Genomic DNA, 57017 nt, shown 5'->3' with positions numbered 1-57017 from the left:
GTGCTGCGTTACCTGGCCGATGACCTGTGCAAGCAGAGCATGGCCGCATTGCCGAGCGCGCAGGTCACCTTCAACTACCTTGGCCAGTTCGACCAGAGCTTTGGCACTGACGCGCTGTTCCATCCGCTGGAGGAATCCGCCGGCCTGGCCCATGACCCGGATGCGCCATTGCCCAATGAACTGAGCATCGACAGCCAGGTCTACGGCGGCGAGCTGGTGCTACGCTGGACGTTCAGCCGTGAGCGGCATGATCAGCAGGTAATTCGCGATCTGGCCGAAGCTTACCTGGCCGAATTGCACAGCCTTATCGCCCATTGCCTGCAGGACGATGCCGGTGGCCTCACGCCGTCCGACTTCCCCCTGGCGCGCCTGACCCAGGTGCAACTGGACGCCTTGCCGGTATCGGCCAGCGCCATCGAAGACGTCTACCCGCTGACTCCGATGCAGGAGGGCTTGCTGCTGCACACCCTGCTGGAGCCCGGCACCGGCCTGTATTACATGCAGGACCGCTACCGCATCAACAGCGCCCTGGACCCGGAGCGTTTTGCCCAGGCCTGGCAAGCGGTGATCGCCCGCCACGAAGCCTTGCGCGCCTCGTTCTGCTGGAACGTCGGCGAAGACATGCTGCAAGTGATCCACAAGCCCGGCAGTACGCCGATCGAGTACCTAGACTGGAGCGCCGACCCGCAGGATGAGCACGAGCCGCGTCTGCAAGCCTTGCTCAAGGCCGAGCGCGAAGCCGGTTTTGACCTGCTCAACCAGGCGCCTTTCCACTTGCGCCTGATTCGCGTGGGCGAGGCGCGCTACTGGTTCATGATGAGCAACCACCACATCCTGATCGATGCCTGGTGCCGTTCGCTGCTGATGAATGACTTCTTCGATATCTACACAGCCCTGGGCGAAGGCCGCGATGCGCAACTGGCGACGCCGCCGCGCTATCGCGACTACATTGCCTGGCTGCAACGCCAGAACCTCAACGAGGCGCGCCAGTGGTGGCAGCAAAACTTGCAAGGCTTCGAGCGCGCCACGCCGATCCCGAGTGACCGCCCGTTCCTGCGCGAACACGCCGGTGGCAGTGGCGGCATGGTGGTGGGCGACTGCTACACCCGCCTGGATGCCCGCGACGGTGCGCAACTGCGCGAACTGGCCCAGGCGCATCAGCTCACCGTCAACACCTTCGCCCAGGCGGCGTGGGCCTTGGTGCTGCGGCGTTTGAGTGGCGATCGCGACGTGCTGTTCGGCGTCACCGTGGCCGGGCGCCCGGTGGACATGCCCGAGATGCAACGCACCGTGGGGCTGTTTATCAACAGTATCGCGCTGCGGGTGAAACTGCCCGAGGACGGCCAGACGTGCAGCGTGCGCCAGTGGTTGAGCGCCTTGCTCGACAGCAATATGCAACTGCGCGAGTACGAATACCTTCCGTTGGTGACGATCCAGGAACACAGCGAATTGCCCAAAGGCCAGCCGCTGTTCGACAGCCTGTTTGTGTTTGAGAACGCGCCAGTGGAAGTCTCGGTGCTGGACCGTGCACAAAGCCTGAACGCCACCTCGGATTCCGGGCGTACCCACACCAACTTCCCGCTGACGGCGGTGTGCTACCCCGGCGATGACCTCGGTTTGCACCTGTCCTACGACCAGCGTTATTTCGACGAAAGCACCGTGCAAGGCATGCTCGCTGAGTTCAAGCGCCTGTTGCTGGCGCTGGTGCAGGGCTTCCATGGCGACATGGCCGAGCTGGCGCTGATTGGCGAGCAGGAACGTGAATTCCTGGTGGCGGGCTGTAACCAGAGTGAGCAAGCCTATCCGCTGGAGACGAGCTACATCGAGCTGTTCGAGGCCCAGGTGGCAGAGCATCCGCAGCGCATCGCCGCCAGTTGCCTGGACCAGCAATGGAGCTACGACGAACTGAACCGCCGCAGTAACGGCCTGGGCCACGCGTTGATTGCGGCCGGTGTGGGCCTGGACCAACCGGTGGCGTTGCTGGCTGAACGTGGGTTGGACTTGCTCGGCATGATCATCGGCAGCTTCAAGGCCGGTGCCGGTTACCTGCCGCTGGACCCAGGGCTGCCCGGCCCGCGCCTGAGCCGCATCATCGACATGAGCCGCACGCCGCTGCTGGTGTGCACCGAGGCGTGCCGCGAGCAGGCCGTCGAGTTGCTGCAAGGGGTTGATTGCCAACTGCTGGTGTGGGAGGAAGTGCCCGCCCGTGGCGAAAACCCCGGTGTCTACAGCGGCCCGGACAATCTTGCCTACGTGATCTACACCTCGGGTTCCACCGGCTTGCCCAAGGGCGTGATGGTCGAACAGCGTGGCATGCTCAATAACCAGTTGAGCAAGGTGCCGTACCTGAACCTGAGCGATGCCGATGTGATTGCCCAGACCGCGTCGCAAAGCTTCGATATTTCTGTGTGGCAGTTCCTCGCCGCGCCGCTGTTTGGCGCACGGGTGGACATTGTGCCCAATACCATCGCCCATGATCCGCAAGGGTTGCTGGCCCATGTTCAAGCACAGGGCATCACCGTGCTGGAGAGTGTGCCGTCGCTGATCCAGGGCATGCTGGCCCAGGAGCGTATCAGCCTCGAGGGCCTGCGCTGGATGTTGCCGACCGGGGAGGCCATGCCACCTGAGCTGGCCCATCAGTGGCTGCTGCGTTACCCGCAGATTGGCCTGGTGAATGCTTACGGCCCGGCGGAATGCTCCGATGATGTGGCGTTCTTCCGCGTCGATCTGGCGTCGACCCGTGGCACTTACCTGCCGATTGGTACGCCGACCGACAACAACCGCTTGTACCTGCTGGACGGCGCTTTAGAGCTGGTGCCTCAAGGGGCGGTGGGCGAGTTGTGCGTCGCCGGCACCGGTGTCGGTCGTGGCTATGTCAGCGATCCGCTGCGCACCGCCCAGGTGTTTGTACCCAACCCCTTTGGCGCGCCTGGTGAGCGCCTCTACCGTACCGGCGACCTGGCACGGCGTCGCAGCGATGGGGTGCTGGAGTATGTCGGGCGTATCGACCACCAGGTGAAGATTCGCGGCTACCGCATCGAACTGGGTGAAATCGAAGCGCGCCTGCATGAACAACCCCTCGTGCGCGACGCGGCGGTGGGTGTGCAAGAGGGGGCCAATGGCAAACATCTGGTCGGCTACCTGGTGGCCGCCGATGCCACACTCGACCCGAGCGAGCAGTTGGAGCGCATCAAGCAACGCCTGCGTGCCGAACTGCCGGAATACATGGTGCCACTGCATTGGCTATGGCTTGACCGCCTGCCCCTGAATGCCAACGGCAAGCTCGACCGCAAGGCCCTGCCGGCCCTGGAGATCGGCCAGTTGCACAATCAGGACTATGTGGCGCCGTGCACTGAACTGGAAACCACGTTGGCGGGTATCTGGGCCGAGGTGCTGAAGGTCGAGCGGGTCGGGGTGCAGGACAACTTCTTCGAACTGGGCGGGCACTCGCTGCTGGCCACGCAGATTGCCTCGCGGGTGCAGAAGACACTGCAACGCGATGTGCCGTTGCGGGCGATGTTCGAGTGCAGCACCGTGGCGGAGTTGGCCGAGTATATCGAGGGGGTGGCAGGCAATGAGATCAGTGCCGAGAAGGTGGATCGGTTGAGTGATTTGATGGCGGAGTTGGAAGGGCTTTGATCTTCGTTGTCTGTCAGGGCCTCATTGCAGCATAGGTATTTACACAACTTCGGCGCGACGCTGGACCTGTGGCGAGGGAGCTTGCTCCCGTGACGGCCTGGCAGCCGACACAGATATAACTGATGCCCCGCGATCCAAATGTGGGAGCTGGCTTGCCTGCGATGGCGGCCTGACAGCCGACGCAGTTATACCGAGTACATATCCATTCCTGCGGTAACGGCCACTTAGGGTTCCGCTTTTACAGCGGCTCACTTTTGAAAAGCGCAAAAGTAAGCAAAACGCTCTTGCCCCACCACTCGGCACCTCGCTTAGGCTCGGTGTGCCCGAACACAGGCTTGAATCCGTGGGCCGCCGCCACGCGCCATACATGGCGCGGGGCGGCTAACCCGGCGTCCTGCCGGGTTACCCACGAATTCAAGCCTGCGTCCGGCCAGCGTGGTTTAACGGGGCGCCTGAGGTCAAGATCAAAAGCAGATCAAGAGCGACTCGCTTCGCATCGTGGTTACCGTCTGCTGTTACAACCCACAAAGTTGTGTAGATACCTATGCTCATCGCAGGCAAGCCAGCTCGCACATTGGATCGCGGGGCATCAGTTATATCTGTGTCGGCTGCCAGGCCGTCACGGGAGCAAGCTCCCTCGCCACAGATTTAGCGTCGTGCCTAAGTTGTGTAGATACCTATGCTCATCGCAGGTAAGCCAGTTCCTACATTTTGAGTTGTGAATACATTCAAATGTGGGAGCTGGCTTGCCTGCGATGGCGCCCGCGAGGGCGGCGCTTATTTTGGCCCGAGAATTTTCACTAACTTATCCGGCGAAGGCGCCCCTTGCTGCTGCTGCAACCCACCCTTGTCATCCAGATAGAAGATCGCCGGCGTCGCCGACAACTCCAGTTCATCCATCAGCTTCATATTGGCATCAAGCTTGGCCTCGACCTCGGCCGGGATCTTTTCCAGCGCCTTGAGCTTGCTGCCCTTGCCGGCGGCTTCGTGTTCTTGCAGGGCTTTTTGCGGGTCTTTGGCGGCGAGCAGGGCGGCGGATTTGCCTGGGCTGTCTTCGCGGATGATGCCGACCATGATGTGGCGCAACTGCACCTTGCCGGCCTTCACCCACGGGCGGGCCTGTTCCCAGAACATGTTGCAGTACGGGCAGTTGGGGTCGCTGAACAGGTAGACGGTGCGCGGGGCGTTTTTATCGCCGTCCTGGATCCAGCTGCTGTTTTCCATCTTGGCCCAGACTTCCTTGGCCATCGGCGCGTACACCAGTTTTTCCAGGGGCGCGGTGCTCAGGTCATTGCCTTGGGCGTCGTACAGGTTGCCCGCGATCACGTGCTTGCCGTCGGCGGTCAGGTACAGGGCCATGCCACGGTTCTGGTACTGGGCGGCGTAGCCGGTGAGGCCGCTGGGGGCATCGAATTTGCCGATGATCTTGGCACCTTTGGCTTCGATCTGTTTGATCGGGGCCGGCAGGTCTTCGGCCTGGGCCAGCGTAGCGGCTAGCGTCAAAGGCAGCAGGGTCAGCAGGTGGCGGAGGCGAGGCATGTCGGTTTCCTTGTCGTGGTGTTGTCGAAGGGTTCCATGGCACGGGCCAGGCTGGCTTCGGAGAGTTCGCCCAGGTGGCTGTTGATCAGGCGCCCATCGGCTTGGTAGAACAACGTAGTCGGCAAGGCCATGGAACCCACGGCCTGGCCGAGGCGGCCGCTGGCGTCGAACAGCACGTTGTCGAGGTTCAGGCCCTGGGTGGCCAGGTAAGTGCTGACGCTTTGCATGCTTTCGGCCTGGTTGACGAACAGGAAGGTCACATCGGGGCGCATGCGCTGGGCGTTTTCCAGCACCGGCATTTCGCGTCGGCACGGCGGGCACCAGGTGGCCCAGAGGTTGATCACCAACGGGCCGCCTTGATAATCCGCCAGTTGCACCACCTCGCCATTGGCATTGCGCAGGGTGATATCCGGCAGGCGCGTGCCTTTTTCGTACAGACTGAGGGACAGGCTGGTCATGCCCCAGAACACCAGGCCGGTGATCACCCCGGCGCTGAGCGGCTTGCGCAGGGCAGGGCGACGCCAGCCGTAGACCAGCGCGCCGAGGATCAGCGCGATGATCCCGGGCCAGGCGAGAAAGCCGCCGTCACGCAGGTCGACCATCTCCACCCAGTCGTGGCTGTAATAACTCCAGTACATCAGCACAAAGCTGACGCGGGCGGCGAGCAGGCCCAGCAGAAACAGGCTGAACAGCACCGACTCCGGGTTTTCGCCGCCGCGCTTGGCCACGCGCCAGCCCACCAGGGTGGCGAGAATCAGCGCGCTGATCAGCAGCAGGTGATTCAGGGCGATGGCGAAGGTGCCGATGGTGAGGGTCAGCATCAGAGAGCGTCCCGCGTCTGGGTCCAGCGTTGCAGGAAGGCGGCGGCGTCTACTTCGCCGGTGATGCGTTGGGCGCGGCGTTCTTCACCGTCCGGGCCGATCCACACGAAGCTCGGTGGCCCTGGCACTTTGTAGCGGCCCAGCAGCTCGCGGCTGGCGGCGTTGTCGGCGGTGACGTCCAGGCGTAACAGGCGCACGTCTTTGAGCGCGTCCATCACCTCGGGTTTGCCGAACACCTGTTTCTCCATGATCTTGCACGACACGCACCAGTCGGCGTAGTAGTCCAGCAGCACCCATTGGCCCTGGGCCTTGGCGCTGTCGAGCTGGCTTTGCAGCACGGCCGGGTCGTTGATCGTGGTGAAGGCATCGTGGGCGCTCGGTGCTCCGGCGACCTTTGAGCCGCTGTAGACCTTCAAGGGTTGCCACAGCTCATCGCTGCCACCGGCCGCCCCCACCACCAGCACCGCGCCCCACAGGCCCAGCACCAGGGAACCAGCGCCGAATACCTTGGCCGCCAGGCCGGACTCACGGGCCAGCGCCCAGCCACAGTACGCCATCACCAGCGCCAAGGCGCCCCACAGGCCGATCCACAGGCTGTCGCCGACCACCGGGCGAATCATCAGCACCGCGGTGCCCAGGAACAGGAAGCCGAAGATGCCCTTGAGCACGTTCATCCAGGTGCCCGGCTTGGGCAGGAAGCGATTGCCCACAGTCACCAGCAGCAACAGCGGGATGCCGATACCGATGCCCATGGCAAACAGGATCAGCCCCCCGTGCAGCGCATTGCCGCTCTGGGCGATGTACAGCAGGGCGCCAGCCAGGGGCGCGGTCATGCACGGCCCCACCAGCAGGCCGGACAACGCGCCGAGCACACCGGCACCTACCAGGCTGCCACCGCTTTGCTGGCGGCTGACGTTATCGAGGCGGTCGCGCAGGAAGGCGGGCAGTTGCAGTTCAAAGAAGCCGAACATCGGCAGGGCGAGCAGCACGAACAACGCCGCAAAGCTGCCGAGGATCCACGGGGTTTGCAGTAACGCCGCCAGGTTGGCGCCGAGCAACGCGGCCATCACCCCCAGGGCGGCATACACCAGCGCCATGCACACCACGTAGCTGCCGGCCAGGGCAAAGCCGCGACGCGGGCTGGCGCCGCTACCGACCACCAGGCCAGCGAGGATCGGCAGCATCGGCAACGAGCAGGGCGCAAACGCCAACAGCAGGCCCAGGCCGAAGAACACCAGCAAGCTCCACCCCAGGCTGCGCTGCTGCAGGCCGCTGGCCAGGCTTTGATCCTGGGCTTGCGCGGTCGCGGCGACGGCCGGGTTGCCGCCCAGGTCCACGGTGATCGACTGCGGCGGATAGCACAGGCCCGCATCGGCGCAGCCCTGCCAGCCGAGCTTGACCTGGCCAGTGGTTCCAGCGGGGATCTTCACTTCCAGGCCCTGGCGATACACCTGTTGTTCACCAAAGAACTCGTCGCTATGGGCTTCACCCTCGGGCAGCACGGGTTTTTCGGCCAGGCCGTCGAACTTCATGCGCTGCTGGTACAGGTAGTAACCGTCGGCAATCTGCCAAAACAGCTGGGTTTCGCCGCTTTCAAGACGTTCGGAGGTAAAGGCGAAGGCTTTGCCTACCGGGAGGAAGTCGGGTTTGGTTTCGAAGGGGCTGCCCGGCGCTGCCTGCGCGAATCCCGCGAACAACACCAGCAGAAAGGTAAACAGATGCCGCATGGTCAAGCCTTAGTTCGATGCAAGTGAGGCACACAATGTGTGGCGTTGATTAACCGATGATTAACCGCCGCTATTCTAGAGCGTAGGGATTGTCCGGTGTTGCGAACTTTAGCGGCATAATGCGCGCTTAATCCGTGGCTTTTCTAATCGCGCCATCTTTCATGAAGGGTTAACCATGCACGTACTGGTCTGTGAAGACGACGAACTGATCGCCAGTGGCATCGTGGCCGGCCTGACCGCCCAGGGCTTTACCGTGGAGCGCGTGGCCACGGCCTCGGCGGCGCGGGCGATGCTCAAGGCCGCGGCCTTCGACATCATGGTGCTCGACCTTGGCCTGCCCGACGAAGACGGCCTCAAGCTGCTGCAACAACAGCGCAGCCAGGGGTTGGACATTCCGGTGCTGATCCTCACCGCGCGGGACTCGGTGACCAACCGCGTCGATGGCTTGCAAGCCGGCGCCGACGATTACCTGCTCAAGCCCTTCGACTTGCGTGAACTCGCCGCTCGCCTGCAAACCCTGTTGCGCCGGGTGGCGGGGCGCAGCGTCAACCTGATCGAACATGGGCGCCTGGCCTACGACCCCAGCAGCCGCGAGACCTTCCTCGGCGGCCAGCCGGTGGATCTGTCCCGGCGTGAACAGGCGTTGTTGCAGGCACTGTTGCACAACAAGGGCCGCGTACTGTCCAGCGAACAGCTCAAGGACAGCGTCTACGGCTTCAGCGACGAACTGGAAAGCAACGCCCTCAACGTGCATATCCACCACCTGCGGCGCAAGTTGGGCAATGGCATCGTCGAAACCGTCAGGGGGCTGGGCTATCGCCTGGGCACGGCTGATGGGGGAGAAAACACTCCGTGATGAGCTTGCGTCTGCGCCTGACGTTCAAGCTGGGCGCCGCTTTTGTACTGATCTGGGTGCTGGCGGCCGCCTGGATGCTCAACGATTTGCGCAACCAGATGATGTTTTCCCTCGACCAGCGCCTGGTGGCTTCGGCGCGCATGGTAGCCGGGCTCACCGAGCAGATGCCGGGCCTGGCCAGCGTCAGCGGTGGCGCGCATTTGCGTACCGAACAACTGAATGTGCCGGGCGGCATGGCCTGCCAGGTCAGTTCGTTGCGCGGCGAGATCCTGGCGCGCAGCCATACCACGCCGGAGGAAGGGCTGGAGTCGCGCCGCAGCGGTTTTCGCGACCAGATCATCGACGGCGTGGGCTGGCGCAGCTTTACCCTGTCCCGTGGCGACTTGCTGATCACCACCGCCGACCGCCAGGTGGAGCGTGAAGCCCTCAACCTGTCGATCCTGCTGGCGGCGTCGGTGCCGGTCGGCGTGGCATTGCTGGGCTGCCTGTGCCTGCTGTGGCTGGGCATTGGCCAGAGCCTGGTGCCGCTCAACCGTATGCGGGATGCCCTGATGCGGCGCAGTGTCGACTCCCTCGAGCCTCTGCAGATTCACCCTCTGCCCAGTGAACTCAAGCCGTTGCTCGACACCCAGAACCAACTGCTGCAGCGCATCGCCAAGACCATCGAGCGCGAACGTCGCCTGACCGGTGACGCCGCCCATGAACTGCGCAGCCCGTTGACCGCGATCAAGACCCACCTGCAAGTCGCGCGCATGACCGAGGGCACGGCCCGCGACCAGTCCCTGGCGCACGCCGAGGAGGGCGCCGATCGCTTGCATCGCACCCTGGAGCAACTGTTGTTGCTGGCGCGGGTGGAGGGCAGCCTGTCGTTTGACGATGGCCTGCAGTCCAGTGCCGAGGAAGTCGCCCGGTTGGCGATCCAGGATGCCAACGCCGGCGACAATTCACGCATTGATCTGATCCTGGCGCCGGATCTTTCCCCTGTTCCAGTGGCAATGCCTGTGGGCCTTGCCGTCGCGGCCTTGCGTAACCTGCTGGACAACGCCTTGCGCCATACCCCGGCCGATACCCGCGTGGAACTGCAGGTGTTTTCTACCCCGGATAACGTGGTGTTCCGCGTGCGTGACCATGGCCAGCAGATCTCCAGCGAAGACCTGCAATACCTCACCCAACGCTTCTGGCGCAATGGCAGCAGCGAAGGCTGTGGCCTGGGCCTGGCGATTGTCCAGGCGATCGTGCAGCGCTGTTCCTGCTCGTTGCACTTCGACAGCCAGCCCGATGGTATGCGGGTCGACCTGGGCATGCCGTTGCGGCGCTGAGCAGTCCTATTCACGTGGCAAATAATTACCGCCCGCCTGAGGCTCAAGCCTTCAGGATGGCGGTAATTTTTTTGCGCTTGAACGGGCCGAATGAGTCGGCCTGAATTGAAAAGGACTGTTCTTATGTTGGTGATCGACACCAGTTTCCCCGCCAGGGATTTCAACGACCGCCGTGGCGAATCCGTGCAGCAGGTGCTTGTGCACTACACGGCCGCGCCCTTTGCTTCCTCGCTACGCACCCTCACCCAAGATGGCGTCAGCGCCCACTATCTGCTGCCCGACCCCGCTGAACCCAGCTACCGCGCTGCCGGTTATGAAGAGCTGCGGGTGTTTCGCCTGGTGGACGAGGACCAGCGCGCCTGGCACGCAGGCGTGAGCTATTGGGCGGGGAAGGCCGATCTCAACAGCCGCTCGGTGGGCATTGAAATCGTCAACCTGGCGCGGGATGAAGCGGGGGTCTTTACCTTTCCGGAGTACGCACCGGCACAGATTGACCTACTGATTGAATTGCTTCGCGACCTGCTGGAGCGCTATCCACAGGTGGGCCCCACTGACTGGCTCGGGCATTCGGACGTGGCCTACTGGCGCAAGAGCGACCCTGGGCCTCGGTTGCCCTGGCGTGTGCTGCATGAGGCCGGCATCGGGGCCTGGTTTGATGAATCGAGCCGGGCGATGTACCAGCGCCGCTTTTGTCTCGGCTTGCCGCCGGAGGTCGAAGTGGAGCGGGCGTTTCAGCGTTATGGCTACAAGCCCGCGCAGAATCGCCGGGCCTTTGAACAGCGCACCCGGGCGTTCCAGATGCACTTTCGGCCACGGGATTATTGTGGATTCCTGGATGCAGAGACGTGCGCGATCTTGTATGCCCTGAACGAAAAGTACCGCGGGATTTAATACCGAGCACTGTTCAAATGTAGGAGCGAGCTTGCTCGCGAAAAACGTCAACGATACCGCGGGCTTTCTGGATAAACGCGGCGCCGGGGAGTTTTTCGCGAGCAAGCTCGCTCCTACAATTGGATCTTCATTCATCAGTTAACAACCCTCGTCCCCTAAATCCTTTTCACGCTGAAGCGTCTCCACAACAGGAAATCCGTGCGCATGCCCTTGGGCCAGACGCCAACGGATCGGCAGTTTGGTCACGATCATCAGCGTATTGAGGGATCCACAGATGTCAGTCGCTACCAGCCGTATCGAAGACGCCCCGGTGCAGGCCGCGGAAACGCTCTATCAGTTTGACGAAAGCCCGCTGCTGGCCCGCCAGCGCCAGCAGGAATCCAACGCCCGCAGCTACCCACGGCGCATCCCCCTGGCACTCAAACGCGCCAAGGGCATTTACGTGGAGGACGTGGAGGGGCGGCGGTTTATCGACTGCCTGGCCGGCGCCGGAACCCTGGCGCTGGGGCATAACCACCCGGTTGTGATCCAGGCCATCCAGCAAGTGCTGAGCGACGAACTGCCCCTGCATACCCTGGACCTGACCACGCCGGTCAAGGATCAATTCGTGCAGGACCTGTTCGGTTTGCTCCCGTCGGAACTGGCGCGAGAAGCGAAAATCCAGTTCTGCGGCCCCACCGGCACTGATGCGGTGGAAGCCGCGTTGAAGCTGGTGCGCACTGCTACCGGGCGCAGCACCGTGCTGTCGTTCCAGGGCGGCTATCACGGCATGAGCCAGGGCGCGCTGAGTTTGATGGGCAGCCTGGGGCCAAAGAAACCCTTGGGCGCCTTGCTCGGCAATGGCGTGCAATTCCTGCCATTCCCGTATGACTACCGTTGCCCGTTTGGGCTGGGTGGCGCCGAAGGTGTGCGGGTCAACCTGCATTACCTGGAAAACCTGCTCAACGACCCGGAAGCCGGCGTGCTGTTGCCAGCGGCGGTGATTGTCGAAGTGGTCCAGGGTGAGGGCGGCGTAATCCCGGCGGACCTCGACTGGCTGCGTGGCCTGCGCCGTATCACCGCGCAAGCGGGGGTGGCGCTGATCGTCGATGAGATCCAGAGCGGTTTTGGGCGTACCGGCAAAATGTTTGCCTTCGAACACGCCGGCATCATTCCGGACGTGGTGGTCATGTCCAAGGCGATTGGCGGCAGCCTGCCGCTGGCGGTGGTGGTGTATCGCGACTGGCTCGACACCTGGCTGCCGGGCGCCCATGCCGGGACGTTCCGCGGCAACCAGATGGCGATGGCGGCGGGCTCGGCGGTGATGCGCTACCTCAAGGATCACGACCTGGCAGGCCATGCGGCGACCATGGGCGAGCGCCTGGGCGAACACCTGCGCATCCTGCAGCGCGACTTCCCGCACCTGGGGGATATCCGTGGGCGTGGGCTGATGCTGGGGGTGGAGCTGGTAGACCCGACTGGCACGCCTGATAGTCAGGGCCACCCACCGGTGCATCGCCAGTTGGCGCCGCTGGTGCAGCGCGAATGCCTCAAGCGCGGGCTGATCCTGGAACTGGGCGGGCGCCATGGCAGTGTGGTGCGTTTCCTGCCACCGCTGGTGATCACCGCTGGCGAAGTCGACCAGGTGGCTGAGATTTTCGGGCGTGCCTTGGCGGCGGCCGTGGCCAGCCTGTAATTTTCCAGGCCCTTGGTACGTTTCTACAGATATCGGTGCTGCGCGTGGTGCGCAGCCAGCCTTTGAGCGACGGAGAACAGCAATGACCTCAGTATTTGACCGCGACGACATCCTCTTTCAGGTAGTGGTCAACCATGAAGAACAGTATTCGATCTGGCCCGACTACAAGGCCGTGCCGGAAGGCTGGCGCACCGTGGGCAAGAGTGGCATGAAGAAGGAATGCCTGGCGTATATCGAGGAAGTGTGGACCGACATGCGGCCGTTGAGCCTGCGCCAGAAAATGGATGGCGCGGCCCTCGCCAACTGATTCACCCCAATACACTGTAGGAGCGAGCTTGCTCGCGAAGAACGCAAGAACGCCGCGTTTACCCTGAATAAACGCGGCGTTCTGAAGTTTTTCGCGAGCAAGCTCGCTCCTACAGGGGGGTATGGGTATAGAGGTAATCCGTCGCCAACGACGCCAGCGTCCTCACGCCTACCACCAACGCCGACTCATCCACAAAGAACCCTGGGTTGTGATTCGGCGCCGCCTTGCTCATGTCCTGATCCCTTGGGGTCACCCCCAGGAAGACAAACAGCCCCGGCGCCTCCTTGGCATAGAACGAGAAGTCTTCGGCGCCACCCACCAACGGGCCTTGCACCACATCATCCTGAGCCGCCCAGCGCAGGCTCGGCAGCATTTTCTCGGTCAGCGCCGGGTTGTTGATGGTGGGGTCGTACTTCTCGATGATCGTCACTTCGGCCTTGGCGCCACCGCTTTCGGCGATTTTCTCTACGGTTTGACGCACGTCTGCATGCAGCTTCTGGCGGATACCGTAGTCGTAGGAGCGAATGGTGCCGCTCATGTCCACCGACTCGGGGATGATGTTATAGCGGGTGCCACCGTTGATGGTGCCGATGCTCACCACAGAGGGGAATGACGAAATATCGGTACGGCGGCTGACCACGGTCTGCAGGCCGACAATGGTTTGAGCGCCAACGGTGATCGGGTCGATACCGTCCCAGGGGCGGCCGGCGTGGGTCTGTTTGCCGAGGATCCTGATGCGCAGGTCATCGGAGCTGGCCAGGGTTGGGCCCGGGCGGTAGGCGATTTGCCCGGCAGGCACACCGGCCCACACATGCAGGCCAAATACCGCATCGGGCTTGGGCGCTTTCATCACGCCTTCCTGCACCATCATCTTCGCACCCCAGGTGTTCTTGCCGTCGGGGATAAAGTCGCTGGGGCCTTCTTCGGCCGGTTGGAAATAAAACACCACGGTGCCGGGCAGGCGCTCGCGCATCCCGGTGAGAATCTTCGCAGTGCTCAGCAGGATAGCGGTATGGGCGTCGTGGCCGCAGGCGTGCATCACGTCGACTTCTTTGCCCAGGTAGGTGCCCTTGGCTTTGGAGGCGAAGGGCAGGTCGGCCACTTCCTTGACCGGCAGCGCATCCATGTCTGCGCGCAGGGCCACGGTCGGGCCGGGCAGGGCGCCTTTCAAGATGGCGACGACGCCAGTGCGGGCCACCCCGGTCTTCACCTCAAGGCCGAGTTCGCGCAACTGTTTGGCGACCAACTCGGCGGTGCGGGTTTCGGTATTGCCCAGTTCCGGATGGGCGTGGATATCGCGGCGGGTTTCCAACAGGCTGGGTTCGAGGATTTTTGCCTGGGCGGCAATGGTTTCCCGGGCACTGTCCTGGCCGCTGCTGGCGGCGATCACTGCACTGCTCGCGACCGCGCCGAGCAGACCCAAAACCCATTGGTGTGTCAGACCGTTCATTCGCATACCAACCTCTCCTTGCTTATTGTTGTGGATCTTTCTCCTGCACGCTGCCGGCAGTCTGCACCTGCACGCTCAAGCGCGGTGTCGCCAGGTCCAGCCCAGCTTCATCCAGGTGCCGCTTGAGCGACAGGTTGAATGCCCGCGACACTTCCCACTGCTTGATCGGCGCGGTCTTGAAGCGTGCGCGCAGGATCGCGCTGCCGGACTCGAAGCTTTCCACGCCCTGGATCTCCAGCGGCGACCAGATATTGCGGCGTTGCAGCGGGTCGTTGCGCATGGCATGGCCGACCTCGCGCATCAGTTTGATCGCGTCGTCGATTTCCATGTTGTAAGGGATCGCCACCCGGAAGATGGCGTAGCCGAACTCGCGGGAGTAGTTCTTGATGCTCTTGATTTCGCTGAACGGGATGGTGTGCACGATGCCGTCGATATCGCGCAGGCGCACGGTACGGATGGTCAGGCCCTCTACGGTACCGAGGTGGCCGCCGACGTCCACGTAGTCGTCGATGGCCAGGGAGTCTTCGATGATGATGAACAAGCCGGTGATCAAGTCGGCTACCAGCGATTGCGCACCAAAGCCGATGGCGATACCGATCACGCCCGCACCGGCCAGCAGGGGCGTGACGTTCATACCCATGTTCGCCAAGGCCACGATGGCGGCGATGATGAAGATGGTCACGAACAGCACGTTGCGGATCAGCGGCATCATGGTTTGCGCACGCGCGTTGGCCAGGCCTTTGCGCGAACGGGTCAGGGCGTGGTGAATCGCGGTGTCGCTGAGGATCCAGATCAGCCAGGCGAACAACAAGGTCCCACCGAGGCCGAACAGCTTCACGGCTATTTCATGGCCTTCACCTTCGGTAAAGCGAATCATCGACAGGCCCCAGACCCGCAGCCCCAGTTCGATAAATACCAGCCACACCACCAGGTGCACCAGGGTGTAGACAAAGCCTTTGAGGCGTTCGGAGTACAGCGCGTGGCGTTTGTGCCCGCGTTGCGGCTTGAGAGCGTGGCGGCGCACCAGGCCGTTGATCACCATGCACAACACCAGCAGCACCGTGCACAGCAACGACTGGCGCAGGGCGGTGCTGGTGTCGCCGGCCGACAGGAAGGTGGCGAACAGTGAGATACCCACCAGCAGAAGAGCCGGGATGTACCAGAAGGTGCCGATGATCGACAGAGTATCGGTGAGGGCGCGGCGCGTCAGTCGGCGCGACAGCGGTTGGTTGCGGATCAGGTGCGCGATGGGCCGGCGGAAACGCAGGATAAACACCCCGGTGGACAACGCCGCCATTACATTGGCCACGGTCGCGGCGGTGTGGGCCAGATGCTGGCCGAGCGCGGCAACCAGGCGCGGGTCGCTCAAGGCTTCGCCGAAGGCGGCAAAACTGCCGATCCACCACAGCGGGCGGAACGCCTGGTGGCGCAGGATATACAAGGCGCGGTGGCGGTGCGGGCCGTCGAGTACGGAGAAGGCAATCACGCAGATTGCCGAGAAACAGGTGCCGACCACCAAGGCATAGGCCAGCACCATGGCCAGGGATTTGCCCAGGGAGGAAGGCAGGGCGTAACTGAGGTAAACCGTAATCACCAAAGCGATCAGCCAGGGGCCCAGCTTGCGCAGGGCAAAGCGCAGCATGTCCCAGGTGCGCGGGTGCTGCGGCAGCTCTTCGGGCAGGCCGAAGCGCTCGCGCACTCGGTGGCTGAGCCAGATCAGCGCAGCGGCCAGCAGGCTCCATACGGCCAGGATCACGGCAAAACCGAAGATGATCGGCAGCCATTCGCTGGCCGGCAACATCAGGGCGGCCAGTTCATCCTTGGCCAGGTCGACTTCATTGGACCAGCGCCCCAGCGGGCTGTCGGCGCCGGAAAACTGCTGCTCAAAGCCCGACAGCGTACTGCCGATCAACCCGAGTACCCCGAGTTCGGCGGCGGGCTGGGCCTTTTGCGTGGCGGCGCGCAGTTTCTTCAGGTCGCTGAGCAACTGGGTGCGTTGCTGGTCGTTTTCCAGGGTTTTGATCACTTCGTCCAGCGACTGCCCCAGGGGCACTTCCGCCTGGGGTTGGGTCTTGCTGGAACCGCCCAGCATCCCGGGCAGGCCCACGGCTTGGGCGGGCATCACTGGCAGCAGCGTGAGCAGGGCGATCAGCAGGTAGCAGGGCAGGGCAAACAGACGGGAGAACACGAGGCGGTCAACCTTGAAAACGACGAATTGACCGAGTGTACGAGGCCGCTATGCCCAATGCGAGCGCATTTGTCACTGCGCCAGTTTGGCGAGGATCTTGTAGAGCACGGTGCCGAGGATCAACAGCATGCCGATCCACATGCCAAACACGCCCAGAGGCTTGTCGCGAAAGTTGAAGCCGACCGCGAGCATGATCATACCGATCACGATGGGGATCAGCATGGCGTGGAATGAGGACATTGAGATCATGGCGAGGGGCGGCCTTGTCGGACTGGAAGTTCTGACAAGTCTAGGCCGGATTGGCAGAAGTGCAGTTGATGTGAGTCAGATAGCCTTATATCTGTTTGGAAACCCATCGCGGGCAAGCCCGCTCCCACACTGAAATGCATTCACAGATCAAATGTGGGAGCGGGCTTGCCCGCGATGGGCGCGCTTCGGTCTCAGGGTAAATCGCGGCTGGCGTAGAACGCCCCCAGCACCTTGACCAGATGCGCCAGGTCATGGCTGCCGCACAGCTCGCGGATCGAGTGCATGGCAAAGGTCGGCAAGCCGATGTCCACGGTGCGCACGCCCAGGTGGCTGGCAGTGATGGGGCCGATGGTCGAGCCGCAGCCCATGTCGCTGCGCACCACGAAGCTTTGCACTGGCACTTCCTGGGCCATGCACAGGTGGCGGAAGAACCCGGCGGTTTCGCTGTTGGTGGCGTAGCGCTGGTTGCTGTTGACCTTGATCACCGGGCCGGCGTTGAGTTTCGGGCCGTGGTTGGCGTCGTGTTTCTCGGCGTAGTTGGGGTGCACACCGTGAGCGTTATCTGCCGACACCAGCAGGGATTTCTGAATGGTGCGTACGAATTCTTCACCTTCGGGCAGCAGGCGACGCAGGGTCTGTTCCAGCATCGGGCCATCGGCACCGCAGGCCGAGCAGGAGCCGACTTCTTCGTGGTCGTTGCACACCAGCACGCAGGTTTCATCGGTGTCGCTGGTGAGCAATGCTTGCAAACCGGCGTAGCACGACAGCAGGTTGTCCAGGCGCGCACCGGCAATGAAGTCGCCATTGAGGCCGATCACGGCAGCACTTTGGGTGTCGTAGAAACTCAGCTCGTAGTCGAGTACCACATCGGCATTCAAACCATGCTCGCGGGCCAACTGTTCGGTGAGCACGGCGCGAAAGTCCACGCGCTCGTCACCGGCAAACTGCGCCAGGATCGGCGGCAGCTCGGTCTGGGCATTGATTGCCCAGCCCTGGTTGGCTTCACGGTTGAGGTGAATGGCCAGGTTGGGAATGATGGCGATCGCCAGCTTGAAGTCGATCAGTTGGCTCTCGACCTTGCCATCGCGGCGGAAGGTAACACGGCCTGCCAGGGACAGGTCGCGGTCGAACCAGGGCGCCAGCAGCGCGCCGCCGTAGACTTCCACGCCCAGTTGCCAGAAGCCGTGGCGTTGCAGCTCCGGCTGGGGCTTGACCCGCAGGCACGGGCTGTCGGTGTGGGCGCCGACCATGCGGATACCGTCCTGCAGCGGCGATTGGCGGCCGAGCTTGAAGGCGATGATCGAGGAATCGTTGCGGGTCACGTAGTAGCGACCGTTGGCCTCGGTGGCCCAGGTGTCGCGCTCGTCGAGGCGCTGGTAACCGGCCGCTTCCAGGCGTTGGGCCAGGGCGGCAGTGGCATGAAAAGGAGTAGGGGAGGCCTTGAGGAAGTCGATCAGGCCTTGATTCAACGCTTCGCGCATAAATAGCTCCAGACAGCAGTGGCGAGAGTTTACCGTATTGGCCAGATATTTGGAGTGAGCGTGCAGGGCCGAGAACCACACCAAACCCTGTGGGAGCTGGCTTGCCTGCGATAGCGGTCTTTCTGTGCCAGATGTATTGGCTGGCACGCCGATATCGCAGGCAAGCCAGCTCCCACATTTGACCGCATCAGCCCTTCAAAAAGGGGCTGGGCACTCGAAACGCAGGCGCTCGCCGCTTTGCGGATGGGTGAAGCTGAGCATGCTTGCATGCAGGCACAGGCGCGGCCAGGCGGCCAGGGCTTGTTCATGGGCGTACAGACCATCGCCCAGCAACGGATGCCCGATGGACAACATATGCACGCGCAACTGGTGTGAGCGCCCAGTGATGGGTGTCAGCTCTACGCGGCACCAGTCGCCGCAACGCTCCAGCACTTTCCAGAAGGTCAGGGCATGTTTGCCGAACTCATGGTCGACAACGTGGCGGGGCTTGGTCGGCGGGTCATAGCGCAGGGGCAGGTCGATGCTGCCGCTGTCCAGTGCCGGTTGGCCCCAGGCCAGGGCGGTGTAGGCCTTTTCGGTCTCGCGGTCGTGAAACTGGCGGGACAGTTCGCGGTGGGTGTCCGCGTCCCGGGCCAGCAGGATGATCCCCGACGTTTCCCAGTCCAGGCGATGGACGATGCGGGCTTCGGGGTAGCCGTTTTCCTGCAGGCGAGTGATCAGGCAGTCCTTGTTGTCGTCGGCGCGACCAGGCACCGAGAGCAGCAGGGTCGGCTTGTTCACCACCAGGACGGCGTCGTCCTGATGCAGGATATGGATATTGGACAGCGGCATTAAACAGCCTCGTAACAAACGCCAACGGCGGCTCCACTGACTGCCCCCTCACCCTGTAGGAGCGAGCTTGTGTGGCGAGGGAGCTTGCTCCCGCTGGAGTGCGTAGCACTCCCAAACCGCTCAACGAGTTGCAACTGATGTAACTCGATCGTTCAGTCTGGGGCCGCTTCGCAGCCCAGCGGGAGCAAGCTCCCTCGCCACACAAGCTCGCTCCTGCAGGACGTGGGCCGTCAGTGGAGCCGCCGTGGCGACCGCCCGTTCGATCAACGATCGGGCAGGGTGATATTGAGTTCCAGAATCGAGCAGCTGCCGTCATTTTCCAGGGCGACATGCACGTCATCGTTGCCGATATTGACGTACTTGCGGATCACCTCGACCAGTTCCTTCTGCAAGGCTGGCAGGTAATCCGGCGTGCTGCGTTGGCCGCGTTCGTGCGCCACGATGATCTGTAGACGCTCTTTCGCTACCGACGCGGTACTTGGCTTTTTGTTGGCGCGAAAGAAGTCGAGAAATTTCATTGTTTAGTTGCCTCCAAAGATACGCTCGAAGAATCCCTTCTTCTTGACATCGAGGAAGCGGTGTTCCACGGTCTTGCCCAGCAAGCGATCAACTGCATCGCTGTACGCCTGGCCGGCGTCGCTCTGGTCGTCGAGAATCACCGGTACGCCCTGGTTGGATGCCTTCAGGACGGCCTGGGATTCCGGAATCACGCCCAGCAGGGTCACGGCGAGGATTTCCTTCACGTCTTCAACACCCAGCATTTCGCCGTTGTTGACGCGCTCCGGGTTGTAGCGGGTGAGCAGCAGGTGCTCCTTGATCGGGTCCTGGCCTTCTTCGGCGCGCTTGGACTTGCTGGCCAACAGGCCGAGCATGCGGTCCGAGTCACGTACCGAGGAGACTTCCGGGTTGGTTACCACGATGGCTTCGTCGGCGAAGTACATCGCCAGGTGAGCACCGGTTTCGATACCGGCCGGAGAATCGCAGACCACGTATTCGAAGGTTTCCTTGAGCTCGGCGAGGACTTTGCCGACGCCTTCTTTGGTCAGCGCGTCTTTGTCACGGGTCTGGCTGGCAGCCAGCACGTACAGGTTCTCAAGGCGCTTGTCCTTGATCAGGGCCTGTTGCAGGTTGGCTTCGCCGTTCACCACGTTGACGAAGTCATACACCACGCGACGCTCGCAGCCCATGATCAGGTCAAGGTTACGCAGACCGACGTCGAAGTCGACGATGACTGTCTTGTGGCCGCGCAGAGCGAGGCCGGTACCGATAGCGGCGCTGGTGGTGGTCTTACCCACACCACCCTTGCCGGATGTAACCACGAGAATCTTGGCCAAGGTGTTTCACCCCTAAGGAAAAAGGACTTTCGGTCCCTGAAAAACATCTCTTGGAACTCGCCGCAGGCGGACAGCCTTTGCAGGAAAAAGACGGGGTTTCCATGGGGAAACACCAACTTCCAAAAAGTCCTACACAAGTCTTGCCGGTTTCGCTTTGCTATCAGAGTCTAGAGATGCTTGGAAAATGCGGCAGTATCCGTTAAAGACGGATGATGTTCAACACATCGCCCGACAGGTTGACCTGTACCGAAGCGCCCCACAGTGGATCGCGGCGCAAATCTTCGGAAACCTTGTACTGACCCGCGATAGAAACCAGCTCGGCGGTCAACTGCTGGCAAAAAATACGTGCCTTGGTATCACCCTTGATGCCGGCCAGGGCGCGTCCGCGCATCGGGCCGTATACATGGATGTTGCCATCGGCAAGAAGTTCCGCCCCCGGGCTGACCGAGGAAACCACCACAAGGTCGCCGCCCTGGGCGTAAATCTGCTGCCCGCCGCGTACCGGCGAGGTGATGATCTTTGTAGGCCTGATCGCAGGCTCCGGTGGTTTTTCCGGTTTTTTCTTTTCTTCGCCGACCAATGGTTCCAGAGGGCGCTCACGGGCGCCGGACGGTGGCAGTACTGGCAGTTCAATGGCGATGGCGGCGGCAATGTCTTCGATGCGGCTGGCGCGAATCGCCAGTGTGCGCAGGCCATGGGAACGGCATACACGCATCAGGCCGGGCAAATCAATCACTCCCTGGCCAGCCGGCAGCTTGTCCAGCGCCAGCACCAGCGGGGCGTTGTTGAAGAAGTTCGGCGCCAGGGCGACCTTGGCGGCCAGTTGGCGGTCCAGGGCGTCGAGGTCATTGCGGGCCAGTTCCAGCACGGTAATGGCGAGCATGCTGCCTTTTAGCTGGAACACGGGATCTTGGTCTAGCGGTTCGGTTTGGCTCATGGTCGGCGAAAGCGGCTTGTCACGAAAAGTGTCGAGACTTATAACGAGAACACTCACCCGCCGCAAGCCGAGTCGAACCGTTGTAGAATGCGCGGCCCTTGTCTTTACCGGAATCTGTAATGGATCGCCCGCGTTTTCGAGCTGTATTTCTTCACCCGCGTTTTTGGCTGCTATGGCTGGGGCTCGGCCTGCTGTGGCTGGTCACTCAATTGCCGTATCGGGCGCTGTTGACCATTGGTCGCCTGCTGGGCGCGGGCATGTACCGCGTGGCAGGTGATCGTCGCCGCATCGCGGCGCGCAACCTAGAGCTGTGCTTCCCGGAAAAATCCGTCAAGGAACGCAAACGCCTGCTCAAGGAAAACTTCGCTTCCACCGGCATCGCCTTCTTTGAAATGGCCATGAGCTGGTGGTGGCCCAAGCCGCGCCTGGCGCGCCTGGCCCATGTCGAAGGGCTGGAGCACCTCACGCAGGCGCAGTTGGACGGCAAGGGCGTGATCCTCATGGCGCTGCACTTCACCACCCTGGAAATCGGCGCGGCGCTGCTGGGGCAGAAGCACACCATTGACGGCATGTACCGCGAACACGGCAACCCGCTGTTCGACTTTATCCAGCGCCGTGGCCGTGAACGCCACAACCTCGATTCCCTGGCCGTGGAGCGCGACGACGTGCGCGGCATGCTCAAGCTGCTGCGCGCCGGCCGGGCCATCTGGTACGCACCGGACCAGGACTACGGCGCCAAGCAAAGCATCTTCGTGCCGTTGTTCGGCATCCAGGCTGCTACCGTTACCGCTACCAGCAAATTCGCACGCCTGGGCAAGGCGCTGGTGGTGCCGTTTACCCAGGAGCGCCTGGCTGACGGCAGCGGTTACCGCCTAGTGATCCATCCGCCGCTGACCGACTTCCCGGGTGAAACCGACGAGATCGACTGCCTGCGCATCAACCAGTGGGTCGAAGCCTCGGTGCGCGAATGCCCCGAGCAATACCTGTGGACCCATCGCCGCTTCAAGAGTCGGCCGCCGGGTGAGCCCAAGCTGTACGAAAAGCGCCGTCGATAAGCCCAACCCTTTCTCACATGGATTGATGCAATGCGCCCAGCTGAACCGGTCACAGGCTTGATTCTTTCTGGCGGCGGGGCGCGAGCGGCGTATCAGGTGGGGGTGCTGGCGGCGATTGCCGAGTTGCTGCCTGCGGGGACAGCGAATCCTTTTCCGGTGATCGTCGGCACCTCGGCTGGTGCAATCAATGCGGTGAGCCTGGCCAGCGGCGCCAGTGATTTTTCGGCAGCCATCCAACGGCTGACCGCATTCTGGCAGGGCTTTCGCAGCCATCAGGTGCTGCGCAGTGACTGGCCGGGGGTGATGCGCCAGGCCAGTCGTTTCCTGATCCATAGCCTGTTGGGCCTGGGTAGCCAGGTGCCGGTGGCGTTGCTCGACAGCTCGCCGCTGCGCGACCTGTTGCAGGAACGCTTGAACTTGGACGGTATCGACGAGGCTATCCGCCGCAAGCACTTGCAGGCGGTGGCGGTGACGGCCTTTGGCTATGAGTCCGGGCAAGCGGTGACCTTCTATCAGGGCGGCGGCACCATCGATGCCTGGTTGCGTCATCGGCGCATTGGGGTACCGACCCAACTGACGGTAGAGCACCTGTTGGCAAGCTCCGCGATTCCGCTGTTGTTCGCTCCGATCAAACTTGACGAAGAGTACTTCGGCGATGGCGCCGTGCGGCAGTCAGCGCCCATCAGCCCGGCCTTGCACCTGGGGGCCAGCCGCGTATTGGTCGTCGGTGTGAGCGGCAACCCAAGGGGCAATGAAGCCTCGACGCAACGCACCTACACCGGCCAGCAACCGACCCTGGCGCAAATCGGCGGGCACATGCTCAACAGCACGTTCATTGACAGCCTGGAAAGCGATATCGAGCTGCTGGAGCGCTTGAATCAGTTCAGTCGGGTTGTCCCTGCCGATGCCGCGGTACAGGGCCTGGCGCCGGTGGATGTGCTGGTGATTGCGCCCAGCCAGCCCATCGATGAAATCGCCGCGCGACATCGCCAGGAATTGCCGGCGGCGTTGCGTGTGTTTTTGCGCGGGCCTGGGGCAACCAAGACCAGCGGGGCAGGGGTGTTGAGTTATCTGTTGTTCGAGGCGGGGTATTGCAGTGAGTTGATCGAACTGGGGCGCAAGGATGCGCTGGCCAAGCGCGAAGAAATCACTCGTTTCCTGGGCCTGACGCCGAACTGAATGTGGGAGCTGGCTTGCCTGCGATAGCGGTATGCCAGCCAACACTGTTGGCACAGACACATCGCGATCGCAGGCAAGCCAGCTCCCACAGGGAACCGCGGTCAACCTTTAGAAGTGGTATTTGACCAGGAAGCTTGCTGTGTCCTGGGTTGTCTTGAAGGCGCCGCTGTCTTCAATCCCGTACTTGTTCTTCCAGTAGTCGTATTCAAAACCCACATACAACTGCTTGTCGCCCCAATGCAGCGCCTTGCCCAGGTCGTATTTGACCTGCGGGTTGAAGTGCAGGTTGGCGTGATAAGTGCCGCGGGCGTTCTTGTCGTTATCCACCACCCAGTCCATGAAACCGTCGATCAGCACGTCGGAATTACCCACGGGAATGGTGTACGACCAGACCGGAGTGATCTGCCACACGCCGTCACCCGGGCGATTGCCTTCAGTCTGGCGCTGGTAGAAGTTCAGCTGGAAGTAGTCGAAACCGGGAATGTTCAAGTCGAATGCCGGACCCAGAAGGTAGGACTCGTTATCGCCCTCGCCGAACTCATAGGTGAAGGCCAGCAGCACGTCCTTGATCGGGCCGAACGACAGGTCCTTGTCCAGGATCTTGCCGAACGACAAACGCGGGCTGAACTCGCCGTAGTAAGTATTCGGGCCGACATTGCCGTCTTCCTTGCCGTTGTAAAAGATTCGGTCTAGGAAGAAGAAGTTGTCGCCGTACTTCCATGCGTCGGCATGTTCGAAGGTGACGGTTTGCTGGATCTGCGGGTTGACGGTAAAGCTCTTGCCCCACAGATAAGTCAGGCTGTTGTTTTGCCACTGCAACAAGTCACCGGCTACGGCCTGGCCACCGGCCAACAGTGATCCAGCCAGCATCAGGCCTTTGAACATAGGTTTCATTCGGTTGCTCCCGAGTTAAAATTTTATGGTTTTTCTTCTACGCAGGCGCTCTGGTGTGGCGCCTTTTGGTTCGCTGCAAAAATCGTCTGTTCGGTCAGCTTTGATGCTTTTAGCAAGAGCTGCGCCAAGGTGCTGAAAAAGCCAAAAAAATCCCCGTCGGCTGCAGCGGATGCAGTCGAATTCAGGGGACTTTTGTGCACTTTGGCAGCAAACATCAGGCCGGGATAAGTTGGCCTTGAGGTCAGCTTTTACATTCGCTGTTTTTTTTTGAGTCGATTCGAGCGGGCGCGGAGAATACTGGCTCCCAGGCCTGGGCTCAAGTGCGCTGTAACAGAGCGCGAGGGGCAAGAATGGGGCGCGGCGTGTGGCCGGCCCCATGTCAAGGTTGTGCATGTGGGGGTTCCCTGTTTGTTGTTATTTTTGTACTAACAAAGGAATCAATGCGTATGCGCGACTTCGGGGCGCTCAGCGCCGCCGAGGATGTTGAACAGGATGTTGAGCGACAGCGCGCTGAGGGTGGCCATGGCAATGCCACTGTGGGTAATCGGGCTCATCCACAACGGCAGCTGTGCGAAGAACTCGGGGCGTACCACGGGGATCAGGCCCATGCCGATGCTCACCGCCACCAGCAACTGGTTACGGCGGTCGGCGATGTCGGCTTCCTGCAAAATCTTGATCCCGGTTGCCGCCACCATCCCGAACATCGCAATCGCCGCGCCGCCGAGTACCGCAGGTGGAATTGAAGCCACCAGATAGGCCGCCTTGGGCAACAGGCTGAGCACGATCAAGAACGCGCCGGCCATGAGCGTGACCGAGCGGCAGCGCACGCCGGTCATCTGCACCAGGCCGATATTCTGCGCGAAGGAGGAGTGGGTAAAGGTGTTGAAGAAGCCGGCAAAGAACGATGCGCCGGCATCACACAATAGGCCTCGTCGCAGCATCTTCGGCGTGACCTCCTGGCCGGTGATCTTGCCCAGGGCGAGGAACATGCCGGTGGACTCGACAAAAATGATCACCACCACCAGGCACATCGACAGGATCGGCGCCAACTCGAACTTGGGCATACCAAAGTGCAACGGCGTCACCACCTGCACCCACGGCGCCTGGGCCAGGCCACTGAGGTCGACCATGCCGATCACACCACATAGCGCGTAACCCAGGCCCATGCCGATCAGTACCGAGATGTTCACCCAGAAGCCGCGCATGAAGCGGTTGATCAGCAAGATCGTGGCCAGTACCAGGGCGGCAATCGCCAGGTAGACCGGCGAGCCAAACGTGGCGGCGGCGCTGCCCCCGCCGGCCCAGTTCACCGCCACGGGAAACAGCGAAAGGCCGATGGCGGTGATCACCGTACCGGTCACCAGCGGCGGGAAAAAGCGCACCACCTTGGACATGAACGGTGCGATGAGCATGCCGAAGAACCCGGCGGCGATGGTCGCGCCGAAGATGCCCTGCAAACCGATGCCGGGCATGCCGGCCATGGCGACCATGCTGCCCACGGCGGCAAAACTGGCGCCCATCATCACCGGCATGCGGATGCCCATGGGGCCGATGCCGAACGACTGCACCATGGTGGCGATACCGGCCACCAGCAGGTCGGCGTTGATCAGAAAGGCGATTTCTTCACGGCTCAAGCCGGCGGCCTGGCCAATGATCAGGGGCACGGCGACAGCACCGCCGTACATCAGCAAGACGTGTTGCAGGCCTACCAGGATCAGTTGCAAGAGGGGCAGCCGCACCATGGCGGGCGCGGCAGGAGTCTGCGTTTCTAACTGGGACATGCAACACCTCGAATCTTTTTATTTTTGTGTTGTTTGGCATTCAATTGCCGGATGAAACTTAATCTTCAAACCATCACTGATCTCCCTTGTGGGAGCTGGCTTGCCTGCGATGGCGGTGTGTCAGTCACCGAAAATGTTGGTGATCTGCCGCTATCGCAGGCAAGCCAGCTCCCACATGGGAACGGTGTGAAACAGTCAGTTGGTACGGGCCCCCTGATTAATCCAGGTGCCGATCAAATCCCGTTCCTGCTGGGTCATCTGGGTAATGTTGCCCAGCGGCATGATCTGGCTGGCCACGGCCTGCGCTTGAATCCGCGCCGCCTGCTGCTGGATCTGTGCCGGTGTGTCGAACATCACCCCAGCCGGTGCCGTACTGAACAGCGGGCTGGTGGGCTTGGCCGAATGGCACACGGTGCAGCGTTGCTCGATCACGTGGTGCACCTGGCCGAAGTCCGTGGTGGCCTGGGCCGGTGCTGGTTCAGCGGCGGGTGCGGCAGGCGCGGCCGGTTTCAAGCCACCGCCCAGTGCGGTTTCTGGCAGGGGTTGGTACTCGATGGCAGCCGGTGCCTTGGCAATCGGTTCAGCCGGCTTGGGCCCGGTCACGTAGGCCAGGCTGATCATCGCCAAGGCGCCTACGGGCAAGGTCCACGCATACTTCTGGCTGTCATGCCGGGTGTTGAAGTAATGGCGCACCAACACTGCTGCCACCGCGATACCGGCCAGGATCAGCCAGTTGTATTGGCTGCCATAGGTGCTCGGGAAGTGGTTGCTGATCATGATGAACAGCACCGGCAAGGTGAAGTAGTTGTTGTGGCGTGAGCGCAGCAGACCTTTGGCCGGCAGCGCCGGGTCGGGCGTGCGATTCTCGGCGATGGCTGCCACCAGCGCGCGTTGGGCCGGCATGATGATACGGAACACGTTACCTACCATGATCGTGCCGATCACCGCACCCACGTGCAGGTAGGCACCGCGGCCGCTGAACACCTTGCTGAAGCCGTAAGCCGCCGCAATCAACAGCACGAACAGGATCAAGCCGAGCAGGGCAGGGCGTTTGCCCAGGGCCGAGTCGCAGAGGAAGGAGTAGATGAACCAGCCGGCGAACAGTGAACCGATGCCCAGCAACACGCCTTCGGTGCCGCTGAGGCTGCTGCCGGGGGCGAGCAGGTACAGCGTCGGGTTGAGGTAGAACACCACGCACAGCAGCGCGACGCCCGACATCCAGGTGAAATAGGCTTCCCATTTGAACCAGTGCAGGTTGTCCGGCATGGTCGGCGGGGCCAGTTTGTATTTTTCCAGGTGGTAGATACCGCCACCGTGGATCGCCCACAAGTCACCGGCCAGGCCGTTCTTGGGGTTGACGCGATTAAGGTTGTTTTCCAGCCAGACGAAGTAGAAAGAAGCGCCGATCCAGGCGACGCCAGTGATCATGTGAACCCAGCGCACGCTCAGGTTCAGCCATTCCAACAGATGTGCTTCCACAGTCTTTACCTCTCGCCTGTCACCCTTGTTGTCGGGTGATCAGACCTTCTCTTATTGGTGGGGGGCGAGGATCAAACGCTCATCCTCTTTGAAAAAATGCTCATCGCAGTTATTGCCTGTGCCACTGCGATCAACCACCAGGAAGTCATCCCGCTTTTCGATCGTCAGCACCGGGTGGTGCCAGACGCCGCGATGGTAATTAATGCCCTGCCTGCCGTTGGTGACGAAGGCGCGGACCAAGCCCGATACAGGTTCATCGCCAAGTGGCGCGACCACGATCAGAAAGGGGTTGCCGAGCAGCGGAATGAAAGCCTGGCTGCCCAGCGGGTGTCTCTCCAGCATGCACACGGTCAGCGGCATGTCCTGCGCGTCGGCGCGGAAGATGCTGATGATGGCGTGGTCTTCCGGCTTCGCGGTTTCGACCGTGGCCAGTTTGTGAAAGCGCATGGTCGACCCATTGTTGATCATGAAGTGATCGCTGCCATCGGTTTCGATAACGTCTCCGAAGGGGGCGAAGGCTTCTTTGGTCAGGGGTTCGATCATCAGTGTGCGCATGGCTGTCTTCTTGTCTTGTCTTTAGATCGTTCCCACGCTCTGCGTGGGAACGCTGCCCTGGACGCTCTGCGTCCGCTGTGTGACGCGGAGCGTCACGGGGTGCATCCCCACGCAGAGCGTGGGGACGATCGGGTGTTATTTGGCGATCTTGCCCAGGACGCGCAGGCGACTCACACCACCATCCGGGAACACGTTCAAGCGGATGTGGGTAATCGGCCCCAGCGCCTTGATCTGCTCGGCGAAGGTGTGTTCGGCGTGCATTTCCAGCTTCTGCGCCGGCAGCAGTTCGCGCCAGAACAGCGACTGGGTTTCGATCTGGCTGTCGGTGCCGCCTTTCACGAAGGCGCCCTGGATCGAGCAGGTGTCCGGGTAGTTGCCCTTGAAGTGCAGGGTGTCGACCACGATTTTCTCGATCTCGCCCGGGTGGCCCAGGGCGACGATCACCCAGTCATTGCCTGGCGTGCGACGACGTGCGGTTTCCCAGCCATCGCCCATGTTGATGCCGCGGCCCGGGTTGAGGATGTTGCTCATGCGGCCGAAGTGTTCGTCGGAACAGGCCAGGGCACGACCGCCATTGAGCGCGGCAGCCAGGTCGACCTGTTCGTTGTCGCCCACCGAAGACCAGTCGCGGAACGGCACGCCGTACACACGCAGACGGGCCACGCCGCCATCCGGGTAGATGTTGAAGCGCAGGTGGCTGAACGCCTGGTCGTTGTTGATCTCGTGGTAGTGGTGGCTGTTGCCTTGCAGCTCGACGGCTGACAGCACTTCCACCCACTGGGTGTTGGCATCCGGCTCGCCCGAGGCCAGGAAGCAGGCTTCCAGGGAAGCCGACGGCGGGAAGTTGCCGGTGAAGAATGAAGTGTCGATGTCCACGCCTTTGATCGAACCCGGCACGCCCAGGCGGATTACCGCACTGTCGTAGCCTTCGAAGCGCTTGCGGCGTGACTCCCAGCCGTCCATCCACTTGCCGTTGTCATCGAAAACGCCCTCCTTCCACACGGCCGGGGTCGGCTGGAACAGGCGGTTGGCGTCAGCGAACCAGTCATCGGTCACCGAGATGATCTTGGTGCCCAGGCGGGCGTCGGCCAGGTTGACGAACTTTTCGAAAGGTACGGCGTAAGCTTTCATTCTTCTTGTCTGCCTTAGATAGAGTGGCTGGGGATGGACTGCTAGAGGGTCAGTAAGCGGAACAACGCGATCTTGTTGATCTCGTCCAGCGCGCACTTGAACTCGGTGTCTGCCGAGTTGTGGATGCGCGTTTCGAACGCGGCGAGGATCTGATGCCGGTTGCTGCCTTTTACCGCCATGATGAAGGGAAACTTGAACTTGGCTTTGTAGGCCTCATTCAGCTCGGTGAAGCGAGAAAACTCTTCGGCCGTGCATTGGTGAATACCCGCGCCCGCTTGTTCATCGGTGCTGGCTTGGGTCAGTTGGCCCTGGACGGCAGCTTTTCCGGCCAGGTCCGGGTGAGCATTGATCAGCGCCAGTTGCGAGGCGTGATCAGCACTCAACAGGATATCGCTCATGCGCTGGTGCAGGGTTTCGATCTGGTCGATCGACGCGTCCTGGCCCAGGTCGAAGGCCTTTTCGGCCACCCATGGCGAGTGTTCATAGATATCGGCAAAGGCCTGGACGAAGGCGTCGCGGCTCAAGGTCGAAGGTTTCAGGGTCTGGAACGCAGTCATTTCGCCGCTCCCGGGAAAGGGTGGGTTTGGTGCCAGTGACGGGCGATGTCCACGCGGCGGGTGAACCACACCTGATCATGGCCTTTGACATATTCAATGAAGCGCTTGAGCGAGGCCAGGCGTGCCGGGCGACCGATCAGGCGGCAATGCAGGCCGATCGATAGCATCTTCGGCGCTTCGGCGCCTTCTGCGTACAGCACGTCGAAGGCATCCTTGAGGTACTCGAAAAAGTCATCGCCCTTGTTGAAACCCTGCACCTGGGTGAAGCGCATGTCGTTGGTGTCCAGGGTGTAGGGGATCACCAGGTGCGGCTTGCCGTTCGGGGTGTTGGGTTCCCAGTAGGGGAGGTCGTCGTCGTAGGTGTCGCAGTCGTACAGGAAGCCGCCTTCCTCCATCACCAGGCGACGGGTGTTGGGGCCGGTGCGGCCGGTGTACCAGCCCAATGGGCGTTCACCGGTAAGTTCGGTGAGGATGCGGATGGCTTCGAGCATGTGCTCGCGCTCCTGGGCCTCGTCCATGTACTGGTAGTCGATCCAGCGGTAGCCGTGGCTGCAAATCTCGTGGCCGGCGGCGACCATGGCGCGGATCACATCCGGATGCCGCTGGGCGGCCATGGCCACGGCGAAGATGGTCAGCGGGATGTCGAATTCTTTGAACAACTTGAGGATGCGCCACACACCGGCACGGCTGCCGTACTCGTACAGCGACTCCATGCTCATGTTGCGCTCGCCTTGCAGCGGTTGCGCCGAGACCATTTCCGAGAGGAAGGCTTCGGACTCTTTGTCACCGTGCAAAATGTTGCGCTCGCCGCCTTCTTCGTAGTTGAGTACGAACGACAGCGCAATGCGTGCCTTGCCCGGCCAGTGGGGGTGAGGAGGGTTACTGCCGTAACCGATCAGGTCGCGTGGGTAGTCAGCGCTCACTGCAGTCTTCCTTCTTGTTCGTGGTAGCAGGTGTGTGTGGCGTCCGGGCAGTGGAATGACTGAGTGGCGTCACAGCGATGAGTGATTGTATACAACTTATTGCAAACTTTGTAAGCCCGCATTTCTGCATTTTTTCTGAACGGGCTCTCTACGGGTCTCTGCAAGAAACTTGCCTGAGTGGTCAGGTTAAGATCAAAAAGCCCACTGTAGGAGCGAGCTTGCTCGCGAATAACCTGAGGGCGCCACTTTTCATCCTGGGAGCCCGCGTTATCGTTGGCGTTTTTCGCGAGCAAGCTCGCTCCTACAGGGGATTGAAGCGCTGTGAAATTTATTGTGTACAATTTTCTTTGAAAATGTCTTAATCAGCCATCGCCGGCTTTTTCACAGCCCTGAAAGAGTGCGGGTTTCTCTATGACTGACTTCGGGAGGCGCATAAAAGCCATGGGACGTTTGACCACACACGTTTTGGACGCCGCGCACGGTTGCCCCGGCAGCGCAATCAAGGTCGAGCTGTACCGCGTCGAAGGTGCGCAGCTTGAGCTGGTCGCTACCGCCACCACCAACAGCGACGGCCGCTGCGATGCGCCGCTGTTGCAAGGCGACGATTACCGCAGCGGTGTCTACCAGCTGCAATTCAACGCCGGCGATTACTACCGCGCCCGTGGCGTGCAGCTGCCGGAGCCGGCTTTCCTGGATGTAGTGGTACTACGCTTTGGCATCAGCGCCGAGCAAGAGCATTACCATGTACCCCTGTTGATTTCGCCTTACAGCTATTCCACCTATCGCGGTAGCTGAGTCGTCACCTCGCTTCATACCCCCAAATGCTCTTCGTTGGTTTCGCCCGCGCACACTGCGGGCTTTTTTTCGCCCGTGGTGTGTTCAATTATCTAACGCCTTTTGAGCCGCGACGCTGCCTAGGCTGGTGTTTGTCCTTCCATCAAGAAGAAAGCACCATGACTTCAGCCATCGGCAACATCTATTCAGATGATCCGGATATCACTGCCGAACGCGTGCAGCAGATGCGCGATCAACTGACTCGGCGCATCAACACTCATCCCCAGCCCGGCCGCCTGATCAACCAGCTCGCGGAGGCCGACCGGCGGTGTTTCCAGTCGACCAGAGTGCTCGCCCGCTTGATAGGTCATGCGCCCCGGGTTCTGGGAGTGATTCGTGCCGCGCTGCGCAAGGAATTTGAAATTGACCCCGACAGCCTGCTGTTTACCCAGGCGGCATTGCCGGGGGCGGCCGCCAAAGTTGACAGTTTGACCGACCGGGCGCTGCTGTCGCTGGCATTGCCTTCGGTACCGGACAACCTCAATCAATTCACCTCCTTGAGTGTCAAGGGCGATCCAAACCGTCGGCTGCCGTATACGCCTTTGCAGGTGTTGCGACGCATGATCGCGATGAACCTGCTGGAGCGGCTGCCTCAAGCGGTAACGGAATATTGGCAGGCCTTGGCGCATGGATCGTGGCACACACGTCAGGAACGCTGGGCTGAATCATACGCCGCAGCTTTTGCCGAGCAGGCTTTCATGGCACGGCAACTGGATGAGATTTCCATTGCGGGAATGACCCTGGTCCAGCAATTGGTGGATGCCCCCGACACCGAGGCGCGCCAGCGCGCCGGGGGCAGTTGGGCCAGCGTGCGGGTAAGCCAATTGATGTGGCCAGGCTTGCCTGCAGTCGCGATTCCCGGGGCACTGCATATTTATCGAGACGGCGACCCCGAGGGTGCGCCGCATGTGATTTACCTGCCGGGCGTGGCCCGCCATTTTTACGAGTACCCGTCGTTCTTCTCGCTTCAATGCGGCCTGTTGGCGTTGACCAGTCAGACGCTGTTCGATGAACTCTGGCAATGCTTGCCACTAAAGCGTCGTCACCAATTATGCCGACCCGATCACCTGAGCCCAGCCTCCGTTGTCGTGCGTGGCGCGGCGGTGACGGAGGATGCGTTGGCTCTGAGCGCCCGGGCGTTGCTGGATGGCCAGTGGGCGAATGAGTTGGCCTGCGCGCTGGCGATCAATCACGCGCATGTGTTCGCTGCAAGCAGGCCGCGGCCTGAAACGTTGTCGGCCACGGCCTTTCTCCGTTCGATCGAGCAAGCTCGCAAACGGCTGGCAGGCAGCGCCCGGCTGCACAACGTGTGCGACCAATTACTTATCTGGGACCGGCAGCGACGGGAGCCAGAAATCCTGTTTGCCAGTGCGATGCCCGAGCTGGCCCGGCTTACGGCAGAGCAACAGGTCAAACGCTATGAAAAAGGCCTGGTTGCGTTGCTTAACCAGGATGATCCGAGTGCGCAGAGCGCGGCGTTTGAGCAGGTGTTGGCGCTCGAGCGTCAGCGCAAGGAGCACACGCAGGTGTTGAGCGCACAGATCAAGGATGCGCAGCATCAACTGTTCGATTTGCCGTTCTGGCTTGCGCGCCCTGGGGGAGGGCGCAGGCGTGCTGCGCTGTTTTTGAGCGCCCAGGTCGAAGCATTGCGCTGTGAGGTTGAGTTGCAACACCAGCTCAAGCTCATATCCACGGCGCATCGTGACGTGATTAGCGAAGTGCTGGACCAGCCTGCAGCGCGCAAACGCCCTGGCAGTCAAACCCAGGTGCTGTCGGTCTCGGTGGGCAGCGCGCCGGATGCCTTCTATCCGCTGCATAACCTGTGGGTGGTGACGCGAGTGACCGCGCTGAAAAAACCGGCAGGCGCAATTCCGGTGGTGCTGTATGCGTTTGGAGATTATGGCGGGCTTATGGCTTTTTCCGGCCTGGAGGCGCTGACGCAGGGGCTCAAAGCGACACTGGGCAGCAGTGACTATTCCAGGTTATGGGGTTGTGTCGAACGGGATAAGCTCCACGACTTGCGCGCCCATGCGGTGCGCAACACGCTGGCTGTGCGTTACGAGCCTGTCTACATCAGCCCCACGGGTCTCTCGCTGAAAAACCTGGTGATGTACTACGCAGGGTTGAGCAAACGCATCGGTGGCATGACGGGGCTTTTCGGCGAGGTGAAGGATGCGATGGTCAGCCGCTTGTTGTGGGTGGTCGAGCTGCACCAACATCTGGCGTTTCCTCCCAACCATGCTTTGAGCCAGGCGTTGGCCAATGTGGACGTGCTGCGTAAAGTTGCGCTTGAGATGAAAAGTTCCCCAGCGTGGCTGGCCAGCGCAACGCCTACCCAAGTCAAACAATTCCAACGCCTCAAGCGCAGGTGCCTGGGCAGTGCCGCTGCCGCTGAAAGCGGGCTCGTGCAGATCCTGCCTGACCTGGACACCTTCGCCCGCAGTGCGTTGATCGCTCGTTTGACTGAAGACGGTTTTTACCCGGAACTGGACATCGACAAGCCGTTGATCGACTTGCCGGATGACACCTACAGCAGTTTTTGTGGCCACGAAAGTCGCTGCACGCCGGGCGATCGCAAAGTCATCGTGACACCCAGCCTCAAACGCCACACGTTCAGCATGCTGCAACTGGCGTTGCATAACCTTGACTCGCAAGCACCCTGGACACGCCCGCGATTGACACGCGGCCGCTATCTGCAACCGCAGTGGCGCCAGCGACTGAACGCCGATTATCTGATCAACACCGTGTCTTCGCTGGATATCGGCGGTAATTACGCGATACGGGCCCACCGTGCATTTTACCCTGCGGGGGCGAGCGGTCAGAGGGAAGAACGTATCCCTGTGCTGATAAATCGCACGTTGCGGGACTGCGCGCAGATGCAGCTTTTTTCAGCGGCCGCCCAGGGTTTGAGCGCCCAGGCGCAGAGCCTGTTCAAGGTTGCAATGGCAGCCCGCACGGCTGAAGACCTGTTAAAGAACGGGCATCGGCTGACGCTCAGTGTGGTTCATTTGGTAGGACACACGATGCTGCATGATCGTTACATCGCAGGCATTGTGGTGATGGCGGACCAGGCCAGCGGACGCTGCGTGGTTTACTGGCCGGCCGCGCCCCAAGCCTTGGTCATCAGCGAATACACCAGTGTGGGAGTAGCCCTGGCGGCGCTCAATCGTATGGCTGCAGAGCCCGATTACGTTAAGGTTCTGGCGCGACAGGTTGCACCGGGTTGGGCATTCGAGGCCATCGCCCATAACGTCGATGCAACAAACAAGACCAGCTCGATTTATGACGTGGACCCTATCCTCGCCGGTTTTTCATTCTTCGAAGGTGTGTGGAGGAGCTATGAGTTTTTCCGCTCATTCAAAATCACGCACCTTGAGCCTACGCCAGCGGTCAATGAAATCGAAGAGCTGATCCACGAGCAGATTGCCAGTGCACCGTCGAACTGGTTGGCGGTGGCGCCCACCACCTACCGTGACGCCAGGGCACTGCTGTACGCGGCCAGCTCGCTGGAGCTGCAAGGGCGGGTTCAAGCCGTCAGTAACTCCAGCTGGATGTTGGCGACTTATCGGGTTCAACGTCTTGAAGAGCAGAGCGAGGCCACCCGGCGCGGGTTGCTGGGTATTTTGATTCCGTTATTCGGTAAGGCTAACGACTTCCATGATTTGCTGTTGGCTGCCCGACGCTATCATCGCTTTGGCGACCCTAACGATGCCGTGGATGTGGCGTTCATGACCCTGTTTCTGGCGGTCGAACTGGCGACAGACTTTGCGCCTGTTCCCAAAGTGAAGGGCGGTAAGGTCATAGGTATGCGTTCGCCGATGAAGGTTCTGAGTCGTATCCGTCGCTTGCCGATGGCAATACGTAGTCATTTGCCCAGCGCGTCTTCGTCGCTGGTGACGCAATCGAAGCTCTTGGAGCGTTTCAGAATCAAGGGTAAGCCCGAGGGCGCCGTAGCGTTGAAAGGGCCGGGCAGGCAAGGCGTGCATGTCAAGAACGGCGAGCAGTTCATAGCGGACGATACGCACCATTACCCGGTTTACCAGCGCGAAAGCGAAGAGGTATTTCGCCTGCGAAATAGCCGGGAACCGGGGCTGGATGAGTTGGTCATCAACATTCAAGAGCCTAAAGAGTGGTTGTTGGGCATGAATGCGCCACAACCTGGGCCCAGCTCCGGGGTGCATAACCCATGGCCCGTTTCCCCATTGCCGGATTGGCAACCCCCTCGTACGCGCACGGCTACCGAGAACCGGATTGTGCAGTCACGTACAACGGATACTCAGTGGCTGAGTTGGCGTGTTCAAGTCCAACCCAGTCAAATTGTGGACTTTCCGGCGGCTGGCGTGTTTGAGGTAGGCGTGGGTCCCAGAGGTTCTGAGCTCAATGCCAGGTTTTTACGCGTGGCGCCTCCTTATACCGCCATCCAGGATCCGAACAGCGGTTTCTACCGGATGCTCCCGCAGGGTGATCGTGCACCGTTGAACGGCCTGGTGTTTATCACCCGAAATGAGCCACCGGGGCGATCCGCGCTAACCGATATCATGCGCTGGACAAGCACTGATATTCGCGACCAGCCTATTCCCGTATCACGCCTGCCTTCAGGCGGGTGGCAAAATCATCCGGCACTGTTCGACAGGCCGTTGAGGCAGTATGTGACCATGGCCTTTCCCACCCTGACGAATGACGCTCGAACGTTTGCCGTCATAAGGTTGGTTGAATTGTCAGGTCCTTCCCGGGCTGCCACGGCAAGCCATTTGCTCGACATCCGCGCGACGCTGGACGAATGGCTACCCGCGCCTCCTGCGAGGAGCGGTCAAACGGATGATTTACTGCGGATGTTGCGACCTAATGAACGGCGCAGCGAATATCTATACATCGGTTTTGAAGGCAAGGCGCCCGGCTTCACGCGTGTAGACTTCATACCGCCTCATCCGTTAGACCCGAGCCTGCAATATGCTGTCACACCGGTCAGGACGCAGAGGCTTGAAGCAGAGCGCGCCGCCGTCAGAACCGTGTTGGAGCAGCAGGGTTACCGCATTGTGGACTTGTCTGTGCGACGCCCAGGGTTACCTCTTGGAGAAAACAGTATTGAATCAGTCGTGACTCATCCCCGTTCGAGCACAATTTACTACGTGGCCTACCAATGGTTTGAGACAGGGCGAATTAGCGTGAGAACGAAGCTTTCGGACAAGTGGGTTCGGGTAGCCATCAACTCCCACCCTGACTCTGCTTTATTAAGGGCGGTTGACAACGCGATGCAAGAACAACGCTTGGTGCGGATTGTGGCCGGTATCCAGTGGCCCACAAAGGGACAGCTGGCCCCCACTGTTTATTTCGTCAAATTGAACCCTTAGCGTTGATGAGAGCCATTGCACCGGCGCCGCCAAACAGCGCAGCGCTGGTGCGGTTGAACCAGCTCTGGCCCGAACCGCTGCGCAAATACCGCGCGGCGCCATGGGCGCCCAAGCCGTAAGCCAACTTGCACAACAGGTCGAGCACCGTCCAGGTGGCGATCATGATCAACAATTGCGGTAAAAACGCCTGCTCGGCGCTGAGAAACTGCGGCAGGAAGGCCGCAAAAAACAGGATGTCCTTGGGGTTGCTGGCCCCCAGTACGAAGGCCCGGCCAAACAACGCACCAAAGCGCGGCACAGCCGGGGACGTTGGCACTTCGGCGCCTGCGCTCGGCAGCCGCGATTGCTGCCAGCTTTGCCAGGCGAGGTAGAACAGGTACAGCGCGCCGACGATCTTCAGTGCGCTGAACAATTGCTCGGATGCCAGCAACAGCGCGCCGAGGCCAAGTGCCGAGGCGCTCAGCAGACAGATCGAAGCAAATACGCCGCCCAGAAACGCCGGGTAAGAGCGGCGCAGACCGAAGTTGAGGCTGTTGCTGATCATCAGCAATGACAGCGGGCCGGGGATCAGGATCACCACCAGCGCAGCGCCGCTGAACAACAGCCAGGTATCCAGGTTCATCTACAGTTCTCCCTTACGTGCAAAAGCCCCACCCGAAGGTGAGGCGGTTTTTCAGCCCTTCCTGAACTACAGAAAGATGAACTTGGCGATAAAGATCGCGCACAGCACCCACAGGCTGATGGAAATCTCACGGTACTTGCCGGTGCCGGCCTTCAACGCCACATAGGTGATAAAGCCCAGGGCGATTCCGTCGGCGACCGAAAATGTCAACGGCATCATGATCGCGGTCACGATAGCCGGAATGCTGTCGGTGGCTTCATCCCAATTGATATGGGCCATGCTCGCCATCATCAGCATTGCCACGTAAATCAATGCGCCCGCCGTGGCATAGGCGGGAATCATGCCGGCCAGCGGCGCGAAAAACATCGCCGCCACAAACAGCATGCCTACGGTCACGGCAGTCAAACCGGTGCGGCCGCCGGCAGCTACACCGGCAGCGCTTTCCACATAGCTGGTCACGGGCGGCACGCCAACCATGGCGCCGAACACGCTGGAAGCACTGTCGGCCTTTAACGCACGAGACAGGTTGTCGATCTTGCCGTCTGCCTTGACTAGCCCGGCGCGTTGGGCAACGCCCATCAGTGTACCGGCAGTGTCGAACATGTGTACAAAAAGAAAGGCAAATACCACGCTTATCATGCTCACATTGAACACACCCATCACGTCCATGGCCATCCAGGTCGGTGCCAGGCTCGGTGGGGTAGAGAGAATGCCGTTGTAATGCACCAGGCCCAGGCCCCAGCCCGCCAGGGTCACGGCGATGATGCTGATCAGGATCGCGCCGAATACGCGGTGGTAACTCAGGATGGCGATCAGCAGGAAGCACACCGCCGCCAGCAGTGGGGCGGGTTCATGCAGGGAGCCGAGCTTGATCAGGGTGGCCGGGCTGTCGACAATGATGCCGGCGGTTTTCAGGCCGATCACCCCCAGGAACAGGCCCACGCCCGCGCCCATGGCATGACGCAGGCTGACCGGGATACTGTTGAGCAACCATTCGCGGATACGCGACAGCGTCAGGATCATGAACAGCACACCCGAGACAAATACCGCACCGAGGGCGGTTTCCCAGGTGTAACCCATGGTGCCGACCACGGTGTAGGTGAAAAACGCGTTCAAGCCCATGCCCGGCGCCAGTCCCACTGGCCAGTTGGCGTACAGGCCCATCAACAGGCAGCCCAGCGCGGCGGCGATGCAGGTGGCGACGAAAGCCGCGCCGTGATCGATACCGGCATCGGCCATGATGTTGGGGTTGACGAAAATGATGTAGGCCATGGTGATAAAGGTGGTGAGGCCGGCGATCAGCTCGGTCTTCACTGTGGTGCCATGCAAGCGCAGTTTGAACAGGCGCTCCAGCCAACCGCCTCGGGGCGCGGCCAGATCCAACGTAGGGGCTTCGGTTTTACGGCTATCCACAGCGAGTACTCCTCAATCGTTTTATTGTTATTTCCAGCGCCGGTTACATGAGTGGGCAACCGCGCTTTGAGGTACTGGCGGGCTTTGTTGACCAAAAGGTCAGGAACTCGCACGAAGCGAATTATGCTTTTGTATACAAATAAAGCAAATAATGTTTTCGATTATCTCGGCGAAAAGGGATGAAAGGCCCAGGCCAAGGGATTTATTCTGCACGACGCCTTGAAACAAGCCTTCGATACCCGCACCTTGTGGGCGCAAGCATTCGGTCAGCGCGGCGAAAAAGGGGAGCCCCATGTACAAGGTTTATGGCGATTACAAGTCGGGCAATTGCTACAAGGTCAAATTGATGCTCAATCTGTTGGGCATCCCGTATGAATGGATCGATATCGATATCCTCAAGGGTGATACCCAGACCCCGGCGTTCCTGGCCAAGAACCCCAATGGCAAGGTCCCGGTATTGGAGCTCGAAGATGGCACCTGCCTGTGGGAGTCCAACGCGATCCTCAACTTCCTCGCCGATGGCAGCGAATTCCTGCCGACCGAACCGCGCCTGCGCACGCAAGTCCTGCAGTGGCAATTCTTCGAGCAATACAGCCACGAGCCCTACATTGCGGTGGCGCGGTTCATTCAGTTTTACCTGAACATGCCCGAGGATCGGCTGGAAGAATACAAGACCACCCACAAAGGCGGTTACAAGGCCTTGAGGGTGATGGAGCGTCAGCTTCAAGCCACGCCTTATTTAGTGGGCGAGCAGTTTTCCATTGCCGATATTGCGTTGTATGCCTACACCCATGTGGCCCATGAAGGCGGCTTTGACCTTGCGCCGTATACGGCGGTGCAGGCGTGGTTGCAGCGCGTGGCCAGTCATCCCAAGTACGTGGCGATGCTCGACTGATTCCCTCGGTCCAATGTGGGAGCTGGCTTGCCTGCGATAGCGTCACCCTGGTGCCCCGGCTAAACCGAGGTGTCTGCATCGCAGGCAAGCCTGCTCCCACATTCAGCGCGGCGGCGTGTCAGGCAGTGCTTTGTTGAGCAGTTCAAAGCAGCGCTGCGCCGCCGGGCTCAAGCCCATCCCGCTACGGCTGATCAACCCGATCTCCCGATTCACCCCGGGATGATCGATGCTGATCCGCTTCAACCCTTCCAGGCTATCGGCCGCTGACTCCGGCAACACACTGATGCCCAGGCCCTGGCGCACCAAGGCCAATACGGTCGACATGTAGTTGGCCTCCATGCCGGCGTTCAGCGTCAACCGTGTCTCATCGAACAGCGTGTCCACTTGCTCGCGCACACTGCTGTCGCGCCCGGTCAGGATGATCGGCTGGTCCGCCAATTGTTCCAGCGTCAGTTGGCGATGGCGGGCGAGCGCATGGCCTGACGGCACAAATGCGCACAAACGATCATTAAGCACGGGCACGAAGTCCAGGCCGTGGCTCAGGCGGGCGCGCACGCCGATGCCGAAATCCACTTCGCCGTTGCGGACCTTTGCGTGAATGCGCTGGGCCACCAGGTCATGCAGGCGCACTTCGATGCCGGCGAAGCGTTCGCGAAACAGGCGCAAGGCCGGGGGCAGAGCGCCTGCGCAGACTGAGGGCAAGGCGGCAATGGTCACCACGCCGCGGCGCAAGGCGGCGAGGTCGCGGGAGCCAGTGACGATGTTGTCCAGGTCCAGCAGCAGTTTTTCCATGGGCCCGCGCGCCTCCTGGCCCGCAGCGGTAATGCTCACGTGGCGCGGGCTGCGGTCGAGCAGCGCGACGCCGAGCCAATCTTCCAGTTGTTGCACCTGCACGGTGAGGGCCGACGGCGAAAGGTGTAACTCGTTGGCCGCTTTGGTGAAACTGCCAGTGCGGGCCACCGCGAGGAACGCCTGGATGTGCTGGATCGAGTTTTTCATTTTGTTTTTCCGAACGTGCTAGGCCGAATATTCCAATTTACAAAGACTAACCCGCTTCCAATACTTCAGGGAAAACAATAACCGGCCAACCAGGCCGCCCTGGAGTAACCCATGCTCGCAACCCTGGGTGTCATCACCATCCTGTGCCTGCTCGCTGCCGTCATGAGCAAGCGCCTCTCGCCACTGGTGGCTTTGATCGCCTTGCCGATCATCGCTGCGCTGATCGGCGGCTTCGGCCTGCAAACCAGTGCCTTCATCATTACCGGTATCAAGAACGTCGCCCCTGTGGTCGGCATGTTTGTGTTCGCGATCCTGTTTTTCGGGATCATGACCGACGCGGGCATGCTCGATCCCATCATTGATCGCATCCTGCGCACGGTCGGCACGCGTCCTACACGGATTGTGGTGGGGACCGCGACCCTGGCGTTGCTGGTGCACCTGGACGGCTCTGGCGCGGTGACCTTTCTGGTGACGGTGCCGGCGATGCTGCCGCTGTATACGCGGCTGGGCATTGATAAACGCATCCTCGCCTGCGTGTGTGCGATGGCCGCCGGCGTCAACTTCCTGCCCTGGACCGGCCCGGTGCTGCGTTCGTCGGCGGCGCTGCATGTGCCAGTGGCCGACCTGTTCCAGCCACTGATCCCGGTGCAGATCGTCGGGTTGATCTTTGTCTTCGCCTGCGCCTGGTGGCTGGGCCATCGCGAAGAAAAACGCCTGGGCCTGGGCGCCGGTTCCAGCGTGGAGGCGGTGCCGCAACGAGTGCTCAGCGATGACGACATCAAGCTGCGCCGTCCACGGTTGTTCTGGGTCAACCTGGTGCTGACCGTGCTGGTGATGGTGGTGATGATCGCCGGCTGGGTCGACCCGGTGGTGATGTTCATGCTCGGCACCGTGGTTGCGTTGTGCATCAACTATCCCAACGTGGACGTCCAGCGTGCGCGCATTGACGCTCATGCGAAAACCGCCCTGACCATGGCCAGTATCCTGCTCGCGGCCGGGGTATTTACCGGCATCATGCAAGGCACCGGCATGCTCAAGGCCATCGCCGAAGTGGCGGTGGCGCAGATTCCGGCGGGCCACGGCAAGTTGATCCCGGCCGTCGTGGGCTTTTTGTCCATGCCCCTGAGCATGTTGTTTGACCCCGATTCCTACTATTTCGGCGTGATGCCGGTGATCGCCGAAGTCGGCAAAGCCCTGGGCGTCGACCCGCTTCAGGTGGCCCAGGCTTCGCTGCTGGGCGTGCACACCACCGGCTTCCCGGTCAGCCCGCTGACCCCTGCGACCTTCCTGCTGGTGGGCCTGTGCAAGATCGAACTGGCCGATCACCAGCGCTTCACCATTCCTTTCCTGTTTGCCGCCTCGGTGTTGATGACCCTGACGGCGTTGCTCCTGGGAGTGATTTGACATGAACACCTTGCGCATCGGCTCCGGCGCCGGCTACTCCGGCGACCGTATAGAACCCGCCGTGGAACTGGCCAAACACGGCGACCTGGATTACCTGGTCTTCGAATGCCTGGCCGAACGCACCATCGCCCTGGCGCAACAGGCGCGTATCAGCGACCCGCAAGGCGGTTATGACCCGCTGCTGGCTGAGCGCATGCGCCGTGTCTTGCCCTTTGTGGGGCAGGGGACGGGGCGTCGACGCCTGCGCGTGATCACCAACATGGGCGCGGCCAACCCGCTGGCGGCGGTCAGTGAAGTACGGCGCATTGCTGGCGAGCTGGGCCTGGGCCTCAAGGTTGTGGCGGTGGTCGGGGATGACGTGCTGCATACCTTGTCTGCCGAGCAGTTGCTGGATAACGGCCAGACCGTAGGCGCATTGGGTGAGCGGCTGATTTCTGCCAATGCCTACCTGGGCGTGGAGGGCATTGTTCAAGCGTTGCGCGCCGACGCCGATGTGGTGATCACCGGGCGCGTGGCCGACCCTTCGCTGTTCCTGGCGCCGCAGATGTTCGAGTTCGGCTGGGCCTTCGATGATTGGCCGCGACTGGGCCGGGGCACGCTGGTGGGGCATTTGCTTGAGTGCGCGGGGCAGGTCAGTGGCGGTTATTTCGCCGATCCAGGCTTCAAGGATGTGGAGGATCTGGCGCGCCTGGGCTTTCCCCTGGCCGAGATCGACGCCGACGGCAACGCAGTGATCACCAAGGTGGCAGGCTCGGGTGGGCGGGTCAGCCGCGCGACCTGCGTCGAACAACTGATTTATGAAGTTCACGACCCGGCAGCTTATTTGACCCCGGATGTGACGGCCGACTTTTCCCTGGTGGGGTTTGTCGAGGAGGGCGTGGACCGGGTGCGTGCCCAGGGAGCCAGTGGGCGTGCCCGGCCTGATCAACTCAAGGTCAGCGTCGGTTATCTGGACGGTTGGATTGGTGAAGGGCAGATGTCCTACGGTGGTCCCGGCGCTGTCGCGCGGGCCGAGTTGGCGCGGGAAGTGGTGCTCAAGCGTCTCGCGTTGATCGGCGTAAAGATGCAGGACCTGCGTGCCGAGTTGATCGGCATGGATTCATTGCACGGCCCTCGCAGCAGCGTCGAGCCTTGGGAAGTGCGCCTGCGGGTTGCCGCCCGGTGTGACGAGCGCAGCGACGCCGTGCGGGTCGGCAATGAAGTGGAGACCCTCTACACCAACGGCCCGGCCGGCGGCGGTGGGGCGAGCAAGAGCGTGCGTCAGGTGGTGGCGGTGGCGTCGTTGCTGTTGCCCCGTGAAGCGGTCAAACCGAGGATCGAAGAATGAAACTGCACAGGCTGGCCCATTCCCGCACCGGGGATAAGGGCGACACGTCGAACATCTCGATCATTGCCTATCGCGCCGAGGATTATCCGTTACTGTGTGAACAGCTGACGGCTGAGCGCGTGGCCGAGTTCTTTGCCGATTTACGCGATCCCGATGCGGCACCGGTTCAGCGCCATGAGTTGCCGAACGTGCAGGCGCTGAACTTTGTCCTGCCGGGAATCCTGCGCGGCGGCGTAACCCGCTCGCTGGCCCTGGACGCCCACGGCAAGTGCCTGGGTTCGGCATTGCTGGATCTCGACCTGACAATACCCACCTGATTTCTGTAGGAGCGAGCTTGCTCGCGAAGAACTCACAGGCACCGCGTTTATTCAGGCAGCCCCCGTTATCGTTGACGTTTTTTGCGAGCAAGCTCGCTCCTACATTGATCGCCGCGTACTTCAGATCGCAGCGAAGCGCTTGTCCAGGTAGTCAATGATCACCTTGGAGTCATACATCCAGGTGGTCTGGCCGTTCTCTTCGATGCGCAGGCACGGCACTTTGATCTTGCCGCCTTGCTCCAGCAGGGTCTGGCGGTCCTGCTCGTTGTTCTTCGCGTCCTTGAGCGCCACCGGCACATTCAGGCGGTGCAGGGTGCGACGGGTCTTCACGCAGAACGGGCAGGCGTGGAACTGATACAGGGTCAGGTCCTTGGCCGCAGCATTGACCTTGGCCTGTTGTTCGGCAGGGCGTTGCTTTTTGCGTGGGCGGGTAAGCAAGTCGCCCGCGATGATGACGTGGCCGAGGCCCACTCGAAGTGCTTTGACGAACATGGCTGAAACCTCTTGCCCATGACTGAGGGGGCGCAGCTTACCTGATTTCTGCAGGCGAAAAAAAACCGGCGATGAACGCCGGTTCCTTCCTGCCCAGCCGGTTACTTGATCAGGCTGAGAAATTCGCTGCGGGTGGCCGCGTTCTCGCGGAACTCACCCAGCATCACCGAGGTGATCATCGACGAATTCTGCTTCTCCACACCGCGCATCATCATGCACATGTGCTTGGCCTCGATCACCACGGCCACGCCCAGGGCGCCTGTCACTTCCAATACGGCGTCGGCGATCTGGCGGCTGAGGTTTTCCTGGATCTGCAGGCGGCGCGCATACATGTCGACAATGCGTGCGACCTTCGACAGACCCAGCACTTTGCCGCTCGGGATATACGCCACGTGGGCCTTGCCGATAAACGGCAGCAGGTGGTGTTCGCACAACGAGTACAGCTCGATGTCCTTGACCAGCACCATTTCGCTGTTATCAGAGCTGAACAAGGCACCGTTGGTGACTTCCTCGAGTGTCTGTTCATAACCGCGGCAGAGATACTGCATTGCCTTGGCGGCACGCTTTGGCGTGTCGAGCAGGCCCTCGCGGGACACGTCCTCGCCGAGTTGGCCGAGGATCGCGGTGTAATTCTGTTCCAGGGACATGAAACTACCTGTGGGATTTTCGCAAAGCGCAAGGTTACGGTGGCGGACACATCGCTGCAAGCCTGACGATGGCACTTGTTACTCGTCGCGCCCTTCCATCATGGTGCGCTTGAGCATCACATACACCGCGCCGGCACCGCCGTGACGAGCCTGGCAGGAGGTAAAGCCGAGCACCTGGGCATGCTGGCGCAGCCAGGTATTGACGTGACTCTTGATCATCGGGCGCTTGCCGTCCAACCGCACAGCCTTGCCATGGGTGACGCGCACACAGCGGATTTCGAATTTGGTCGCTTCGGCCAGGAAGGCCCAGAGGGTTTCCCGGGCTTTTTCCACGGTCATGCCGTGCAGGTCGAGGCTGCCTTCGAACGGAATCTGGCCGGCCTTGAGCTTGCGCATCTGGCTTTCCTGCACGCCGTCGCGCGCCCACATCAGTTCATCTTCGGGGCCGACGTCGATCACGAACTGGTCCGACAGGCCGTCCACGGTAGTGGCATCGGTGCGCACGGTCGCGGCCTGGCGCAGCTTGGCGATCTGCGCGCGGTCAGTCTTGGGTTTGCCGGTGTCGGCGCGGTCGTGCTTGATCGGCTTGACGCCGCGCAGCTCGTTTTTGAACAGGGAAAAATCGTCGTCTTGCATGTCAGCCTCCGCGAAGGGCGGGCAGTTTACCTAAATCGCGGCGGCCAGGGCGCAGGAAACGCTATCCAAGCGCCATCAGTCGTGCTTTTTCATCAGGTGAGAGGCGATATTCAACGACAGCGGCTGGCGCATTTTCCGGCGGCTGCGACGCCACAACCACACGCCCAACCACAGCACCAGCAAGCCGATCCCCAGCAGGAGTGCCGAGCCGCCCGGGCTGGCATTCAGTTCGCCCAGGGCGGGCGAATGCCCAAACAGACCGGCGCCACCAGCGCCCGCCAACAACAAGCCTACTAGCGCCAGCAACGCGGCAATGCACGCTACCAGGCGCAGACGCCAATTGCTCGGGCCCTTGGGGCGCAAGCGACGAGCATCAAAACCATCGGATATCTTCATTCCGACCTTTCCTCCAGGGTATCGGCCCTTCGACCGGAAGATACACAGGTTGTTCCGGGGGGAGAGGTAAATGCGCCAAATGAGAGGGCTTTGCGGATGAGCGGAGCAATAAACACGCCGCTCACCGCCAGCAGCATCAGATCAAGTCTTTGGCCAGCGCCAGGGTGGCGAAGTTGTCTGCCATGATGGCCATTTCGGTTTGCTGCACATGCTCGGCGCTCAGGATACCGCCCTTGTAGGGCAGGTCGCGGGTGGCGCAGGCGTCTTCCACCAGGGTGCAGCGAAAGCCCAGGTTCTTGGCCGCGCGCACGGTGGTGCTGACGCTGGAGTGGCTCATGAAACCGCAGACGATCAGGTCCAGGGAGCCGAGGTCTTGCAGGTGTTTTTCCAGGCCGGTGCCATGGAAGGCGCTGGGCAGCAGTTTGCCGATGATGGTTTCGTCACCCTCAGGCTCAAGGCCCGGAATGAATTCGCCGCGCTCGCCCTGGGGGTCAAACAGGCCGCCCACGGTGCCCAGGTGCCGCACATGCACAATCGGGCGCCCGGCACTGCGCGCTGCGGTCACAAGCTGCTTGATGTTCTCTACCGCCGCGTCCATGCCCGAGAGGGCGAGCGGGCCGCTGAGGTATTCTTTCTGGGCGTCGATGATCACCAGGGTCGCATGATTGAGGTTGGCTGCTGCGTAACCGCGACCGCTGAGTTGAAACATCGTCTTTGGAACGGACATTCTGGGGCTCCTGTGAGTGGGGCTTTTGCGACATTGTCCACTGGCTGAGCGCTTCTGTGAATCGCTACTATCGTAAGGTACGCCGTTGCTGGCGTGCAGCCATGTCAAGAGGCAGGCCTGTTTAACACAATGCGGGCAGATTCGATGAAATCCGACGTACGGCGCCAGGTTTTTCGTACATCGTCGGTACAGGTGAAGGCTGTTAGAATCGCCAGTCGTTTTTTCCAGGAGCTTGCCCCGTGATCACTTCCCGCCTGCGCACCTTGCGCGACCATATCCGTTGGGCTGTCAGCCGTTTCCATGGGGAAGACCTGTTTTTTGGCCATGGCACCGACAATGCCTGGGACGAAGCCCGGCAGTTGGTGCTGGGCGCCTTGCACCTGCCGTGGGAAATCGCCGACAGCTATTTGGATTGCAACCTGGAAGAAGAGGAAATCTCCCACGTGCAGCGCTTGCTGCATCGCCGTATCCATGAGCGAGTGCCAACGGCCTACCTGTTGAACGAAGCCTGGTTTTGCGGCATGTCGTTTATCGTCGATGAGCGCGTATTGATCCCGCGTTCACCCATAGGCGAGCTGATTGAAGACCGCTTCGAACCCTGGCTGGCCCAGCCGCCGGCACGCATCCTCGACCTGTGCACCGGCTCCGGTTGCATCGGCATCGCCTGTGCCTATGAATTCCCCGAGGCCGAAGTGGTGCTGGGAGACTTGTCCTTCGAAGCCCTGGAAGTGGCGAACCAGAACATCGAGCGCCATGGCGTCGACGAGCGGGTCTACACCGTGCAGGGCGATGGTTTTGACGGGCTACCCGGCCAGCGTTTCGACCTCATCGTATCGAACCCGCCCTACGTGGATGCCGAAGATTTCGCCGACATGCCCGATGAATACCAGCACGAACCGGAACTGGGCCTGGCCTGCGGCGACGACGGCCTGAACCTGGTACGCCGGATGCTGGCTGAAGCTGCGGACCACCTGACCGAGAAGGGCCTGCTGATTGTCGAAGTGGGCAACAGCCAGGTGCATGTCGAGGCGCTGTACCCGGAAGTGGATTTCGCCTGGCTGGACTTCAAGCGCGGTGGGCATGGGGTGTTTATGTTGACGGCTGAGCAGTGCCGCCAACACCAGGCCGTTTTCGCTGCCCGGATATAACTGCAGAAACTCGGTCAATGTGGGAGCTGGCTTGCCTGCGATAGTGGTGGGTCAGCTTGCACTTGTGCTACTGATACATCGCTATCGCAGGCAAGCCAGCTCCCACATTTTGATTGCATTTCAATCTATCAGCGGTGTGTGGCAATCCAGATCAACAACCCCGCCTGAAACACCGTAAACGCCACCAGACAGGTGATGGTGAAGCGCAGCCCGCTGTCTTCACGCTTGAACTTGGTGACTTTTTCCTCTTCCTTGCGCAGCTTCACTTCCTGCTCCGCCAGGTTCTGCTCTGCCTGTTGCAGCATCTGCGCGGCTTCCAGGATCTCCACGAACTGCACTTTCTCGGTGTTCCAACTGTCCAGCACGTCGCTGACCTTGCCGGGTTGCACATTGCCCTTGAGGTGCTGCACATCGGCGTAGGCCACATCGAAACCCTGGATACGCAGGAAGTGATCGCGGCGCAGGCGCGTGGCTTCGTTGAGGGCGTCCTTGTTGGCCAGATCCACGCCGTCGACGCGGTAGTGTGACCACTTCTTCTTCGCCCAGGCGGCGCCTTGGGCCACCAGGAAGCGCCCGATACCGCGGTTGGCCGGCTCGATTTCCAGGCTGTTGCCGGGCCCGAAATGCACGCGGTGTTTATCGTGATCGACCCAGATATCCAGGTGGTTCTGCTCGCGCCGTACTCGCTGGCCCGGTAACTGGATGACCATGCGCAACAGGCTGTGGTGTTTATCATGGCGCTCGGCATAGCCGAACTGCACAAAGCGCAACGGCCGTGCGCCGGTCGCGCGGTCGGTGGCCAGCGGGGCCAGGCGCAGCATCTTGAAATGTTCGGCGTGAACGTCGGCCCACGGCAGGGCCGCTGCGGCGCCAGCTTCGGTTGCGGCCGTAGTCTCGGCGGTAGATTCGGGTGTTGTTTCGGTGGTTGTCATGCGGCGCGATCCTGTCCAAGCCCTGCGAGCCGACAGTCTTTTTACTGTCGACTCTGGACTTATCGGCCGTTTTTCCCAGGACTGGAGGCCAATTGCCGCTTAACGGGGTTGAAGTCCTTCGATAAAGCTGACGATACGTTGGCCCAGCTCCGCAGCCAGCGGCAGTTTCGGGTCATTGTAGGAGGCCAGTTGCTGCTTCACGTTATTGGGCACGATGCGCATCACGTGGTTCATGCCTTCGATCACCGTCAACTGCGCGTCGGGCTTGGCCTGCTTCAGTTGCCGGGCGTCGCCTACGCCAACCTGGATATCGTTGGTGCCCTGAATGATCAGCGCCGGCATGTCCAGGCGCGCAAAGGCGGCCGACGGATCGGCGCGGAACAGGCTGATCAGATACGGCTGCACGCTGGGTCGGAAAATACCCTCCAATGGGCGCGGCACGTCGGCGTCCACCTGGCCGGCCTTGAGGTGATCGAGTATTTCATTGCTGCGCAGCAGCAGGGCAGGGGGCAAGTGATCGGCCAGTTGCTGACGGATAACCTGGTCCACCGGGCGGGCGCTGCCAGACAAGGAAATGACCCCGGCCGGTTCAAGTTGCGGCGCGGCGAGGGCGGCGACCAGCGCGCCCTCGCTGTGGCCCAGCACAATCAGCGGGCCCATGCGCTTGTCGGCCTTGAGTAATTTGCCCCAGGCCACGGCGTCGGCCACATACGCCTCCAAAGTCAGGTTGCGTTCATCCGGCGTGGCCGCCAGGCTCGCGGCCACGCCGCGCTTGTCGTAGCGCACGCTGGCGATGTTATGCCGGGCCAGTACCCAGGCCAGGCGCTTGAGGCTGTCATTGCGCGCGCCGTCGGCGCTGTTGCCGTTACGGTCGGTGGGGCCGGAGCCGGCGATGATCAGCACCACCGGCACCGGTTTATCCGATTGCGGCAACAGCAGGGAGCCAAAGAGTTGGCCGCTGCCGGTGTCCAGGCTGATCGGGCGTTGCAAGACAACAGGGGAGGCGGCCTGGGCCACGGCGGTGAACAGGGTGAGGGTGAACAGCAGAACTCGCAGCATCATAGCGCCATCATTGGAGAGGTGCCGGTTGGACCAACGTCTACCGGTAAGGTTTCGAGGATGAACTAGTCGGTTAGCCTGCGTATACTGGCTGTCTTAAGTTATTACGGTTGACTTGATTCAACTGATTTCACGGAGCGCCCTGCATGTCCGGCAATACCTTCGGCAAGCTGTTCACTGTCACCACCGCGGGCGAAAGCCATGGCCCGGCGTTGGTCGCCATTGTCGACGGCTGCCCGCCAGGCCTGGAGCTGAGCCTGGACGACCTGCAGCGCGACCTCGACCGCCGCAAGCCCGGCACCAGCCGCCACACCACCCAGCGCCAGGAACCGGACGAAGTCGAAATCCTCTCCGGAGTGTTCGAAGGTCGCACCACGGGCTGCGCCATTGGCCTGTTGATTCGTAACACCGACCAGAAGTCCAAGGACTACTCGGCGATCAAGGACCTGTTCCGCCCGGCCCATGCCGACTACACCTACCACCACAAATACGGCGAACGCGACTACCGTGGCGGTGGCCGCAGCTCGGCGCGTGAAACCGCCATGCGCGTGGCCGCTGGCGCCATCGCCAAGAAATACCTGGCCACCCAGGGCATCGTCATCCGTGGCTACATGAGCCAGTTAGGCCCGATTGAAATCCCGTTCAAGACCTGGGACAGCGTCGAAGACAACGCCTTCTTCTGCCCCGACCCGGACAAGGTGCCGGAACTGGAAGCCTACATGGACCAGTTGCGCCGCGACCAGGACTCGGTCGGCGCGAAGATCACCGTGGTGGCCGAAGGCGTGAAGCCAGGCCTGGGCGAGCCGATCTTTGATCGTCTCGACGCCGAACTGGCCCATGCGCTGATGAGCATCAACGCGGTGAAAGGCGTGGAAATCGGCGCCGGTTTCGCCTGCGTATCCCAGCGCGGTACCGAGCATCGCGATGAGATGACCCCTGAAGGTTTCCTCAGCAACAACGCGGGCGGCATCCTCGGCGGTATTTCTTCTGGCCAGCCGATCGTCGCGCACCTGGCGCTCAAGGCCACGTCGAGCATTACCACGCCAGGCCGTTCGATCGATGTGCACGGCAACCCGGTGGACGTGATCACCAAGGGCCGCCACGACCCGTGCGTCGGCATCCGTGCCACACCGATTGCCGAAGCCATGATGGCCATCGTGCTGATGGACCATCTGCTGCGCAACCGCGGGCAAAATGCCGATGTGCGCGTGAGTACCCCGATACTGGGCCAACTGTGATCGCCTGGGGCAATGAGCGAGCGTGTTGTGGCGAGCGAGCTTGCTCGCGCTGGGCTGCGCAGCAGCCCCAATAACATGCTCCCACCGCTCCCATACTGGCGCCTCTCCAGCTTCTACCTCTTCTATTTCGCCCTGCTGGGGGCGACCGCGCCGTTCCTGGCGCTGTACTTCGATCACCTCGGTTTCTCCAGCGCGCGCATCGGCGAACTGGTGGCCATCCCCATGCTGATGCGCTGCGTGGCCCCCAACCTGTGGGGCTGGATCGGCGACTACACCGGCCGGCGCCTGGCCATTGTGCGATTCGGCGCGGTGTGCACCCTGGCCAGCTTCTGCCTGATTTTTGTCAGCAAGACCTACGCCTGGCTGGCGCTGGTGATGGCCCTGCACGCGTTCTTCTGGCACGCGGTGCTGCCGCAGTTTGAAGTCATCACCCTGGCCCACCTGCACAAGCAAACCTCGCGCTACAGCCAGATTCGTCTGTGGGGCTCCATTGGTTTCATCCTCACCGTGGTGATCATGGGGCGCCTGTTCGATTGGCTGAGCCTGGATATTTACCCGGTGGTGGTCGTGGTGATCATGGCCGGCATCATCGGCGCCAGCCTGTGGGTACCGAACGCGCAGCCGGCCAGCCACGGCAACCGCTTTGCCGGCGATGGCTTTCTCAAGCAATTGCGCAGCCCCGGCGTGCTGGCGTTTTATGCCTGCGTGGCGTTGATGCAAATGAGCCATGGCCCGTATTACACCTTCCTCACCCTGCACCTGGAGCATTTGGGCTACAGCCGTGGCGTGATCGGCCTGCTGTGGGCGCTGGGGGTGGTGGCGGAAGTACTGATGTTCCTGGCCATGAGCCGTATTCTTGCGCGCTTTTCGGTGCGCCGGGTGCTGCTCGCCAGCTTCTTGCTGGCGGCGCTGCGCTGGTGGCTGCTGGGTTCATTTGCCGAGGTTTTCTGGCTGCTGCTGGTGGCGCAGTTGATGCACGCCGCCACGTTCGGCAGCTTCCACGCGGCGGCAATTGCCTTTGTGCAACGCAGTTTCGGTGACCGCCAGCAAGGCCAGGGCCAGGCCCTTTATGCCGCGCTGGCCGGCACCGGCGGTGCGCTCGGCGCCCTGTATTCCGGTTACAGCTGGAACCTGCTGGGGCCAACCTTCACGTTCAGTATCGCCAGCCTCGCGGCCCTGGCCGCCGCCATTATCATTGGCCTTCGATTGCAAGAGCCGAACCAAGGAACCGTGCAATGAGCTATGTAGCCGTCTACTCCATCGCCACCCCGGACACCCCGAACAAAGTGTTGACCCATGCCGACGACATCCAGTCGACCCTGGCCGAGCACGGTGTGCGGTTCGAACGCTGGCAGCCCAGCCCAATCGAAAAGGGCGCCAGTGCGGCGCAGATGATCGCCGCGTACCAGGCGCAGATCGATGCTCTGGGCTACGCCGCTGTTGAAGTGGTCAGCGTGACCCACGACCATCCACAGAAAGACGAGTTGCGCGCACAGTTCCTGGATGAACGTACCTACAGTGAAGATGAAGTGCGTTTCTTCATCGCAGGCCAGGGGCTGTTTACGCTGCACATAGGCGACTATGTGTACAGCTTGCGCTGTGAGAAGAATGACTTGCTGATCATCCCGGCCGGTGTACCGCACTGGTTCGACATCGGCGAAAACCCGCACTGTGTGACACTGCGTTTGTTCAACACGGCCCAAGGCGTTGTGCCCTCTTTGACCGGTGATGCGATTGCCGCCCGCTTTCCAAGGCTGGATGACTAAGCATAGATAACTGAATGTTCAACCCTGGCAAGTTGGAAGTTGCTGTGGGAAGAAACTTAATTATTTGTAGGGCAACGCTGTTTGTTCGGTGCTGTGCGCTTTGATTCCACTCTTTATGTAACTCTCTGTTCGGCGTCAATGTTTATGCCATCTGTCAATGGGAGGAATCCGAAAGATGGCAGCGCATCAGCAGATATAAGGAGAGAACAATGAGTGGCCCCGAGGAGACGTATCGCCCGTTGGTTATCGTGCCGACGGCTATCAGAAAACGCATGAGCTTGTCCGGCAAGCCCCTGACTTCCACCGAGCTGGAAATCCTGCGATGGGCCTCCGAGGGCAAGACCGTCTGGGAAATCAGCCAGATTCGCGCCACCTCTGAAGCCACGGTTAAATTTCATCTGCGCAACATCTACGGCAAGTTGGATGTCACCAACCGTGTACAGGCAAAGAATGAGGCCGCACGCCAGGGCTTATGTTAACGGCATGAAAAAGGGCCGCGACGCTGAGTAGCGTCGCGGCCCTTTTTTTTCGGATTTTCAGCTTAGGCCGAATGATAAGTCGGCAGCGCAAAGCGGTTCTGGCTTTGCAACATCGAAATCTGCGGCAGTTCGCTGGCTTGTTCAGCCAAGTCACGGCGAATGGCGCTGATGACCCAGGTCAGTTGATCGGCGGTGTGCAACTGCTGATAAGAGATCGAGCGCTTGACCTGTTTACCTTCGCTGTTGCGCAGGGTCAACAGGATACCGCCGTCCGGACGTGGCTGGGTGGTGACGTCGTAGTTGGAGAATACCGAAGCGAATTTATCTTGGATCAGGCTCATGTCTATCAGCTCCATTGGCTCAAGTTGGCAAGCATGGAGTGATAGGTGCAGTGATTGTGCCAGTATTGGATTTTCTAGAAAATCCTTACAAATCAGTCATTTATAAATTTATAGGATTTTCATTTTCGTGCAATTTGCATGAAGGGCCATCGTGCATCCTGCATTTTGCGCTATCTGCCCGGTGATTTTCCGGGCCGGAGGGGAAGGGCTGTAATGATACTGACCGCCTTTTGCCAGGAAAAATCCCGGTCGGCTGGCAGGCCGTCATCGCAGGCAAGGCGGCTCCCACATTTAAATGGTGGAGTGTCAGGGGGATAGGCATCGGGCGGCCGCCACGGGATACAAAACTTTTCAAATCCCGCGTGTACAGCCAAAGAACCGCTGACGTATTTTCCGCTACACCAGTCGATGTACCTGGACCAGACCAAGAATAAGAAAAGGGACGTCCCTCCATGACTCATCAGCAAGTCGACATGATCACCTGGCGCATGATGCTGCGTAAGGTGCCTGCCATTGTTCGGGCGCTCCCACGGGTGGTGCGCGGCATGCGTGCGGCCAACGTCACCGACCCCAACCAACCCTGCGGCCTGGGCTGGCATTTCGAACAAGCCACCTTGCGTAACCCTGACGGTGCTGCCCTGCTGTATGGGGACAGCGTGATCAGCTACCGCGACGCCAATCAGTGCGCCAATCGCATTGCCCATCACTTGCAGGCCCAGGGCATCCGCAAGGGCGATGTGGTAGCGCTGTTTATCGAGAATCGCCCCGAGTTGCTGCTCAACGTGCTGGCCGTGGCCAAGCTGGGCGGCATCTGCGCCATGCTCAACACGGCGCAAACTCAAGGGGCGCTGGTACACAGCCTGACCCTGGTCAAGCCGGTTGCCATTGTGGTCGGTGCCGAATTGCTGAGCCCTTACGCAGCAGTGCGCGATCAAGTCCAGATCCCGGCCGAGCGCACTTGGTTCGTGGCCGATCAGCCGGGCAGTAGGGTGCCCGACGGCTACATCGACCTGATGGCCGCCAGTGCCGAAAGCCCGGTGGACAACCCGGCGAGTTCCGCGCAGGTGTTCTTCCACGATCCCTGCTTCTATATCTACACCTCCGGCACCACCGGCTTGCCCAAGGCCGGCATCATGAAGCACGGGCGCTGGACCAAAACCGCCGTGAGCTTCGGCAGTATCGCTCTGGACATGGGGCCGCAGGACGTCCTCTATTGCACCTTGCCGCTATACCACGCCACCGGCCTGTGCGTGTGCTGGGGGGCGTCGATTATCGGCGCGTCCGGCTTTGCCATTCGGCGCAAATTCAGCGCCAGCCAGTTCTGGGACGATGCACGCCAGTTCAAGGCGACCACTCTGGGCTATGTCGGTGAGCTGTGCCGCTATCTGCTCGACCAGCCCGCGAGTGCGCAGGACCGCGATAACCAGGTGACCAAGATGGTCGGCAACGGCCTGCGCCCCGGTGTGTGGGCGCAGTTCAAGCAGCGTTATGGCGTGGAGCATATCTGCGAACTCTATGCCGCCAGCGACGGCAATATCGGCTTTACCAACGTGCTGAATTTTGACAACACCATCGGCTTTTGCCTGCAGCATTGGGCGCTGGTGGATTACGCCCATGACACCGGCGAACCGCTGCGCGGCAACAATGGGTTCATGGTCAAGGTGCCCACTGGCGGGCAGGGCCTGTTATTGGCGCGCATTGATGATAAGTCGCCCTTCGACGGTTACACCGACCCGGAAAAGAACCGCAAGGTGGTACTGACCGACGTATTCGAAAAAGGCGACCGCTATTTCAACACCGGCGACCTGGTTCGCAGCATCGGTTTCGGCCATGCGCAATTTGTCGATCGCCTGGGGGATACCTATCGCTGGAGGGGCGAAAACGTCTCGACCACCGAGGTGGAAAACGTCCTGCTGAAACACCCGCAGATCGCTGAAGTGGTGGCCTATGGCGTCGAGATCGACAACACCAACGGCCGCGCAGGCATGGTCGCCATCACCCCCAGCGAATCCCTGGCCAGCCTGGACATGCGCGAACTGCTGCAATTCGCCCACGGTCAGCTGCCCCCTTATGCGGTGCCGTTGTTTTTGCGGATCAAGGTGAAGATGGAAACCACCGGCACGTTCAAGTACCAGAAAGTGAAGCTCAAGGAGCAAGGGTTCGACCCGGACAAGGCTGGCAATGACCCGGTCTACGCCTGGTTGCCGGGTTCGGACACCTATGTGCCGGTGACCGGGCAATTGCTGGCGCAGATCCAGGGCGGGCAATTCCGTTATTGATTCTGGCTATGGCGACTTTTGACAAAAAAGCCATGACACCGGGGAACTCCATCGCGACACTGGGCGCCTTAAACAGTTATGTCAGTCGCCTCAGCAAGGAGCCCCCATGTCAGATCAGCCTAAACAAATGACCGAAGACGAAGCCGCCGAGTTTGCCGAGCAAGTCTTCGACGTCGCGCGGCGCGGCGACGCCGCCATGCTTGCCGCACTGTTGGCGAAAGGCCTGCCGGCCAACTTTCGTAATCACAATGGCGACACCCTGTTGATGCTCGCGGCGTACCACGGCCATGCCGAGGCGGTCAAAGTGCTGCTGGAGTTCAAGGCCGACCCCCTGATCGCCAACGACAAGAACCAGTTGCCGATTGCCGGCGCGGCGTTCAAAGGCAATCTGCCGGTGGTCCAGGCGTTGATCGAGGGCGGCACGCCGATTGACGCGGCCTCCTCGGACGGGCGTACGGCCTTGATGATGGCGGCGATGTTCAACCGCGTTGACATGGTTGACTATCTGCTTGGTAAAGGCGCAAACCCCAAGGCCACCGATGCACAAGGCGCGACGGCACTGGCCGCGGCGCAGACCATGGGCGCGGTGGATACGGCGGCGCAGTTGCAGAAACTGGTGTAGGCTACGCGCCCTTCAAAACTTGCCCGTTACAGGATCGCCCCATGAAAACCGCCCTCGTCGAACTCATCAGCAAAATCAGCGCCGGCGTCATGGGGGACGATGAAGTAGCGCGTATCGCCGAAGAAGCGGCCCAGGCCTACGCGGACCCGGCGGCGTTCCTGGCGGCCAATCCGGATATCAACTACGACGACAGTTTCCCGATCCCGCTGGGGGAGTGGGTGGTGGTCGGTAGCCTGCCGGACACGGTGTTGTTCCAGGCCGATACCTATGGCGACCTGTTTGCCCAGATCGTTGC

52 protein-coding genes (2 of these 52 cut by a window edge) are annotated in these 57017 nt (G+C 61.2%); 22 read left to right on the top strand and 30 right to left on the bottom strand.

Translation table 11 applies throughout. The features are described from left to right. Positions 1–3639, top strand: partial view of a non-ribosomal peptide synthetase gene (locus ACP7CZ_RS03840; RefSeq protein ID WP_426173730.1) — the final stretch only. 9258 nt of this gene lie to the left of the window's left edge; the window shows 3639 of its 12897 coding nt (coding positions 9259–12897); its start codon lies off the left edge, out of view; the stop codon is at positions 3637–3639. Between the two features lie 777 nt (positions 3640–4416). On the opposite strand, the gene dsbG is transcribed toward ACP7CZ_RS03840, so the two are convergent. From dsbG to dsbD, 3 genes are read right to left on the bottom strand one after another with little or no spacing between them, the layout of a single operon-like run. After that, positions 4417–5178: a thiol:disulfide interchange protein DsbG gene (dsbG, locus tag ACP7CZ_RS03835; protein ID WP_020302229.1), complete on the bottom strand. Its 762-nt coding sequence runs from the start codon at positions 5176–5178 to the stop codon at positions 4417–4419. Then, positions 5154–5999, bottom strand: a complete 846-nt coding sequence (locus ACP7CZ_RS03830; RefSeq protein ID WP_034126122.1) for a TlpA disulfide reductase family protein — start codon at positions 5997–5999, stop codon at positions 5154–5156. Before ACP7CZ_RS03830 ends, dsbG begins: the two co-directional genes overlap by 25 nt. Next, positions 5999–7726: a protein-disulfide reductase DsbD gene (gene dsbD / locus ACP7CZ_RS03825; RefSeq protein WP_034126123.1), complete on the bottom strand. Its 1728-nt coding sequence runs from the start codon at positions 7724–7726 to the stop codon at positions 5999–6001. The genes ACP7CZ_RS03830 and dsbD overlap by 1 nt, the downstream gene beginning before the upstream one ends. A 175-nt stretch (positions 7727–7901) precedes the next feature. Here dsbD and ACP7CZ_RS03820 point away from each other — a divergent pair, with 175 nt between their 5' ends. The 5 genes from ACP7CZ_RS03820 (at position 7902) to ACP7CZ_RS03800 (ending at position 12774) form a co-directional block, all read left to right on the top strand. Beyond that, a complete protein-coding gene (locus ACP7CZ_RS03820; protein WP_014719307.1) occupies positions 7902–8582 on the top strand; it encodes a response regulator in 681 nt (226 codons plus the stop codon). Next, a complete protein-coding gene (locus ACP7CZ_RS03815) occupies positions 8582–9901 on the top strand; it encodes an ATP-binding protein (protein ID WP_198790830.1) in 1320 nt (439 codons plus the stop codon). Before ACP7CZ_RS03820 ends, ACP7CZ_RS03815 begins: the two co-directional genes overlap by 1 nt. A 123-nt stretch (positions 9902–10024) precedes the next feature. Beyond that, positions 10025–10792: an N-acetylmuramoyl-L-alanine amidase gene (locus ACP7CZ_RS03810; protein WP_054896342.1), complete on the top strand. Its 768-nt coding sequence runs from the start codon at positions 10025–10027 to the stop codon at positions 10790–10792. 274 nt (positions 10793–11066) lie between these two features. Further along, positions 11067–12467 (top strand): aspartate aminotransferase family protein, encoded by a 1401-nt coding sequence (locus ACP7CZ_RS03805; RefSeq protein ID WP_054896341.1) that lies wholly within the window; start codon positions 11067–11069, stop codon positions 12465–12467. 82 nt (positions 12468–12549) lie between these two features. Further along, entirely contained in the window at positions 12550–12774 is a 225-nt protein-coding gene (locus ACP7CZ_RS03800) for an MbtH family protein (protein WP_003192847.1), read from the top strand. 109 nt (positions 12775–12883) lie between these two features. On the opposite strand, the gene ACP7CZ_RS03795 is transcribed toward ACP7CZ_RS03800, so the two are convergent. From ACP7CZ_RS03795 to minC, 8 genes are all read right to left on the bottom strand, one after another. Continuing rightward, positions 12884–14230 (bottom strand): amidohydrolase, encoded by a 1347-nt coding sequence (locus ACP7CZ_RS03795; protein ID WP_054896340.1) that lies wholly within the window; start codon positions 14228–14230, stop codon positions 12884–12886. Positions 14231–14246: 16 nt separating this feature from the next. Then, complete coding sequence (locus ACP7CZ_RS03790; RefSeq protein WP_034126128.1) at positions 14247–16412, bottom strand: mechanosensitive ion channel family protein; 2166 nt, start codon at positions 16410–16412, stop codon at positions 14247–14249. A gap of 72 nt (positions 16413–16484) precedes the next feature. Beyond that, positions 16485–16661 (bottom strand): hypothetical protein, encoded by a 177-nt coding sequence (locus ACP7CZ_RS03785; protein WP_164692207.1) that lies wholly within the window; start codon positions 16659–16661, stop codon positions 16485–16487. A 191-nt stretch (positions 16662–16852) separates the two neighbouring features. Continuing rightward, on the bottom strand, positions 16853–18142 hold the full coding sequence (locus tag ACP7CZ_RS03780; RefSeq protein ID WP_070415420.1) for a M18 family aminopeptidase: 1290 nt from the start codon (positions 18140–18142) through the stop codon (positions 16853–16855). A gap of 195 nt (positions 18143–18337) precedes the next feature. Continuing rightward, positions 18338–18973: an RluA family pseudouridine synthase gene (locus ACP7CZ_RS03775; RefSeq protein WP_003192838.1), complete on the bottom strand. Its 636-nt coding sequence runs from the start codon at positions 18971–18973 to the stop codon at positions 18338–18340. 263 nt (positions 18974–19236) lie between these two features. After that, on the bottom strand, positions 19237–19491 hold the full coding sequence (minE, locus tag ACP7CZ_RS03770; RefSeq protein ID WP_003175252.1) for a cell division topological specificity factor MinE: 255 nt from the start codon (positions 19489–19491) through the stop codon (positions 19237–19239). A gap of 3 nt (positions 19492–19494) precedes the next feature. Then, positions 19495–20307: a septum site-determining protein MinD gene (minD, locus tag ACP7CZ_RS03765; protein WP_003192835.1), complete on the bottom strand. Its 813-nt coding sequence runs from the start codon at positions 20305–20307 to the stop codon at positions 19495–19497. Positions 20308–20506: 199 nt separating this feature from the next. Continuing rightward, the gene (minC, locus tag ACP7CZ_RS03760) at positions 20507–21244 is read right to left on the bottom strand and encodes a septum site-determining protein MinC (RefSeq protein WP_014719299.1); all 738 of its coding nucleotides are present in this window, start codon (positions 21242–21244) and stop codon (positions 20507–20509) included. 119 nt (positions 21245–21363) lie between these two features. Between minC and ACP7CZ_RS03755 the strand changes: the two genes are divergently transcribed. Together ACP7CZ_RS03755 and ACP7CZ_RS03750 are read left to right on the top strand one after the other, a co-directional pair. Further along, a complete protein-coding gene (locus ACP7CZ_RS03755) occupies positions 21364–22299 on the top strand; it encodes a lipid A biosynthesis lauroyl acyltransferase (protein ID WP_054896338.1) in 936 nt (311 codons plus the stop codon). 30 nt (positions 22300–22329) lie between these two features. Beyond that, complete coding sequence (locus ACP7CZ_RS03750; protein WP_294182603.1) at positions 22330–23478, top strand: patatin-like phospholipase family protein; 1149 nt, start codon at positions 22330–22332, stop codon at positions 23476–23478. A 108-nt stretch (positions 23479–23586) separates the two neighbouring features. Here the strand turns inward: ACP7CZ_RS03750 and ACP7CZ_RS03745 are convergent, their stop codons facing one another. The 8 genes from ACP7CZ_RS03745 to puuE form a co-directional block, all read right to left on the bottom strand. Then, the gene (locus ACP7CZ_RS03745; RefSeq protein ID WP_003192827.1) at positions 23587–24372 is read right to left on the bottom strand and encodes an outer membrane protein OmpK; all 786 of its coding nucleotides are present in this window, start codon (positions 24370–24372) and stop codon (positions 23587–23589) included. 15 nt (positions 24373–24387) lie between these two features. Continuing rightward, positions 24388–24765, bottom strand: coding sequence for a hypothetical protein (locus tag ACP7CZ_RS03740; RefSeq protein WP_156359064.1), 378 nt, complete (start codon positions 24763–24765; stop codon positions 24388–24390). A gap of 44 nt (positions 24766–24809) precedes the next feature. Next, positions 24810–26153, bottom strand: a complete 1344-nt coding sequence (locus ACP7CZ_RS03735) for a nucleobase:cation symporter-2 family protein (protein ID WP_032896003.1) — start codon at positions 26151–26153, stop codon at positions 24810–24812. Positions 26154–26348: 195 nt separating this feature from the next. After that, entirely contained in the window at positions 26349–27632 is a 1284-nt protein-coding gene (locus tag ACP7CZ_RS03730) for a urate hydroxylase PuuD (RefSeq protein ID WP_003192825.1), read from the bottom strand. A gap of 51 nt (positions 27633–27683) precedes the next feature. After that, positions 27684–28187 carry an ureidoglycolate lyase gene (locus tag ACP7CZ_RS03725; RefSeq protein WP_003192823.1) on the bottom strand — a complete coding sequence of 168 codons (504 nt, stop codon included), beginning with the start codon at positions 28185–28187 and terminating at the stop codon, positions 27684–27686. 135 nt (positions 28188–28322) lie between these two features. Then, the gene (alc, locus tag ACP7CZ_RS03720; protein WP_294182612.1) at positions 28323–29318 is read right to left on the bottom strand and encodes an allantoicase; all 996 of its coding nucleotides are present in this window, start codon (positions 29316–29318) and stop codon (positions 28323–28325) included. A 41-nt stretch (positions 29319–29359) separates the two neighbouring features. Next, on the bottom strand, positions 29360–29875 hold the full coding sequence (gene uraD / locus ACP7CZ_RS03715) for a 2-oxo-4-hydroxy-4-carboxy-5-ureidoimidazoline decarboxylase (protein ID WP_014719293.1): 516 nt from the start codon (positions 29873–29875) through the stop codon (positions 29360–29362). Then, positions 29872–30798 (bottom strand): allantoinase PuuE, encoded by a 927-nt coding sequence (gene puuE / locus ACP7CZ_RS03710; protein WP_014719292.1) that lies wholly within the window; start codon positions 30796–30798, stop codon positions 29872–29874. The genes uraD and puuE overlap by 4 nt, the downstream gene beginning before the upstream one ends. A gap of 441 nt (positions 30799–31239) precedes the next feature. Here puuE and uraH point away from each other — a divergent pair, with 441 nt between their 5' ends. Further along, positions 31240–31593, top strand: coding sequence for a hydroxyisourate hydrolase (gene uraH, locus ACP7CZ_RS03705; protein WP_034126134.1), 354 nt, complete (start codon positions 31240–31242; stop codon positions 31591–31593). 158 nt (positions 31594–31751) lie between these two features. Next, positions 31752–36983, top strand: a complete 5232-nt coding sequence (locus ACP7CZ_RS03700; protein WP_294182618.1) for a dermonecrotic toxin domain-containing protein — start codon at positions 31752–31754, stop codon at positions 36981–36983. Here ACP7CZ_RS03700 and ACP7CZ_RS03695 read toward each other — a convergent pair. Together ACP7CZ_RS03695 and ACP7CZ_RS03690 are read right to left on the bottom strand one after the other, a co-directional pair. Next, complete coding sequence (locus tag ACP7CZ_RS03695; protein ID WP_054896333.1) at positions 36967–37605, bottom strand: LysE family translocator; 639 nt, start codon at positions 37603–37605, stop codon at positions 36967–36969. The genes ACP7CZ_RS03700 and ACP7CZ_RS03695 overlap by 17 nt on opposite strands. A 66-nt stretch (positions 37606–37671) precedes the next feature. Then, a complete protein-coding gene (locus ACP7CZ_RS03690; RefSeq protein ID WP_252949802.1) occupies positions 37672–39018 on the bottom strand; it encodes an NCS2 family permease in 1347 nt (448 codons plus the stop codon). Between the two features lie 292 nt (positions 39019–39310). On the opposite strand from ACP7CZ_RS03690, the gene ACP7CZ_RS03685 reads away from it, so the two are divergent. Beyond that, the gene (locus ACP7CZ_RS03685; protein ID WP_096144245.1) at positions 39311–39913 is read left to right on the top strand and encodes a glutathione S-transferase family protein; all 603 of its coding nucleotides are present in this window, start codon (positions 39311–39313) and stop codon (positions 39911–39913) included. A 102-nt stretch (positions 39914–40015) separates the two neighbouring features. On the opposite strand, the gene ACP7CZ_RS03680 is transcribed toward ACP7CZ_RS03685, so the two are convergent. Next, positions 40016–40912, bottom strand: a complete 897-nt coding sequence (locus ACP7CZ_RS03680) for a LysR family transcriptional regulator (RefSeq protein ID WP_105227523.1) — start codon at positions 40910–40912, stop codon at positions 40016–40018. A gap of 111 nt (positions 40913–41023) precedes the next feature. Here ACP7CZ_RS03680 and ACP7CZ_RS03675 point away from each other — a divergent pair, with 111 nt between their 5' ends. From ACP7CZ_RS03675 to ACP7CZ_RS03665, 3 genes are read left to right on the top strand one after another with little or no spacing between them, the layout of a single operon-like run. Further along, a complete protein-coding gene (locus ACP7CZ_RS03675; protein ID WP_127881058.1) occupies positions 41024–42316 on the top strand; it encodes a CitMHS family transporter in 1293 nt (430 codons plus the stop codon). Between the two features lies 1 nt (position 42317). Next, positions 42318–43643: an acyclic terpene utilization AtuA family protein gene (locus ACP7CZ_RS03670; protein WP_294363540.1), complete on the top strand. Its 1326-nt coding sequence runs from the start codon at positions 42318–42320 to the stop codon at positions 43641–43643. Further along, a complete protein-coding gene (locus ACP7CZ_RS03665) occupies positions 43640–43960 on the top strand; it encodes an AtuA-related protein (RefSeq protein WP_020302240.1) in 321 nt (106 codons plus the stop codon). The genes ACP7CZ_RS03670 and ACP7CZ_RS03665 overlap by 4 nt, the downstream gene beginning before the upstream one ends. 120 nt (positions 43961–44080) lie before the next feature. On the opposite strand, the gene ACP7CZ_RS03660 is transcribed toward ACP7CZ_RS03665, so the two are convergent. The 5 genes from ACP7CZ_RS03660 to ACP7CZ_RS03640 all read right to left on the bottom strand — a co-directional run bounded on the left by ACP7CZ_RS03660 (position 44081) and on the right by ACP7CZ_RS03640 (position 46858). Further along, complete coding sequence (locus tag ACP7CZ_RS03660; RefSeq protein ID WP_054896327.1) at positions 44081–44452, bottom strand: glutathione S-transferase N-terminal domain-containing protein; 372 nt, start codon at positions 44450–44452, stop codon at positions 44081–44083. A gap of 101 nt (positions 44453–44553) precedes the next feature. Further along, the gene (gene folE, locus ACP7CZ_RS03655; RefSeq protein WP_014719282.1) at positions 44554–45099 is read right to left on the bottom strand and encodes a GTP cyclohydrolase I FolE; all 546 of its coding nucleotides are present in this window, start codon (positions 45097–45099) and stop codon (positions 44554–44556) included. Positions 45100–45177: 78 nt separating this feature from the next. Beyond that, entirely contained in the window at positions 45178–45735 is a 558-nt protein-coding gene (locus tag ACP7CZ_RS03650; RefSeq protein WP_003192796.1) for a Smr/MutS family protein, read from the bottom strand. 75 nt (positions 45736–45810) lie between these two features. Beyond that, positions 45811–46131, bottom strand: coding sequence for a hypothetical protein (locus ACP7CZ_RS03645; protein ID WP_054896326.1), 321 nt, complete (start codon positions 46129–46131; stop codon positions 45811–45813). A gap of 136 nt (positions 46132–46267) precedes the next feature. After that, complete coding sequence (locus ACP7CZ_RS03640) at positions 46268–46858, bottom strand: cysteine hydrolase family protein (protein WP_014719280.1); 591 nt, start codon at positions 46856–46858, stop codon at positions 46268–46270. Between the two features lie 239 nt (positions 46859–47097). Between ACP7CZ_RS03640 and prmB the strand changes: the two genes are divergently transcribed. Continuing rightward, entirely contained in the window at positions 47098–48006 is a 909-nt protein-coding gene (prmB, locus tag ACP7CZ_RS03635) for a 50S ribosomal protein L3 N(5)-glutamine methyltransferase (protein ID WP_057709807.1), read from the top strand. Between the two features lie 128 nt (positions 48007–48134). Here prmB and ACP7CZ_RS03630 read toward each other — a convergent pair whose 3' ends face one another. Continuing rightward, a complete protein-coding gene (locus tag ACP7CZ_RS03630) occupies positions 48135–48938 on the bottom strand; it encodes a hypothetical protein (protein WP_034126144.1) in 804 nt (267 codons plus the stop codon). Between the two features lie 99 nt (positions 48939–49037). After that, positions 49038–50000 carry an alpha/beta hydrolase gene (locus tag ACP7CZ_RS03625; RefSeq protein ID WP_019818577.1) on the bottom strand — a complete coding sequence of 321 codons (963 nt, stop codon included), beginning with the start codon at positions 49998–50000 and terminating at the stop codon, positions 49038–49040. 143 nt (positions 50001–50143) lie between these two features. Here ACP7CZ_RS03625 and aroC point away from each other — a divergent pair, with 143 nt between their 5' ends. From aroC to ACP7CZ_RS03605, 4 genes are all read left to right on the top strand, one after another. Beyond that, positions 50144–51235, top strand: a complete 1092-nt coding sequence (aroC, locus tag ACP7CZ_RS03620; RefSeq protein WP_003192786.1) for a chorismate synthase — start codon at positions 50144–50146, stop codon at positions 51233–51235. Positions 51236–51310: 75 nt separating this feature from the next. Next, on the top strand, positions 51311–52474 hold the full coding sequence (locus ACP7CZ_RS03615; RefSeq protein ID WP_294182672.1) for an MFS transporter: 1164 nt from the start codon (positions 51311–51313) through the stop codon (positions 52472–52474). Further along, positions 52471–53001 carry a 1,2-dihydroxy-3-keto-5-methylthiopentene dioxygenase gene (locus ACP7CZ_RS03610; protein ID WP_057977005.1) on the top strand — a complete coding sequence of 177 codons (531 nt, stop codon included), beginning with the start codon at positions 52471–52473 and terminating at the stop codon, positions 52999–53001. The genes ACP7CZ_RS03615 and ACP7CZ_RS03610 overlap by 4 nt, the downstream gene beginning before the upstream one ends. A 209-nt stretch (positions 53002–53210) precedes the next feature. Next, positions 53211–53480 (top strand): response regulator transcription factor, encoded by a 270-nt coding sequence (locus ACP7CZ_RS03605; RefSeq protein ID WP_054896323.1) that lies wholly within the window; start codon positions 53211–53213, stop codon positions 53478–53480. A 62-nt stretch (positions 53481–53542) separates the two neighbouring features. On the opposite strand, the gene ACP7CZ_RS03600 is transcribed toward ACP7CZ_RS03605, so the two are convergent. Then, positions 53543–53821: a DUF3509 domain-containing protein gene (locus ACP7CZ_RS03600; protein WP_003172952.1), complete on the bottom strand. Its 279-nt coding sequence runs from the start codon at positions 53819–53821 to the stop codon at positions 53543–53545. A gap of 452 nt (positions 53822–54273) precedes the next feature. On the opposite strand from ACP7CZ_RS03600, the gene ACP7CZ_RS03595 reads away from it, so the two are divergent. From ACP7CZ_RS03595 to ACP7CZ_RS03585, 3 genes are all read left to right on the top strand, one after another. Continuing rightward, entirely contained in the window at positions 54274–56100 is a 1827-nt protein-coding gene (locus ACP7CZ_RS03595) for a long-chain-acyl-CoA synthetase (RefSeq protein WP_294182729.1), read from the top strand. Between the two features lie 106 nt (positions 56101–56206). Beyond that, complete coding sequence (locus tag ACP7CZ_RS03590; protein ID WP_014719271.1) at positions 56207–56722, top strand: ankyrin repeat domain-containing protein; 516 nt, start codon at positions 56207–56209, stop codon at positions 56720–56722. A 41-nt stretch (positions 56723–56763) separates the two neighbouring features. Beyond that, on the top strand, positions 56764–57017 hold the start of the coding sequence (locus ACP7CZ_RS03585; RefSeq protein ID WP_054896321.1) for a hypothetical protein. 277 nt of this gene lie beyond the right edge of the window; 254 of the gene's 531 nt are visible here — the first part of the coding sequence; it begins with the start codon at positions 56764–56766; its stop codon lies off the right edge, out of view.

The sequence above is a fragment of the Pseudomonas sp. DWP2-2 genome (genome assembly GCF_049897065.1).
GTDB lineage: Bacteria > Pseudomonadota > Gammaproteobacteria > Pseudomonadales > Pseudomonadaceae > Aquipseudomonas > Aquipseudomonas paracarnis.
The sequence above is the reverse complement of the archived record's forward strand: the minus strand, read 5'-3'. Positions and strand labels throughout refer to the sequence as shown.

Bases quoted from the DNA above. Each gene is read 5' to 3' on its own strand.
- dsbG (WP_020302229.1), bottom strand. From the start codon at position 5,178: ATGCCTCGCCTCCGCCACCTGCTGACCCTGCTGCCTTTGACGCTAGCC.
- ACP7CZ_RS03830 (WP_034126122.1), bottom strand. From the start codon at position 5,999: ATGCTGACCCTCACCATCGGCACCTTCGCCATCGCCCTGAATCACCTG.
- dsbD (WP_034126123.1), bottom strand. From the start codon at position 7,726: ATGCGGCATCTGTTTACCTTTCTGCTGGTGTTGTTCGCGGGATTCGCG.
- ACP7CZ_RS03820 (WP_014719307.1), top strand. From the start codon at position 7,902: ATGCACGTACTGGTCTGTGAAGACGACGAACTGATCGCCAGTGGCATC.
- ACP7CZ_RS03815 (WP_198790830.1), top strand. From the start codon at position 8,582: ATGAGCTTGCGTCTGCGCCTGACGTTCAAGCTGGGCGCCGCTTTTGTA.
- ACP7CZ_RS03810 (WP_054896342.1), top strand. From the start codon at position 10,025: ATGTTGGTGATCGACACCAGTTTCCCCGCCAGGGATTTCAACGACCGC.
- ACP7CZ_RS03805 (WP_054896341.1), top strand. From the start codon at position 11,067: ATGTCAGTCGCTACCAGCCGTATCGAAGACGCCCCGGTGCAGGCCGCG.
- ACP7CZ_RS03800 (WP_003192847.1), top strand. From the start codon at position 12,550: ATGACCTCAGTATTTGACCGCGACGACATCCTCTTTCAGGTAGTGGTC.
- ACP7CZ_RS03795 (WP_054896340.1), bottom strand. From the start codon at position 14,230: ATGCGAATGAACGGTCTGACACACCAATGGGTTTTGGGTCTGCTCGGC.
- ACP7CZ_RS03785 (WP_164692207.1), bottom strand. From the start codon at position 16,661: ATGATCTCAATGTCCTCATTCCACGCCATGCTGATCCCCATCGTGATC.
- ACP7CZ_RS03780 (WP_070415420.1), bottom strand. From the start codon at position 18,142: ATGCGCGAAGCGTTGAATCAAGGCCTGATCGACTTCCTCAAGGCCTCC.
- ACP7CZ_RS03775 (WP_003192838.1), bottom strand. From the start codon at position 18,973: ATGCCGCTGTCCAATATCCATATCCTGCATCAGGACGACGCCGTCCTG.
- minE (WP_003175252.1), bottom strand. From the start codon at position 19,491: ATGAAATTTCTCGACTTCTTTCGCGCCAACAAAAAGCCAAGTACCGCG.
- minC (WP_014719299.1), bottom strand. From the start codon at position 21,244: ATGAGCCAAACCGAACCGCTAGACCAAGATCCCGTGTTCCAGCTAAAA.
- ACP7CZ_RS03755 (WP_054896338.1), top strand. From the start codon at position 21,364: ATGGATCGCCCGCGTTTTCGAGCTGTATTTCTTCACCCGCGTTTTTGG.
- ACP7CZ_RS03750 (WP_294182603.1), top strand. From the start codon at position 22,330: ATGCGCCCAGCTGAACCGGTCACAGGCTTGATTCTTTCTGGCGGCGGG.
- ACP7CZ_RS03745 (WP_003192827.1), bottom strand. From the start codon at position 24,372: ATGAAACCTATGTTCAAAGGCCTGATGCTGGCTGGATCACTGTTGGCC.
- ACP7CZ_RS03740 (WP_156359064.1), bottom strand. From the start codon at position 24,765: ATGCACAACCTTGACATGGGGCCGGCCACACGCCGCGCCCCATTCTTG.
- ACP7CZ_RS03735 (WP_032896003.1), bottom strand. From the start codon at position 26,153: ATGTCCCAGTTAGAAACGCAGACTCCTGCCGCGCCCGCCATGGTGCGG.
- ACP7CZ_RS03725 (WP_003192823.1), bottom strand. From the start codon at position 28,187: ATGCGCACACTGATGATCGAACCCCTGACCAAAGAAGCCTTCGCCCCC.
- alc (WP_294182612.1), bottom strand. From the start codon at position 29,318: ATGAAAGCTTACGCCGTACCTTTCGAAAAGTTCGTCAACCTGGCCGAC.
- uraD (WP_014719293.1), bottom strand. From the start codon at position 29,875: ATGACTGCGTTCCAGACCCTGAAACCTTCGACCTTGAGCCGCGACGCC.
- uraH (WP_034126134.1), top strand. From the start codon at position 31,240: ATGGGACGTTTGACCACACACGTTTTGGACGCCGCGCACGGTTGCCCC.
- ACP7CZ_RS03700 (WP_294182618.1), top strand. From the start codon at position 31,752: ATGACTTCAGCCATCGGCAACATCTATTCAGATGATCCGGATATCACT.
- ACP7CZ_RS03695 (WP_054896333.1), bottom strand. From the start codon at position 37,605: ATGAACCTGGATACCTGGCTGTTGTTCAGCGGCGCTGCGCTGGTGGTG.
- ACP7CZ_RS03685 (WP_096144245.1), top strand. From the start codon at position 39,311: ATGTACAAGGTTTATGGCGATTACAAGTCGGGCAATTGCTACAAGGTC.
- ACP7CZ_RS03680 (WP_105227523.1), bottom strand. From the start codon at position 40,912: ATGAAAAACTCGATCCAGCACATCCAGGCGTTCCTCGCGGTGGCCCGC.
- ACP7CZ_RS03675 (WP_127881058.1), top strand. From the start codon at position 41,024: ATGCTCGCAACCCTGGGTGTCATCACCATCCTGTGCCTGCTCGCTGCC.
- ACP7CZ_RS03670 (WP_294363540.1), top strand. From the start codon at position 42,318: ATGAACACCTTGCGCATCGGCTCCGGCGCCGGCTACTCCGGCGACCGT.
- ACP7CZ_RS03665 (WP_020302240.1), top strand. From the start codon at position 43,640: ATGAAACTGCACAGGCTGGCCCATTCCCGCACCGGGGATAAGGGCGAC.
- ACP7CZ_RS03660 (WP_054896327.1), bottom strand. From the start codon at position 44,452: ATGTTCGTCAAAGCACTTCGAGTGGGCCTCGGCCACGTCATCATCGCG.
- folE (WP_014719282.1), bottom strand. From the start codon at position 45,099: ATGTCCCTGGAACAGAATTACACCGCGATCCTCGGCCAACTCGGCGAG.
- ACP7CZ_RS03650 (WP_003192796.1), bottom strand. From the start codon at position 45,735: ATGCAAGACGACGATTTTTCCCTGTTCAAAAACGAGCTGCGCGGCGTC.
- ACP7CZ_RS03645 (WP_054896326.1), bottom strand. From the start codon at position 46,131: ATGAAGATATCCGATGGTTTTGATGCTCGTCGCTTGCGCCCCAAGGGC.
- ACP7CZ_RS03640 (WP_014719280.1), bottom strand. From the start codon at position 46,858: ATGTCCGTTCCAAAGACGATGTTTCAACTCAGCGGTCGCGGTTACGCA.
- ACP7CZ_RS03630 (WP_034126144.1), bottom strand. From the start codon at position 48,938: ATGACAACCACCGAAACAACACCCGAATCTACCGCCGAGACTACGGCC.
- ACP7CZ_RS03625 (WP_019818577.1), bottom strand. From the start codon at position 50,000: ATGATGCTGCGAGTTCTGCTGTTCACCCTCACCCTGTTCACCGCCGTG.
- aroC (WP_003192786.1), top strand. From the start codon at position 50,144: ATGTCCGGCAATACCTTCGGCAAGCTGTTCACTGTCACCACCGCGGGC.
- ACP7CZ_RS03615 (WP_294182672.1), top strand. From the start codon at position 51,311: ATGCTCCCACCGCTCCCATACTGGCGCCTCTCCAGCTTCTACCTCTTC.
- ACP7CZ_RS03610 (WP_057977005.1), top strand. From the start codon at position 52,471: ATGAGCTATGTAGCCGTCTACTCCATCGCCACCCCGGACACCCCGAAC.
- ACP7CZ_RS03605 (WP_054896323.1), top strand. From the start codon at position 53,211: ATGAGTGGCCCCGAGGAGACGTATCGCCCGTTGGTTATCGTGCCGACG.
- ACP7CZ_RS03600 (WP_003172952.1), bottom strand. From the start codon at position 53,821: ATGAGCCTGATCCAAGATAAATTCGCTTCGGTATTCTCCAACTACGAC.
- ACP7CZ_RS03595 (WP_294182729.1), top strand. From the start codon at position 54,274: ATGACTCATCAGCAAGTCGACATGATCACCTGGCGCATGATGCTGCGT.
- ACP7CZ_RS03590 (WP_014719271.1), top strand. From the start codon at position 56,207: ATGTCAGATCAGCCTAAACAAATGACCGAAGACGAAGCCGCCGAGTTT.